Annotated in this window: 53 protein-coding genes and 3 pseudogenes (2 of these 56 cut by a window edge); 24 read left to right on the plus strand and 32 right to left on the minus strand. The window is 57.0% G+C overall.

Annotated elements, in window-relative coordinates:
• A protein-coding gene (locus N8E88_RS12705) for a TRAP transporter large permease (RefSeq protein ID WP_262293984.1) crosses the window boundary here: on the minus strand, positions 1-734 show its 5' portion. The gene continues 547 nt to the left of window position 1, outside the view; the window shows 734 of its 1281 coding nt (coding positions 1-734); it begins with the start codon at positions 732-734; its stop codon lies off the left edge, out of view.
• A complete protein-coding gene (locus tag N8E88_RS12710) occupies positions 731-1306 on the minus strand; it encodes a TRAP transporter small permease (RefSeq protein ID WP_262293985.1) in 576 nt (191 codons plus the stop codon). The genes N8E88_RS12705 and N8E88_RS12710 overlap by 4 nt, the downstream gene beginning before the upstream one ends.
• A gap of 293 nt (positions 1307-1599) precedes the next feature.
• Here N8E88_RS12710 and N8E88_RS12715 point away from each other — a divergent pair, with 293 nt between their 5' ends.
• Positions 1600-2244 (plus strand): TetR/AcrR family transcriptional regulator, encoded by a 645-nt coding sequence (locus N8E88_RS12715; RefSeq protein ID WP_262293986.1) that lies wholly within the window; start codon positions 1600-1602, stop codon positions 2242-2244.
• Between the two features lie 100 nt (positions 2245-2344).
• Here N8E88_RS12715 and N8E88_RS12720 read toward each other — a convergent pair whose 3' ends face one another.
• The 3 genes from N8E88_RS12720 to N8E88_RS12730 form a co-directional block, all read right to left on the minus strand.
• The gene (locus tag N8E88_RS12720; protein WP_262295730.1) at positions 2345-2512 is read right to left on the minus strand and encodes a hypothetical protein; all 168 of its coding nucleotides are present in this window, start codon (positions 2510-2512) and stop codon (positions 2345-2347) included.
• Positions 2513-2562: 50 nt separating this feature from the next.
• Complete coding sequence (locus N8E88_RS12725; RefSeq protein ID WP_262293987.1) at positions 2563-3159, minus strand: cytochrome c; 597 nt, start codon at positions 3157-3159, stop codon at positions 2563-2565.
• 206 nt (positions 3160-3365) lie between these two features.
• Complete coding sequence (locus N8E88_RS12730; protein WP_262293988.1) at positions 3366-4562, minus strand: MFS transporter; 1197 nt, start codon at positions 4560-4562, stop codon at positions 3366-3368.
• A gap of 71 nt (positions 4563-4633) precedes the next feature.
• Between N8E88_RS12730 and N8E88_RS12735 the strand changes: the two genes are divergently transcribed.
• Positions 4634-5080 (plus strand): helix-turn-helix domain-containing protein, encoded by a 447-nt coding sequence (locus N8E88_RS12735; RefSeq protein ID WP_262293989.1) that lies wholly within the window; start codon positions 4634-4636, stop codon positions 5078-5080.
• A 52-nt stretch (positions 5081-5132) separates the two neighbouring features.
• Here the strand turns inward: N8E88_RS12735 and N8E88_RS12740 are convergent, their stop codons facing one another.
• From N8E88_RS12740 to N8E88_RS12755, 4 genes are all read right to left on the minus strand, one after another.
• Complete coding sequence (locus N8E88_RS12740) at positions 5133-5933, minus strand: inositol monophosphatase family protein (protein ID WP_262293990.1); 801 nt, start codon at positions 5931-5933, stop codon at positions 5133-5135.
• A 28-nt stretch (positions 5934-5961) separates the two neighbouring features.
• Entirely contained in the window at positions 5962-7023 is a 1062-nt protein-coding gene (locus N8E88_RS12745; RefSeq protein WP_224510709.1) for an ABC transporter ATP-binding protein, read from the minus strand.
• Positions 7020-9248, minus strand: a complete 2229-nt coding sequence (locus tag N8E88_RS12750; RefSeq protein ID WP_262293991.1) for an ABC transporter permease — start codon at positions 9246-9248, stop codon at positions 7020-7022. Before N8E88_RS12750 ends, N8E88_RS12745 begins: the two co-directional genes overlap by 4 nt.
• Positions 9249-9340: 92 nt before the next feature.
• Complete coding sequence (locus tag N8E88_RS12755) at positions 9341-10369, minus strand: ABC transporter substrate-binding protein (RefSeq protein ID WP_262293992.1); 1029 nt, start codon at positions 10367-10369, stop codon at positions 9341-9343.
• A gap of 182 nt (positions 10370-10551) precedes the next feature.
• Here N8E88_RS12755 and N8E88_RS12760 point away from each other — a divergent pair, with 182 nt between their 5' ends.
• Positions 10552-11571, plus strand: a complete 1020-nt coding sequence (locus N8E88_RS12760) for a LacI family DNA-binding transcriptional regulator (protein WP_410010714.1) — start codon at positions 10552-10554, stop codon at positions 11569-11571.
• Between the two features lie 217 nt (positions 11572-11788).
• On the opposite strand, the gene N8E88_RS12765 is transcribed toward N8E88_RS12760, so the two are convergent.
• Positions 11789-14641, minus strand: coding sequence for an ATP-binding protein (locus N8E88_RS12765; RefSeq protein WP_262293994.1), 2853 nt, complete (start codon positions 14639-14641; stop codon positions 11789-11791).
• Positions 14642-14833: 192 nt separating this feature from the next.
• Here N8E88_RS12765 and N8E88_RS12770 point away from each other — a divergent pair, with 192 nt between their 5' ends.
• From N8E88_RS12770 to N8E88_RS12815, 10 genes are all read left to right on the plus strand, one after another.
• A complete protein-coding gene (locus N8E88_RS12770) occupies positions 14834-16108 on the plus strand; it encodes an epoxide hydrolase family protein (protein WP_262293995.1) in 1275 nt (424 codons plus the stop codon).
• Between the two features lie 28 nt (positions 16109-16136).
• A complete protein-coding gene (locus tag N8E88_RS12775) occupies positions 16137-16577 on the plus strand; it encodes an organic hydroperoxide resistance protein (RefSeq protein WP_262295711.1) in 441 nt (146 codons plus the stop codon).
• 24 nt (positions 16578-16601) lie between these two features.
• Positions 16602-17681, plus strand: a complete 1080-nt coding sequence (locus N8E88_RS12780; RefSeq protein WP_262293996.1) for an alpha/beta fold hydrolase — start codon at positions 16602-16604, stop codon at positions 17679-17681.
• Positions 17678-18187 carry a cytochrome P460 family protein gene (locus N8E88_RS12785; RefSeq protein ID WP_262293997.1) on the plus strand — a complete coding sequence of 170 codons (510 nt, stop codon included), beginning with the start codon at positions 17678-17680 and terminating at the stop codon, positions 18185-18187. The genes N8E88_RS12780 and N8E88_RS12785 overlap by 4 nt, the downstream gene beginning before the upstream one ends.
• A 33-nt stretch (positions 18188-18220) precedes the next feature.
• Entirely contained in the window at positions 18221-19075 is an 855-nt protein-coding gene (locus N8E88_RS12790; RefSeq protein WP_262293998.1) for an oxidoreductase, read from the plus strand.
• A 51-nt stretch (positions 19076-19126) separates the two neighbouring features.
• Complete coding sequence (locus tag N8E88_RS12795) at positions 19127-19906, plus strand: alpha/beta fold hydrolase (RefSeq protein WP_262293999.1); 780 nt, start codon at positions 19127-19129, stop codon at positions 19904-19906.
• Between the two features lie 155 nt (positions 19907-20061).
• Positions 20062-20628, plus strand: coding sequence for a TetR/AcrR family transcriptional regulator (locus tag N8E88_RS12800; protein WP_262294000.1), 567 nt, complete (start codon positions 20062-20064; stop codon positions 20626-20628).
• Between the two features lie 50 nt (positions 20629-20678).
• Entirely contained in the window at positions 20679-21647 is a 969-nt protein-coding gene (locus N8E88_RS12805) for a quinone oxidoreductase family protein (RefSeq protein WP_262294001.1), read from the plus strand.
• A gap of 266 nt (positions 21648-21913) precedes the next feature.
• Positions 21914-23518: a serine hydrolase gene (locus tag N8E88_RS12810; protein ID WP_262294002.1), complete on the plus strand. Its 1605-nt coding sequence runs from the start codon at positions 21914-21916 to the stop codon at positions 23516-23518.
• Positions 23519-23896: 378 nt separating this feature from the next.
• The gene (locus tag N8E88_RS12815) at positions 23897-24523 is read left to right on the plus strand and encodes a methyltransferase family protein (RefSeq protein WP_262294003.1); all 627 of its coding nucleotides are present in this window, start codon (positions 23897-23899) and stop codon (positions 24521-24523) included.
• Positions 24524-24684: 161 nt separating this feature from the next.
• Here the strand turns inward: N8E88_RS12815 and N8E88_RS12820 are convergent, their stop codons facing one another.
• Positions 24685-25911 (minus strand): MFS transporter, encoded by a 1227-nt coding sequence (locus N8E88_RS12820; RefSeq protein WP_262294004.1) that lies wholly within the window; start codon positions 25909-25911, stop codon positions 24685-24687.
• Positions 25912-26031: 120 nt separating this feature from the next.
• On the opposite strand from N8E88_RS12820, the gene N8E88_RS12825 reads away from it, so the two are divergent.
• Positions 26032-26616: a TetR/AcrR family transcriptional regulator gene (locus N8E88_RS12825; protein ID WP_262294005.1), complete on the plus strand. Its 585-nt coding sequence runs from the start codon at positions 26032-26034 to the stop codon at positions 26614-26616.
• 295 nt (positions 26617-26911) lie between these two features.
• Here the strand turns inward: N8E88_RS12825 and N8E88_RS12830 are convergent, their stop codons facing one another.
• A complete protein-coding gene (locus N8E88_RS12830; RefSeq protein ID WP_262294006.1) occupies positions 26912-27838 on the minus strand; it encodes an arginase family protein in 927 nt (308 codons plus the stop codon).
• A gap of 141 nt (positions 27839-27979) precedes the next feature.
• On the opposite strand from N8E88_RS12830, the gene N8E88_RS12835 reads away from it, so the two are divergent.
• The 3 genes from N8E88_RS12835 (at position 27980) to N8E88_RS12845 (ending at position 30860) form a co-directional block, all read left to right on the plus strand.
• Positions 27980-28507 (plus strand): MarR family winged helix-turn-helix transcriptional regulator, encoded by a 528-nt coding sequence (locus N8E88_RS12835; protein ID WP_262294007.1) that lies wholly within the window; start codon positions 27980-27982, stop codon positions 28505-28507.
• Between the two features lie 458 nt (positions 28508-28965).
• The gene (locus N8E88_RS12840) at positions 28966-30210 is read left to right on the plus strand and encodes a hypothetical protein (protein ID WP_262294008.1); all 1245 of its coding nucleotides are present in this window, start codon (positions 28966-28968) and stop codon (positions 30208-30210) included.
• Positions 30141-30860, plus strand: a complete 720-nt coding sequence (locus N8E88_RS12845) for a DNA/RNA non-specific endonuclease (protein ID WP_262294009.1) — start codon at positions 30141-30143, stop codon at positions 30858-30860. The genes N8E88_RS12840 and N8E88_RS12845 overlap by 70 nt, the downstream gene beginning before the upstream one ends.
• 384 nt (positions 30861-31244) lie before the next feature.
• Here the strand turns inward: N8E88_RS12845 and N8E88_RS31845 are convergent.
• From N8E88_RS31845 to N8E88_RS12870, 6 genes and pseudogenes are all read right to left on the minus strand, one after another.
• Positions 31245-31355, minus strand: a pseudogene (locus N8E88_RS31845) (IS110 family transposase); the annotation flags it as partial.
• Between the two features lie 39 nt (positions 31356-31394).
• Positions 31395-32120, minus strand: a complete 726-nt coding sequence (locus N8E88_RS12850) for a ribonuclease activity regulator RraA (protein WP_262294010.1) — start codon at positions 32118-32120, stop codon at positions 31395-31397.
• A 16-nt stretch (positions 32121-32136) separates the two neighbouring features.
• Complete coding sequence (gene araD, locus N8E88_RS12855; protein ID WP_262294011.1) at positions 32137-33873, minus strand: L-arabinonate dehydratase; 1737 nt, start codon at positions 33871-33873, stop codon at positions 32137-32139.
• A gap of 43 nt (positions 33874-33916) precedes the next feature.
• Positions 33917-34786 carry an ABC transporter permease gene (locus tag N8E88_RS12860; protein WP_262294012.1) on the minus strand — a complete coding sequence of 290 codons (870 nt, stop codon included), beginning with the start codon at positions 34784-34786 and terminating at the stop codon, positions 33917-33919.
• A 5-nt stretch (positions 34787-34791) separates the two neighbouring features.
• Positions 34792-35625: an ABC transporter ATP-binding protein gene (locus N8E88_RS12865; protein WP_262294013.1), complete on the minus strand. Its 834-nt coding sequence runs from the start codon at positions 35623-35625 to the stop codon at positions 34792-34794.
• Between the two features lie 65 nt (positions 35626-35690).
• Positions 35691-36692: an ABC transporter substrate-binding protein gene (locus tag N8E88_RS12870; RefSeq protein ID WP_262294014.1), complete on the minus strand. Its 1002-nt coding sequence runs from the start codon at positions 36690-36692 to the stop codon at positions 35691-35693.
• A 117-nt stretch (positions 36693-36809) separates the two neighbouring features.
• Between N8E88_RS12870 and N8E88_RS12875 the strand changes: the two genes are divergently transcribed.
• The 4 genes from N8E88_RS12875 (at position 36810) to N8E88_RS12890 (ending at position 42233) form a co-directional block, all read left to right on the plus strand.
• Positions 36810-37532, plus strand: a complete 723-nt coding sequence (locus N8E88_RS12875) for a GntR family transcriptional regulator (protein ID WP_262294015.1) — start codon at positions 36810-36812, stop codon at positions 37530-37532.
• Between the two features lie 1114 nt (positions 37533-38646).
• Positions 38647-39606 carry a sugar-binding protein gene (locus tag N8E88_RS12880; protein ID WP_262294016.1) on the plus strand — a complete coding sequence of 320 codons (960 nt, stop codon included), beginning with the start codon at positions 38647-38649 and terminating at the stop codon, positions 39604-39606.
• Positions 39607-39683: 77 nt separating this feature from the next.
• Positions 39684-41225 carry a sugar ABC transporter ATP-binding protein gene (locus N8E88_RS12885; protein WP_262295712.1) on the plus strand — a complete coding sequence of 514 codons (1542 nt, stop codon included), beginning with the start codon at positions 39684-39686 and terminating at the stop codon, positions 41223-41225.
• Between the two features lie 24 nt (positions 41226-41249).
• Complete coding sequence (locus tag N8E88_RS12890) at positions 41250-42233, plus strand: ABC transporter permease (RefSeq protein ID WP_262294017.1); 984 nt, start codon at positions 41250-41252, stop codon at positions 42231-42233.
• A 414-nt stretch (positions 42234-42647) separates the two neighbouring features.
• Here the strand turns inward: N8E88_RS12890 and N8E88_RS12895 are convergent, their stop codons facing one another.
• On the minus strand, positions 42648-43319 hold the full coding sequence (locus N8E88_RS12895) for an efflux RND transporter permease subunit (protein WP_262294018.1): 672 nt from the start codon (positions 43317-43319) through the stop codon (positions 42648-42650).
• Positions 43320-43738: 419 nt separating this feature from the next.
• On the opposite strand from N8E88_RS12895, the gene N8E88_RS12900 reads away from it, so the two are divergent.
• Entirely contained in the window at positions 43739-44017 is a 279-nt protein-coding gene (locus tag N8E88_RS12900; protein ID WP_262291913.1) for a hypothetical protein, read from the plus strand.
• Between the two features lie 263 nt (positions 44018-44280).
• On the opposite strand, the gene N8E88_RS12905 is transcribed toward N8E88_RS12900, so the two are convergent.
• From N8E88_RS12905 to N8E88_RS12940, 8 genes are all read right to left on the minus strand, one after another.
• Entirely contained in the window at positions 44281-44859 is a 579-nt protein-coding gene (locus tag N8E88_RS12905) for a peroxidase-related enzyme (RefSeq protein ID WP_262294019.1), read from the minus strand.
• 1 nt (position 44860) lies between these two features.
• Positions 44861-45367, minus strand: a complete 507-nt coding sequence (locus tag N8E88_RS12910) for a CMD domain protein (protein ID WP_262294020.1) — start codon at positions 45365-45367, stop codon at positions 44861-44863.
• Between the two features lie 37 nt (positions 45368-45404).
• Positions 45405-46871, minus strand: a complete 1467-nt coding sequence (locus tag N8E88_RS12915; RefSeq protein ID WP_262294021.1) for an NAD(P)-binding domain-containing protein — start codon at positions 46869-46871, stop codon at positions 45405-45407.
• A 14-nt stretch (positions 46872-46885) separates the two neighbouring features.
• The gene (locus tag N8E88_RS12920; protein ID WP_262294022.1) at positions 46886-47956 is read right to left on the minus strand and encodes an ABC transporter ATP-binding protein; all 1071 of its coding nucleotides are present in this window, start codon (positions 47954-47956) and stop codon (positions 46886-46888) included.
• A gap of 5 nt (positions 47957-47961) precedes the next feature.
• A complete protein-coding gene (locus tag N8E88_RS12925; RefSeq protein ID WP_262294023.1) occupies positions 47962-48753 on the minus strand; it encodes an ABC transporter permease in 792 nt (263 codons plus the stop codon).
• A gap of 9 nt (positions 48754-48762) precedes the next feature.
• Positions 48763-49743 carry an ABC transporter permease gene (locus N8E88_RS12930; RefSeq protein WP_262294024.1) on the minus strand — a complete coding sequence of 327 codons (981 nt, stop codon included), beginning with the start codon at positions 49741-49743 and terminating at the stop codon, positions 48763-48765.
• A 72-nt stretch (positions 49744-49815) separates the two neighbouring features.
• Complete coding sequence (locus tag N8E88_RS12935; RefSeq protein ID WP_262294025.1) at positions 49816-50916, minus strand: extracellular solute-binding protein; 1101 nt, start codon at positions 50914-50916, stop codon at positions 49816-49818.
• Positions 50913-51974: a LysR family transcriptional regulator gene (locus N8E88_RS12940; protein WP_262294026.1), complete on the minus strand. Its 1062-nt coding sequence runs from the start codon at positions 51972-51974 to the stop codon at positions 50913-50915. The genes N8E88_RS12935 and N8E88_RS12940 overlap by 4 nt, the downstream gene beginning before the upstream one ends.
• Before the next feature lie 229 nt (positions 51975-52203).
• Here N8E88_RS12940 and N8E88_RS12945 point away from each other — a divergent pair, with 229 nt between their 5' ends.
• A complete protein-coding gene (locus N8E88_RS12945) occupies positions 52204-53295 on the plus strand; it encodes an NAD/NADP-dependent octopine/nopaline dehydrogenase family protein (RefSeq protein WP_262294027.1) in 1092 nt (363 codons plus the stop codon).
• A 119-nt stretch (positions 53296-53414) separates the two neighbouring features.
• Positions 53415-53582, plus strand: a pseudogene (locus N8E88_RS12950) (cation transporter); the annotation flags it as partial.
• 93 nt (positions 53583-53675) lie between these two features.
• Here the strand turns inward: N8E88_RS12950 and N8E88_RS12955 are convergent.
• From N8E88_RS12955 to N8E88_RS12975, 5 genes and pseudogenes are all read right to left on the minus strand, one after another.
• A pseudogene (locus N8E88_RS12955) lies at positions 53676-53780 on the minus strand (Hsp20 family protein); the annotation flags it as partial.
• A 389-nt stretch (positions 53781-54169) separates the two neighbouring features.
• Complete coding sequence (guaA, locus tag N8E88_RS12960) at positions 54170-55744, minus strand: glutamine-hydrolyzing GMP synthase (protein WP_262294028.1); 1575 nt, start codon at positions 55742-55744, stop codon at positions 54170-54172.
• A gap of 127 nt (positions 55745-55871) precedes the next feature.
• Positions 55872-56510 carry a 5'-methylthioadenosine/S-adenosylhomocysteine nucleosidase gene (locus N8E88_RS12965; protein ID WP_262295713.1) on the minus strand — a complete coding sequence of 213 codons (639 nt, stop codon included), beginning with the start codon at positions 56508-56510 and terminating at the stop codon, positions 55872-55874.
• 1 nt (position 56511) lies between these two features.
• A complete protein-coding gene (locus N8E88_RS12970) occupies positions 56512-56958 on the minus strand; it encodes a TspO/MBR family protein (protein ID WP_262294029.1) in 447 nt (148 codons plus the stop codon).
• Between the two features lie 38 nt (positions 56959-56996).
• A protein-coding gene (locus N8E88_RS12975) for an RsmB/NOP family class I SAM-dependent RNA methyltransferase (RefSeq protein WP_262295714.1) crosses the window boundary here: on the minus strand, positions 56997-57671 show its 3' portion. Its footprint extends 615 nt past the window's final position; only the last 675 of its 1290 coding nucleotides appear in the window; the start codon falls outside the window, past its right edge — the gene reads right to left on this strand; its stop codon occupies positions 56997-56999.

Here is a 57671-nt window from a genome sequence, read left to right on the forward strand (position 1 = left end):
GCCGCGACCACTCCTGCTTCGGTGGGCGTGAACACACCGAATTTCAACCCGACGATGATGATAAGCGGCAGCATGAGAGCCCAGATGCTGTCAATGAATGCCTTGAACCGGACCGCTCCGGATTGTCGTGGGGGCAGGCTGAATTGCTCCTTGCTTGCAACAATCAGCCACGTGATGCAAAGCGCCATGGCGATCAAGAGACCGGGAAATATTCCGGCAAGAAACAGCTTGGTAATCGACACGCCGCCGACGACGCCATAGAGGATGAAACCAATCGAAGGCGGGATGATCGGTCCAATGATCGACGCCGAGGCAAGCAGTCCACCTGCTCGCGCCGGGTCATGGCCCGATTTCAGCATCATCGGCAATAGCAGCGTGCCCAGCGCGGCCGCATCAGCCACGGCAGATCCTGAAAGGCTCGACAGCACGCAAGCGGCAAAGATCGCCACGAAACCCAGGCCGCCGCGGATATGACCGACCAGAGACATGGCCAGAGCGACGATGCGCCGTGACAGGCCCCCGGTGTTCATTACTTCGCCAGCAAGCATGAAGAACGGGACCGCCATCAATGGAAAGCTGTCCGCGCCGTTCAACACATTTTGCGCAACGATCTGGGCGTCGAACATGCCGAGATACATCATGAGCGCGACGCCGCTGACGATCAGGGCGAAGGCGATCGGCACGCCCAGCGCCATGGGCCCAAGCAGTGCACCAAGGAAGATTGCTACCGTCATCGCTGGCTCCCCAGCGTATTGACAGGACGGACCAGCCCCGTGCTTGAATGGTCATCGTCAGCGATCTGCTCTTCGGAGTCGCGGACAAGCTCGGCAGTCGCCAGATCGATGCGGCCTGTCGCGACGCAAAAGGCATCCCAAAGAAGAATCAAGAATGCGGGAACCCCGAACGCGAGGCCCGCACCATAAAAGAATGCCATGGAAATACCGGTCGCAGGCGCTTTGACATGCAAGTTGATGAGTGTCTGATCCCAGCTGCCGGTGATCAATAACCATGTAGCTACCAGCATAAGGAAATGACCGGCCAAAACGGCCGCCTTGGCAGTATTTGGCGGTAAACGCCGGATAACAGAATCGACGCCCAAATGACCATGTTCATGCATGGCGACAACAGCGCCGAGGAATGTCAGCCATACGAAAAACAGCCGCGCGAGTTCTTCGGAGTAAGTGATGCCCTGATTGAACGCGTAGCGCAGGACGACATTGCCGAAAACCAGTACCACCATGCCCGCCAGCAACAGTGCAATCGCAACCTTCAGCATGAGAAAGCAGAATTCGATTATGCGCGCCATTCGCTCCTCCGCGAGTGAACTGTTCAGGACAGTCTTTTTCTACATGCGAAGGGCATGCGTCGTCTGAAAACCCCGACACCATGTCCGCATGATCTGCGCTCCTCCAGCACAGGCCAAATTGCATATTGCCTTAAAATGTACTAACCAGTTCGAATGTCAAGCGCTTCTATTGAAAGATCGATTGAAGGTGAATATGACTTCGTAGACGCCGAGACAGGTATTCGGGGAGCGAATATTCACACGTCCTGGATTTTCACTCTTACATTCAACAGCTTGATGCGATGGGACTCGAATTGACCGACAGTTCGGCGAGTGCAAGAAAGAACGATCCGCAGAGAACGCAGGAGGATATCCTCGTCGTGGCGACGGAGGAGTTTTCAACGCATGGTCTTGCCGGAGCCCGCGTCGATGCCATCGCGGAACGCACCCGAACTTCCAAACGCATGATCTATTATTATTTCGGCAGCAAAGAGGGTCTGTACCTCGCCGTGTTAGAACGATCGTACCGAAAAATCCGGACACTTGAAGCGGATTTGGAACTTACGAACCTACCGCCGGAAGCGGCGTTGCGAACATTGATCTCAACCACGTTCAATCATGATGAGGCCAATCCGGATTTCGTTCGATTGGTCAGTATCGAGAATATTCATCACGCGGCCCATATGCTCCGATCCGAGGCAATCCGCGATCTGAATGTCTCCGTAATCGAAACCATTGCCGGAATCCTGAAGCGCGGCATACGAGATAATGTTTTCCGGCGAAACGCCGACCCGATTGACGTGCATATGATGATTAGCGCGTTTTGCTTCTTCCGCGTTTCAAACCGCTACACATTCGGAACAATATTTCGGCGCGATCTTTCAAAACCTGAGACCATGGAGCGTCATCGCAACATGATCGCGGACGCAGTGCTCGGTTACCTGAAGACGTCCGAGTAGTTCGTGCCTGGCGACAGCTGGTTTGATGCATCAAACCAGCTTGTCATTTCACCAACCATCTTGATAACTTTGCACCGCCGGCAAGCTTCGCTGCCGGGCGTCAATCGCGGCCTACCGGTCCGAGATAGAGCTTGACCAGAATGAAGCCCCACTTCATCATCGCAGGCTCTGGATTGTTCCAGAACTGGTCACGGGCCGCGTAGGCTGTGCTCAACGCGGCCAAAATAAACCAGACAACGAGAATGTAATCGATCGGTTGGACGAACATTGACGGTTTTCCCTACACTGGTTGTTGCATTCGACAGCACCGTGCCAAGCCTAGTGGATTTCCTCCCTGAACTTGGCGTGGCAGGCAGAGCATTCCTGCAGCATCAGATGAAAGGCGTGTTCGGCGGGAAGTTTCGAGATATCTTCTTCACCTGCCGCAACCTTACGCTTACCCAGCAGGCTGCTGCCGATGGTGGACATGCCCGCTCCCATGCGCATCTGCGGCGTGATGTCGTCCGGTGCCTGGTCTGCTGCGGCCGAGATGACCGACGCAAATGAGGCGACCTTCCGGGCCAGGGCATCGAATTCGTCGCGCGACGGGTCTATCTCGTATTTTGCTGCCGAGGGCGGGCCGAACGACGCGGCAGGAAATTCCGCCATCAGCGCAGCGCCGGAATGTGCTTTTATCGTTTCTGCCCATCGTTTGAAGGCCGGGGCATCATAAGGAAGCTTGCCTTCAAACATTCCGGCGATTTTCTTACCCGCATTGGCCATGGCCTTCATTGCCTCCTGACGCGCCTTGACCACCTCCGGGATCGCGTCCGAGCCCATCGAGGGGACGGGACCGAGCATCGCGCAGACCGCGAGCAGGATCACAATCCCCAGCGGTCTTGCACGGCTGCCATGAGCAATAATCCAAATCCGCATCTTACTTTTTCGACTCCGTAACGCGATGGTAAAGCTTCCACCGGCTGGAAGCACAAGATGTTATATGGGGGCGAATTTCGCAGACTAATCCGACGTCAGCACGGCGTGCTCTTGTTCGCCATGGTGTTGGTGCAACTTCTGCTGATCATCCTGGCGATTTGCAGCACTCAGAATGTTGGATTGCGAGGCATTGCCCAAGAAAGCTTCTATACCTCGCGCACCAAGTGCCGGAACGCCAACCCCGAGATCAGTGCTAAAATACCCAGAACTGCAGCAAGCCCAATACCGCTGACGCGCCATCCCCATTCGGATATTGCGGGACTGCTGATAAGAGGCGATAGGAATTGGCCGAGAAAGACCGATGCCGTCAGCAGCGCTCCCGTCTTTCCGCGTCGGCTGGGAGGGGTCAAACCAAGGGAGATTGCTATAAACCCTGGTGTGGCCAACGCGTAACCTGCACCAATGGCTGCGCAACCTATAAAGACCGCCGTCCCCGCCTCGATTGTCACGAGGATCGCGAACCCAGTAGCCATCAACCCAAAGCCACAGGCCCAATTGCCAGCATGGCCAATCGCCTCGCGAAGATGAGGGTAGCAAAGAGCCGCGCCCCCGCCCGCGAGCATGAGTGTCCCGAGTGCAGTTCCGGTCACCGCGGGGGAGGAGTAACCTTGTCCTGATAGAAAGAAGGGTAGCTGGGTCGGCATAACGAAAAACAGCGTCGTTATGACCATCTGACCGAAAGCGAGGAGATATACGACTGGCCGGAACCTGCCAGAGGAGGAGGTAGTGGAGCTTTGTTCAGCAGGCGTGCTCGACGGTAGATCGACAATTACACGCCAGAAAAACGGCAAAGCGAGTGCTGGCAGAACATAAACTGCGAAGGGCAGCCTTGGTTCAACCGTCGCAAGAAGGCCAGCGATGAGAATGAAAACAAACCCGCCAAAATTCCGGGCAGAGACCTGGCCGCTCGAGATAGCATGCAGAGCTCGGCCCGAGAAGTAGTCCCCGATTAGCGCCGATTGCGCTGTCATGATCATGGCAAGCGAAACACCCAGGCACAACCTGCTGACCATGATCAATGGCAACGTCGGTAGGACCAGCCCAGCGCTTCCGGAGATAATAAACAAGATCAACCCCGCCAAAAGCATCCGTCGCCGACCTGATCGATCAGCAATAGCCCCACACCAAGGAGCAACAAGGACGACTGCCAATGACGGAGCCGGGACCAGTAGGCGGATAAGAAGCGCATTGGTTTCATTGCCTGCAAATTGCCTTTCCAAGCCGGGCAAAGCGGGACTAATTGTGGCGGCCGTCATCACCGTAAGAGACGCCGCCATCATAAGAGAGATTGCGCGCGGGTCGCGCCAGATTGGCCGATCTTCAAGTTCATTGGTTAGTCGCATTCGTATCATCTCCGTTGCGTTTCTAATCACTAGCTGGCACGATACGAATTCAAGTCAACTTGAGGTCAAGTATGAAATTTCTGGATATAGCCGAGGTGGTTGTGGCAAGCGGCCTGCCTGCCTCGACCCTGCGATACTATGAGGAGCAGCGGCTTATCGCTTCGGTAGGCAGACACGGGTTGCGGCGCCAGTATGAGCCGGAGGTACTCAACCGGCTTGCGTTGATCAATATGGCTCGCGCAGCAGGATTTCTTTTAAGTGATGTCGCTGAGATTTTTGGTCGCAACAGGGAAATCGCAATCCCACGCGAGGAGCTACGGGCACGCGCCGATGCTCTGGATCAAAAGGCTCAAGAGATTAAGGCTTTGGCAGCTATGATGCGTCATGTGGCAGATTGCCCTGCCCCCTCACACCTGGAATGCCCTACCTTCCAAAAATTGTTGCGCGTAGGGACAAAGCATCAATCCCGCATGCGCAGGCAGAAGCAAAGAAAGGGTGCGCCTCTGTCTGGCAAATAGACCGCCACCAGGAACAGATCATTCGCAAATGCTGCTTCTTCAGCGGGCAAGCTTAGAGCCCCGCGATTGTCCGCAGATCGCTTACAGCACCGTTAGCGGCGGCAAGCACCGGCGATCCTTTCGTAAGGCCGTCGCCCCTGATCGGGAAGGGATAATGCCAGCCGCCTGCTTCCTTGACGAGACAATAGCCGGCCATGCAATCCCACGCATGCATATAAGGCTCGTAATAACCAACGAGGCGACCGGCAGCGACGTAGGCCAGCATCAGGGCACCAGACCCGTTGCGGATGAAATTTCCGCCCGCGTCGAGCAGTTTTTCGACGATCGATGCGACGGCCGCTGGCGTCACATGATTGTTGGCGCCGATACCAGTCACGGCGTTACGGATTGTGCGGCTTCCATCGAGTTTTAGGATTTTACCGTTCAACGTCGCTCCCATCCCGGTGGCGGAAGCGTAAAGCTCGTCGTTGCAGGGCACATAAATGACGCCGATGGCAATTTCCTCGCCGTGCAGGGCCGCAATCGAAATGCACCACGTTGGCATGCCATTGACGAATGGGCTCGTACCGTCGATCGGATCGACGACCCAGGTGTAATCAGATGTACCAAAGCTGACACCGTACTCCTCGCCAAGGATCGCATCGCCTGGAAAAGCTGCGGCAATCCGGGTCCGAATAAGTTCTTCCACGTCTCGATCGGCGATCGAAACGACGTCGTGTGGATCCGCCTTGGTTTCAATAACCAGCCTTTCGCGCGCGTTGAAATGCGCAAGAGCCACGGCCCCCGCCTCAATCGCCATCTCCCTGGCCAGGGCAAAGCGATCCTGAAGATCAACGGTGACGTCGGATGTCATGTTCTTTCCTTAAATATGAATGCAGATTTCAATTGTTGATGATGGCGATGCCGCGATGGTGAAAGCCGATGCTGACATTGGTCGCCGGTGGAAGCGTTCTGTCGATGGCCGGATCTACGACGAATAATGTGCCCGCCTCCGTCTCGACTTCATATTCCACATGATCCCCGAGATAGGCTGCATGCCGTATGCTGCCGGGAAACGCCCCGCTCTCAGCCGCCTCGAGCGTGATCGCATTAGGCCTGACGGCGATCCTTGCCGGTCCCGGGCGGGCGCTCCGGCCTGGCACAGAATGTTCCAGCTTTCCGACTCGAATGATCGCCTGCCCCCCATCGCTACGCAGGACTTCGCAAGGCAGGACGTTCGCCTCACCGATGAAGTCGGCAATGAACGATGAGGCTGGAGCTTCGTAAAGATCGCGCGGCGAACCCTGCTGGGCGATCAGGCCATCCTGCATGACGATAATCCTGTCCGAGACTGCAAGTGCCTCTTCCTGGTCATGGGTGACATAGACTGCGGTAAACCCTAGACGCTGCTGCAGTTCACGGATTTCCGTGCGCACACGGCGCCGCAGGCGCGCATCGAGGTTGGAAAGGGGTTCATCCAGCAAGAGCACCTGCGGCTCGAGCACCAGAGCTCTGGCGACGGCAACGCGCTGCTGCTGCCCGCCGGAGAGTTCAGCAGGGAGCCTCTGGCCGTAGCCGGCAAGACCGACCTGCTTCAGCCCCTCTTCCGCCCGTTCCCGCGCCTCATTCTTTTTCATCTTCGATGATTCAAGTCCATAAGCGACGTTTTCCAGCACGGACATATGCGGGAACAGCGCGTAGGATTGGAAAACCATCGAGACATCGCGTTCGTTGGCGGGAAGCATCGTGACATCTTTACCACCGATGAGAATGCGTCCTGCAGTTGGATGCTCAAGCCCGGCGAGCATGCGCAGGGTCGTCGTCTTGCCACAGCCTGATGGGCCCAGCAGCGTTACAAGTGTGCCGGGTTCGATGTCCAGAGACAGATCGTGGATGGCCGTGAACGTGCCAAACTGCTTTTTGACATTGGTGAAAACAACAGAGCCGGTGTGATGGGTGGTCATGATGCGGCCTTCTCTTGTGGTGCGGCAGACGGAATAAAGGCCGTTGCAACGCGATTCTCGCGGCGCAATCTCCGTTCACCCACCAGCAGCTGGAAACAGGTAATGATAACGATCATGACGACGATGAGCAGTGACGAGTAGGCCACGGCAACGCCGTATTCGCCGTTCTCGACGAGCCCGACAATGTAGGAAGTCGCCATGTTATATTCGGCACTGACAAGGAATATGACAGCGCTGATCGATGTGATGGCGCGGACGAACGAATAGACCAGCGCAGCAACGATCGCTGGACGAAGCAAGGGCAGGATGACCTTGCGGATTGTCCGGAAGCTCGTTGCCCGCAAGGTCAGCGACGCCTCATCCAGACTCTTGTCGAGCTGGCTCATCGCCGCCACGCCGCCGCGCACGCCGACCGGCATGTTGCGAAAGACAAAGCAGGCTATGAGGATCAGCGCCGTGCCAGTCATTTCCAGCGGCGGGAGATTGAAGGCCATGATGTAGCTGATACCGATGACAGTGCCTGGTATGGCAAAACTCATCATCAGCGCGAACTCGAATACGTTGCGCCCGACGAATCGCTGCCTGACGATCAGGTAGGCGGTCAGCAACCCGACAGCAGCGGTCAGCGGTGCCGAAATCAGCGCGATCTTGATCGTTGTCCAGAACGAGTTCCACGCGACACCTGTCCAGGCGATAGCGCCGTTCTCAAAGCTGAAAGAGAAAGCGCGCTGGTAGTGCTCGAAGGTCAGGGTGTTGTCGAGGCCCCATGTGCGGACAAAGCCCCCGAACAGGATCATGCCGTAGATGACCAGCGTGAACAGTATCCAGGGAATGACGATGGCATGGACGCCAATGGACAGCGATCGCGGCAAGGCAATATGCGCGCCCGAATCTCCCTTGCCGGTCACTGTCGCGAAGCTCTTGCCAGCCAGCCATAGTCGCTGCGCAAGAAAGGCCGAGAGCGTGAAAAACAAAAGGATGATCGCCAGCACCGCGGCACGCGAAGGATCGTTCTGCGAGCCGACAACGGCAAAGAAGATTTCCGTCGAGAGCACCCCATGGCTGCCGCCGAGCACCAGAGGGTTACCGAAATCTGCCATGCTCTCGATGAAGCCGATCAGAAAAGCGTTCGCGAGACCTGGCTTCATCAAAGGCAACGAAACTTTCCAGAACGTACGCCAGCGATCCGCGCGCAGGGTTTGCGATGCTTCCTCCATCGACGGGCTGACACCCTCGACGACGCCGATGAGCACCAGAAACGAGATGGGCGTGAAAGACAGGACCTGTGCAATCCAGATACCGGTCAGGCCATAAAGCCAGCGGCCCGGCTCAATCCCGAAGAGGTTGGAAAGCTGATGGGTCACGACACCGGCGCGGCCGAAAAGAAGAATGAGCGCGAGGCCGATGACGAAGGGCGGCGTGATGATCGGCAGGATCGTCAGCAGCCGCAGTCCCTTCTTGAACGGAAAGCGGGTGCGGGTGGCAACCAGCGCGAAGCAGAGCCCGAGCAATGTGGAGCCGAACGCCGAAAGGATAGCCAGCAGTAGCGTGCGCCATGCAACGCCACAGCGATTACCCCCAACAAGACAATCCAGACTCCAGATCGATGGATCCTGAATGTTGCGGACAAATCCGGAGGGATCGAACGAGCCGTCGAAACTCTGGAAGGCGCCAATGAACATGCTGCCCACGGGGTAGAACACAAAGATGCTGACAAGGAAGACGAGCAGCGCGATCGAAGCGACCACGAAGGCATCGCCCCGGAGTACGCCGCGTTCGGCAAGTCCGAAGGAAAACATCAGGACGAAGGAAAGCGCCACGAGCCCGGCGCCTGCGCCCATCGAAGGCTGGCCATCGGCAAGCGGTCCGAACAACGCTTCTGTTATCGTCCAGGTCCAGCCCGTAAACCCGACAGCAAGCCCCTGCAGCACCAGGAAGACAATTCCAGCGGCGCCGGCCGCGATCAGCAGATTTGAACGTGGCCGCGAAACCTTGAAGGCTCGTGCCAACAGGCCCACTGCGAAGATCAGTGCGATGACGGCAAGCGTCCAGCGGCCGTGTGCGAATATTTGCAGAAGAGCAGGCGCTTCGTTGGAACCGTTCGGAAAGTTACCAAACCAATCGAAGCTGAAAAAACCGCTTTCGATCCTGTACCACGGCACGACGCTCAACCCGGCGAGCCCAATGCCGAGCGCAATATTCAATCTCCGGTCGCTACGTTCCATAACGCCACCCGCCCTCGTTCATCGCAGAAGTTACTTGCGCTGGAGATATGTCCGGAACGATCCGGACATATCCTCATCAGGCAAAAGCAAGTTCAGTTGGCGCTTGCACCAATCTCCTTGTCCCAGCGATCAAGCAGTTCCTTGCGCTTGGCGGGGTCGCCATAGGTCTTGAAGTCATAATCGATGAGCTTGATATCCTCGAATTTCGGGGCTTCGGGCGGAACGGTGGCAGACTTGTTCGATGGCAGCTGGAAGGACTTTGCATCCTTCATATGCGACTGCGCTTCGGCGGAAAGAGCCCAGTCATACCATTTCTTGGCCGCGTCGAGATTGCGCGCGCCCTTGATGATCGACATCGAACCGATTTCGTAGCCGGTACCTTCACAAGGAGCAACTGCCTTGACGGGAAAGCCTTCGGCAATCTGGGCAACAGCATCATGCATGAAGACGATACCTAGCGCCGTTTCACCCCGCGCCGCGGCTTTCACCGGTGCCGAACCCGATTTTGTATATTGCGATATATTCGCGTTCAGCTGCTTCAGGTAGTCGAAAGCCTTGTCCTCACCCATGATCTGAACCAGAGACGCCAGTGCGGTATAGGCAGTGCCGGACGAATTCGGGTTGGCGATCTGGATTTCACCTTTGAAGGATGGATCGACGAGGTCAGCCCAGCACTTGGCCTCCTTGAGGCCTTTTTTCTTGACGATCTCGGTGTTATAGCCCCAGCCAAGCGCACCCGCATAAACGCCAACGGTTTTATAATCTGCGCTCTCGGCCTGCTTTTTCGCCCAATCCTGCAACTGGTCTAGCATGGGCGACTTATATTCTTGAGTCAGCCCTTCGGAAGCGGCCTGCAAATGCGGATCACCAGTACCCGCCCACCAGATATCGGTCTTCGGATTGCGTGCCTCGGCGCGGATCTTGGCATAGGTTTCGCCCGAAGACAGACGGACCATATTGACCTGGATACCCGTCTCCTTCTCGAACGTGCCCTTCATCAACTCACAGATAACGACATCGGCCGAACAGATCAGATTGAGATTGTCCGCAGCGCGCGCCTCGGTTGGCATCATCTGAAGACCAACAGCAAAAGCGGCGGCAATTGCGAATACAGAACGCATGATTTTCCTCCCTGAAAAAGCGGCACCTCCATGCCGCACACTTTTTTGCAAGCGTGTGCAAAAGTTTCACACGTTCTGACCGTCTGTCAAGTCGACTATTGCATTCCTCCAATAAAATTAAGAGTCTGGTGGTTGCAGTACTACGCAAGCGCGTGCAAGATGCCGTGAACAATTATGGATTCATGCAGTTGAACAAATCATTCGTCAGCGCTGATGACGTAGCAAAGCGGGCAGGCGTATCGCGCTCGGCGGTGTCTCGAACATTCACGCCGGGCGCCAGTGTTTCGGAGGAAACACGCCAGCGGGTCATGGAGGCCGCGCAAGCGCTTGGCTATCACGTCAACCAACTGGCACGCGGTCTGATGCGCAGTGAGAGTGGCATCGTCTGCCTCGTCGTGTCGGAGCTGGATACGCCCTACCGCGCCCGGCTCGTGCGCGCCCTCACCCATGAGTTGCAGAAGGCCGGCAAGATCTCAATGCTTATCAATACGGATCGTTCGGACCGCAGTGTGGACGCGGCGCTCCGGCAGACTCTGAACTACCGCGCCGATGCCTCTATTCTGCTTTCCGGCCTACCCGACAAGGCAATCACCAAGCTTTGTCTCGATAGCGGCCAGCGGATTGTCCTGATCAACCGTGATGATGATATCGATGGTCCCTTCCGCATCAATCTTGACGATGGCGGTGCCGCGAGAGTGGCGGTGAATGCATTTGTGCGCGCGGGATGCCGCCACCTCGCCTTCGCCAATTCCGAAGTCGGAACGCCAAGTCTGATGGCACGAGAACGGGGCTTCGTTGCAGCCGCAGCAGAATTCGGACTTGAGGTGACAGTCACGCGACACGGCAACACAGTCTATGAAAGCGGTCGTACGATCGCTCAGACACTGTTCACCGAACCCAAGCAGCCGGATGCTGTATTTTGCGTGAACGATCTTATGGCATTCGGACTTATGGATGGCGCACGTCACGATTTTGGGCTGCGCATACCGGAAGATCTCTGCGTGGTCGGCTTTGACGATATCGAGCAGTCGGCGTGGACGTCCTATGCCTTGACGACATTCTCACAGCCGGTGGACGAGATCGTAAAGAGCAGCGTCGCCTGGCTGCAACACGAGCCGGACAATGATGAGATTCGATCCGTCAATCTCCACGCACCGCTGATCTGGAGAAAATCCATCCGGAACAAAACACTTTGGGCTTAAGAAGCACCCGTTTTCACTGTCTCATAAATAGCTACAACCACGGGCCTTGACGCCCCGTAAAATGGTCTGTCATTCCGCAAAAAGATTACAGGGTAAACCCGACGACGACATAAAAGAACGCTGAAATGATTGCGGCCGCCGGCATGGTGATCAGCCAGGCAATGACGATGTTCCCGGCCAGTCCGTGTCGACAGCGATTGTTGCCTGAAGTTCTCCTTTATCGCAGCGTAGCCAAAAGGTCGCTCGCTGCTCTAACATCAGCAGTAGCGAGGCCCTCAACAGCCTGTTGGCATAATGGCTGCAACAACGCTCGCGCGCGGTCGGTCTGGCCGCGGTCGACATAAAGCTGAGCCAAATCGGTTCCGGCACGCAGTTCCCACGCGCGCGCGCCCTGACGTCGGCTTAGTTGTATTGATGACTGGAAACACCGCTCCGCTTCATCCACGCCGGCTTGCGGAGTTGTCAGAGAAAGATTGCCCTTCACACGCAACAACTCGGGCATATAGCAAAGATCGCCCCGTGACTCGACCAATGCGATCGTCGTTTCTGTCAGCGAGAAGGCTTCAGCAAACCGGTTCGTAGCTGCAAGGCCGTGAACGAGAGCGATATTGAGAGGCGTAGTGAGAAGTTCATATGGTGCTGCGTGAAGCTCGTCCAGCGCCGCTTGCAGACTTTCTACACCTGCATTTGCGTTGCCCCGACGTATCGCCAGTTCCCCCTTCAAACCACGTGCAACAGCGAGATACGGCCCGAGTGAATTCGGTCTGGCACGAGAAAAGAGCCAATCGACGTATTGATCTGCACCCTCGAGGTCCCCTGTCCACAGCAACAATGAAGCAGCCCATATCAAAGCTATGGATAGCGTCAACGGATGGTCTTTGTTTGCAGCTTCCGCAATTGTCTGGCGAACCAGCTCCGCTGCCTGGTCGGAATACCCTTGCAGCCACAGGTTCCTCGCAAGGATAGCGCCCGCCAGAATTCTGCCGTCGAAGCCAAGATAGATGGTGGCACGCGAAAAGGGCGGCCCAGGCTGCAATGCAGCCTCAAGCTCTGCGCGGGCTCCGTCAAGCTGTCCGCCAAGATGACGGGATATCCCCATCAAGGAATGAGCCAGTGTGATGGAGACCCTGTCATCAAGCGTTCCGGCTACAGTCGAGTAGTGGTTCGCATAGTTTAGCGCAGCTTTAAATTCTCCCGTGCGCAGGTGGAACATCTGAAGCGGGCCTAACACCTGGAGCTGATCAAGCGGCCCACCGCATTCTTCGGCAATCGCGAAGCTCCGTTTCAGGGCAACTCGCGCCGCATCCTTTCCTCCTCGGGTGAACATCAAGGATACTCCCGAGGCTGCATGAAGATGCATCTCCTCTCTTTCGTGGCCAATGGTGCCTTCCAGGGCCAGAATCGCCCGCTCCGACCAACGATGACATTCGGTAAGAAGAGACATTGACAGAAAAACCGGAGCGGCCGCCACGGCGAGTCGTATCCCGATTTCAATGCCGTCACCATCGAAACAGGATTCGACAGCCGCTCTCACATTGGAAAGACCAGCCAGATACAGCGCCCGCTGTGCCGCGCTCCCCAAAGTCGGCCACTCGGCCCCGGTTTCCTCCAGCCACAAAAGGTAGTAGGTCGCGTGACGTTCCGTCAGGTCAGACAGTTCTGTCTCGTCAGTGCTCGCTTCGAGGGCGTAGGCCCGCGTTGTGTCCAGGAGACGGTACCGCATTGTGGCCCCAACCGGCGCAGTCGCGACCATCGACTTGGCCACAAGGCTATCGACAATACCAAAAACAAGGGTTTGACCGATCCTCGGACTTGTCACAACCGCCAAGGCAGCCTCAATTGTAAAATGCCCGACGAACACGGCAAGGCGGTGAAGCACCGTACGCTCCATTTGGGAGAGGAGCTGATAACTCCATTCCATGGTGGCCTGTAACGTCTGCTGGCGCTGAGGTGCGGTGCGCTGTCCCTGCCACCACAATGTCAGGCGATGATCAAGAAGCGCGGCCGTTTTTTCGAGACCAAGGCCGCCGACCCGAGCAGCGGCTAGTTCAATCGCCAGCGGAACTCCATCGAGCTTCCGACAGATGCTTGCTACGATTGCTGCATCCGCGTCGCTGAGCTCAAGCCGGGCACCGCTGGAATTCGCCCTCTCCACAAACAACTGGGTTGCAGCGAACGTTTGGGCAACGGCTGCGGTGAGCCCCGGATCGTCCGGTGGGCAGGTGAGCGTTGTCAGTTTGTGGACGTGTTCCCCTTCGATTCTCATGGCTTCGCGACTGGTTGCCAAAATGTGGACCTGTGGTGCAACCATATAGATGCGGGACGACAATGCAGCGACTGACTCTATGACATGTTCGCAGGTATCGAGGATCAGGAGGACCCGCTTGTCTGCCAGATAGGCACTTAAACTGGATACGGCGTCATCAGACTGCACTGATAACCCCAATATGGAAGCTACCGTCGTCGCCACAAAGGCCGGGTCGCTCAGCGCCCCAAGATCAATGAAATGGACAGCACCCGCGAAAGCTTCGGCCAGATCATGCCCCAGAGCCACCGCAACGGTGGTTTTGCCGACGCCGCCGGCTCCCAGTATTGTAACAAAACGCGTAGCCAGTACTTGAGCTGACAGGGTACGCGTCTCATCGTCCCGCCCCACCATTCGATTCAATCGGCTTGGCAGGTTGGCACGAGTAAAATCATCGGAACCCTCACGGCGTATTGTGCTCTGGTCGCTTGAACGCGAAATCGATCCGACGAAACAGTAGCCGCGTCCTGTCAGGGTTGCGATATATCGGGCCCCCTCCTTTCCGTCAGCCAGCGCTTTGCGCAGGTTGGCCATATGAAACCGCAGGCTGCCTTCCTCCACCGTGACGTCGGGCCAGGCGCGGGTTAACAGGTCTTTTTTACTGAGAGTTACGTTGGGCCGGGAGGCCAAAGCGATCAGGATGTCGAGGGCACGCGCGCCAAGCTCGACGGGGACACCGTCTTTGGTGAGAAGCCGTTTCCTTGCGGCCAGGATGAAAGGGCCAAATATTATTTCATCCCCACTCGTCATCGTCTCGTCTCTCATGCCATCCCTCGCGGCCAACAACTCATCGCCCCATGGTTCGATAGGACATCCGCGCCGAAGCGTCGGAATTAAGGATCATCCGGAACGCTGCTGCTCGCAGCAGCTAACAGAACATAACAGCGCATAACGGGCGTTTCTTGTGGCCTCAATCTAAATGTTTTCACAGAAATCGCTTTTTTGAGGAGTATCGTCATGCCCGTATCATCACTATTGCCGACGCGGCGTCATTTTTTGATCGGCTCAGCTGCCGCGGGGGCCCTGAGCATACTTCCGGCGCGCGTGCGCGCATCGGTCAAGAACGATGCGATCCGTCCTTTCCGGGTCGACGTTCCGGACCAGGCGCTTGCCGATCTGCGCCAGCGACTGGTGATGACACGCTTGCCTGCCCGGGAGACCGTCATTGACCAGTCCCAAGGCGTGCAACTCGCCAAGCTTCAGGAGATGTTGCACTACTGGGCAACGGATTACGACTGGCGGAAGATTGAGGCGAAGCTCAACGCCCTCCCCATGTTCGTGACCGAAATCGATGGCCTCGATATTCATTTCATCCACGTTCGTTCCCCCCATGAGAACGCCCTGCCGATGATCATGACGCACGGCTGGCCCGGGTCGATCCTGGAGATGATCAAGGTGATCGGGCCACTCACTGACCCGACAGCGCATGGCGGCAGCGCCGACGACGCGTTCCATCTTGTCGTGCCCTCGATCCCCGGCTTCGGCTTCTCGGGAAAACCAACGGCGACGGGTTGGGGCTCGGATCATATCGGCCGGGCATGGGCAACGCTCATGCAGCGATTGGGATATGACCGCTACGTGTCACAGGGCGGTGACTGCGGCTCCGTCATCTCGCACCGCATGGCGCTGCAGAATGTACCGGGCCTGATCGGCATTCACGTCAATATGCCCGGGACTGTCCCGAAAGAGATTGCGTCCATCCTTACTGCAGGTGGACCGGCTCCAGATAATCTGAACGAAAAGGAAAAAGCAGCTTTCAAGGCACTTGATACCTTTTACAAAGACAGCTCCGGCTATGCGGCCATGATGGTGACCCGGCCGCAGACAATTGGTTATTCGCTGGTGGATTCACCTGCCGGCCTCGCTGCATGGATCTATGAGAAATTCGCTACGTGGACATACAGCGATGGTGATCCGGAGAAGGTACTGACCCGCGACGAAATGCTCGATGATATCTCGCTTTATTGGCTGACGGGTACCGGAGCCTCAGCCGCGCAAATCTATTGGGAAGACCATTCCAACAATTTCAACGCCGTCGACATCGCAACGATGCCTGTGGCCGTGAGCGTCTTTCCCGGTGAGATTTATTGCGCGCCGCGGACCTGGGCTCAGCGTTGTTACCACAACCTCATCTATTTCAACGAGGTCGAGGACGGCGGTCATTTTGCCGCTTGGGAGCAACCACGGCTCTTCACCCAAGAGGTGCGAAACGCGTTCAGGTCGCTGCGCTGATGACCGGTATCTCTGAGGAAATCATATGATGAACCAGCATGAGACGTTGCTCTATACCGCCAAGGTCCGCACGACCGGCGGGCGTGAAAACGGCAAGTCCCGCAGTTCTGATGGCCGACTGGACATCAGGCTTTCGGTTCCCGGTATCCCAGGCAGCGGCACCAATCCCGAACAGCTGTTTGCCGCTGGCTGGTCAGCTTGTTTCGAAGGGGCGATTCAGATTGAAGCCAAGCGGACGAAGATCGCACTTCCGGCAGACCTGGCGATTGACGCCGAGGTGGATTTGAATGTCTCGGGCGGCGCATATTTTCTCCGCGTCCGCCTGAACGTCAGCCTGCCTGGCATCGAGGACGACGTCGCCCGCGCCTTGCTGAATGCCGCCCATCAGACGTGCCCGTATTCCAGGGCTACGCGCGGCAACATCGATGTCGCAATCAATCTGGTCAAAATTACCCCCAATCAAGCCTGATGCATACTTGAAGGAAATCCAGATATGGCCACCAGCAAAACCTCTGAACCTATCAATCACACTCGCCGACGCTTTCTTGGGACAACGGCCGCAGCTATTGCCGTTGCCGAACTCGCCATCACCGGGACTGCAAACGCCCAGGCCCAGAAGACAACGCCAAGGCTCTCGGCTACTGTCCCTGCGCCGCGCATATCTTTCCGCTCGCTGAGACAGATCGAGGCCGGTGACTTGAATGTAGGGTATGCCGAAGACGGTCCCGCCGACGGATCTCCAGTCATTCTTCTGCACGGCTGGCCATACGACATCCACAGCTACGTCGATGTCGCTGCAATTCTGGCATCGGCTGGGTACCGGGTCATCGTCCCCCACTTGCGCGGCCATGGCACCACACACTTTCTATCGGCTGAAACGGTCCGGAACGGCCAGCAAGCGGTGATCGCCGCCGATGTCATCGCCTTGATGGATGCTCTCGCGATTAAAAAAGCAGTGATCGGCGGTTTTGATTGGGGTGCAAGGACGGCCAACATCGTGGCGGCGCTCTGGCCCGAGCGCTGCAAGGCCATGGTCTCCGTCAGCGGTTATCTCATCGGGAGCCAGGAGGCAAACAAAATGCCACTGCCGCCCGAAGCCGAGCTCGCATGGTGGTATCAGTTCTACTTTGCCACCGAGCGAGGCAGGGCCGGTTACGAGAAATACACGCGGGATTTTGCCAAGCTTATCTGGCGGCTCGCATCGCCGCTGTGGAAGTTCGACGATGCCGTCTTTGACCGCAGCGCTGCTGCCTTTGACAATCCGGATCATGTCGCCATCGTACTGCATAATTATCGCTGGCGGCTTGGCTTGGCTGAAGGCGAGTCCAAGTATGACGATCTTGAAAAGCACCTGGCCCAAGGTCCCATCATTACGGTGCCAACCATAACCCTCGAGGGCGACGCCAACGGGGCACCTCATCCCGACGCCAGCACCTATTCCAAGAAGTTTTCCGGCAAATATGAACACCGCGTATTAACAGGTGGCATCGGCCACAATCTGCCTCAAGAAGCGCCGCACCCTTTCGCCGAGGCTATCATCGACGTCGATGGTTTCGAGGAGGTTGCCCCATGAAAGCTGGTCATTTGGCGTTTCTTGCCGTCGTAGCGGGGTCAGCAATCGCGGCAGTTGCGGCCGCGGCAGACGGTGATCCGGATGCGCGAATAGCGTCTCCGATCTACGGCGTCACTATTCCCGAAAGCTATCGGCAATGGGAGCTGATCGCGCCAGCCCAGGAAGGCGAACCCCTCAATGAGCTTCGGGCGGTACTCGGGAACGCGATTGCGGTGAATGCGTATCGCGAGGGGAAACTTCCTTTCCCCGACGGGACCATCCTGACGAAGCTCGCCTGGAAGCATGTTCAGTCGCCCGAATTCGCACCAGCCTCCATTCCCGGCGCTGCGACGACTGTCCAGATCATGGTGAAGGATTCAAAGAAATACCCGGCCACCGGCGGCTGGGGATTTGGCCGGTTTGTGAACGGCAAACCTGTCGACGCAGCCCAGCATGAAACCTGTTTCGCCTGTCATCAGGCGCTCGTGAAAGATCACGACTTCGTCTTTACGCGGTTTGCACCCTAGTCAGCCCGGGCTTTACCTGAGGAGAAGGATTTCATGTCGCAACGGTGGTTCATAACTGGCAGCTCGCGCGGTATCGGTCGGGCCCTGTCAGAAGCCGTGCTCAACGCCGGTCATCGTCTCGTCGCCAGCGCGCGGGAACCCGCACTGCTGTCTGACCTTGAGGAGCGCTATGGAGATGCGGTCAGAACTGCTGCGCTCGATGTGACGGATCCAGTCGCCGCGGAGGCGGCCATGCGCATCGCCAGCGATAACTTCGGGGGGATCGATGTCCTCGTGAACAATGCCGGATACGGCAACATCAATTCTGTCGAAGATACCGACCTCGATGACTTTCGCAGGCAAATCGAAACCAACTTGTTCGGAACGATCATCGTTACCAAAGCTGCTATTCCTTTAATGAGAAAACAGCACGCCGGCCATATCATCCAATTCTCGTCAGTGGGTGGCCGGATCGGCGCTCCGGGCCGTGCACCCTACTCCGCCGCCAAATGGGGTGTCGAGGGCTTCTCTGAAGTTCTCGTCCGGGAGATGGAGTTGATAGGCGTCAAGGTCACCATCATCGAGCCCGGTGGTTTCCGCACCGACTTCGCTGGATCTTCGACCGAACTGAGTGAAGGTCGCCCCGAATACGACGCAGTTGTCGGTCGAGCGGCGAGCACGCAGCGTGAATTGAACGGGCGGCAGCCGGGCGATCCATCACGCGCCGCCCAGGTCATACTTGAGGTCGCCGCAATGTGTAAGCCGCCGTTGCGGCTGCCGCTTGGAAGCGATGCGCTGGCAGCCATCGAGCAGGCTGATCGGGCAAAGCTGGAAGAACTGGAACACTGGCGGGCCCTTAGTGTATCCACCGACTATCCGCCGGCCAAGTCTGATTCACCACCGGCTTGAGCGTAAGTAAACTTGAGCGGCCCTGTAAATATGTCAAAAAGGAAAATTCAAATGAACAAGTTATTAGCGGCACTCGCGATGGCGGGGGTTCTGTTGAGCGGTTTGCAGGCGCATGCACAGCAGCCTGCTAAACCAACGATCGTCCTTGTGCACGGGGCATTCGCCGATACGTCGAGCTGGAACGGCGTCATCAAAATACTTGAGAAAGACGGCTATCCGATATTGGCAGCCGCCAATCCCCTTCGCGGCGTCGCGAGCGATGCGGGTTACATTTCCGATATTGTGAGCAGCATCAAATCGCCCGTCGTTTTGGTCGGCCATTCCTATGGCGGTAGCGTCGTCAGTTCGGCGGCAAACGGCCATGACAACGTGAAGGCCCTGGTCTATGTCAGCGCGTTTGCGCCCGAAGCGGGTGAAACCGCCGTTGGACTGACGGGAAAATTCCCCGGGAGCACGCTCGGTCCGACGCTCGCTCCGCCCGTGAAGCTCTCCGGCGGTGGCACCGACCTGTACATTCAGCAGGACAAGTTCCACGTGCAGTTTGCGGCAGACGTACCCGAGGTCGATGCCAAACTAATGGCTGCAACACAACGACCGGTGACAGAATCCGCCCTGAATGAGGCCTCGGGCGACCCAGCCTGGAAACATATTTCGTCTTGGTTCATCTACGGCGACAAAGACAAGAATATACCGCCGCAGTCGCTGGCATTCATGGCAGAGCGGGCGCATTCGCGCCAGACCGTCGTCGTCAAAGGTGCTTCGCATGTGGTGATGGTCTCAAATCCAGAACCGGTTGCGCGGCTGATTGAGAGCGCGGCCGTGGGCAAATAGCTGGCCTCCCGGCGCGAACCGTCTCAGAAGGGCAGCATTGTGATGCTGCCCTTGTACTTGCCTGATGATGGGCCATGCAGCGTTTTCTATGCCGGTCCAGTTTACTTCACAGCGTCATTCTTGACAGATCGTTCCATTATTCCTAGATGAGGCTTATGGCACGAACTAAGGAATTCGACAAAGAACAGGTGCTGGACGCAGCAATCGACGTGTTTCGCGAGCATGGCTTCGACGGCACATCCACGGACATGCTTGTGCGCGCCATGAAGATCGGGAGGCAGAGCCTATACGACACCTTCGGCGACAAGTGGAAGCTTTACTGCCTCGCCGTGGAGCGCTACTCGACAGAAGAAACCAATGCACACCTCGTAATGCTGCGCAAGGAACCGCGCGCGGTGGATAGTATCCGGGCGATGATAGAGCGCGTGGTAAAAACAGCGGAGCAAGCCTGCCTCGGCATCAATTCGATTTGCGAATTCGGCCAAAGCCGACCAGAACTCACATACATTTATCAAACCGCGGACCGACGTTTGATGCGCGCCACGCGCCAGCGCTTGGAAGAAGCTCAAGCCGCAGGCGATATAAGCAGAACTTTGTCCTCCGGCGCGATGGCAGATTTCCTTTTTGCGAGCGTCGCGGGCATCCGCATCGCCGCACGCAGCGGCGCAAGTCGAAAGCAATTGAAATCCCTCGGACGTCTGGCGCTTCGCGCGATTGAGTAGGTAAAAATTTTGGCCATTTTTGGAACAATCAGTCAAGAAAAGGAGAGGCTATGAAAGCCGTGGTTATGAAAGAAGTCGGAGGCACCGACGTGATGGATTTCGTCGATTGCCCAGAGCCGGTGGTGATGCCGGGACATGCCGTCGTCGAAGTCGCCGCCGCCGGTGTGAACTTCATGGACATTGGTGTGCGCCTGGGTATGGCGTGGACCGAGATGGCGAATCCGAAAATTCTCGGCGTTGAAGGCGCGGGGCGCGTGTTATCCGTCGGCGATGGGGTCGATGGTTTTGCAGTCGGCGATCGGGTTGCCTGGGTCTACGCACCCGGAAGCTACGCCGAGCGCCATTCCATTTTGGCAGATTCGCTTGTTAGAATTCCCGACGCCGTGGACGATCGTACGGCCGCATCAGTCATGATGCAGGGTCTGACCGCCAGTCACTTCGCCACCGATTTCTATCCTGTGCAGCTAGGGGACATCGCCCTCGTTCATGCGGCTGCCGGCGGGGTAGGCCTTCTACTGACCCAGATCATAAAGTTGAGGGGCGGACACGTGATCGGACGCGTCTCGTCGGAAGAAAAGATCGCGGCAGCAAAGGAGGCTGGTGCCGATCACGTCATCGTCGATACCGAGGGACAGTTCGCAGAGGACGTCCTCCACCTGACCGCGGGGAAAGGCGTTAATGTTGTCTATGACGGTTCAGGCCCCAAAACCTTCCAGGGCTCACTCGACTCGCTCCGCCGCTGCGGCACATTTTGCTGGTACGGGCCAGTGCTCGGCGGGCCCGGTCCATTGGATATCATGAAGCTGCCTAAAAGCATCAAAATCGGCTATGCGACCTTTTTCGACCACATCCACACCCCGGAGCTGTTCCGCGCTCGTACGCAGCAGCTTTTCGACTGGGTCGCGGGCGGTTCGCTGAAGTTGAAGATCGGCGGCGTCTATGCGCTTGCTGAAGCCGCTCGGGCGCATATCGACATGGAGAGCCGGGCCACAACCGGCAAGCTGCTGTTGATTCCATAATGGGGCGATAAACAGGTCAACCTTCAGCTGTGGTCTTCCATCGATCCGAAAATGTCTTTCCAGATGTGGACAAATTGCAAACCATAGCTGTCCATGCGGCATTAGCGTTGTGTTCGAGTTCGACAAGAGCGGCATGGCTGCATCCAGACAGCCCGCCTCACCCCATGGCGAAACTGTGACCCACAACCTGCGGTTGCGAATTAGCCATTGAGCAAGGATCGCACATTCGTGTATCGTTACGACATCACCATACGAGGGGAATGGAGATGACCCAAACTTCAAAGCGATATGCTGGGCATATCCGTGTTTTGTGCCTACGACGTCTCGTTCCGGTAGTGTTGGTGGGCATTGCACCAATTTCCGGCCACGCCTGGTCCTTCGAGCACGCGACAAAAGACAAGGTGTTGACAGCCTTGCCAAAGTTGGAACAGGCGGCGCAACAAGTCATTGCCAGTGACGGGGTTCCGGGTATTTCGATCGCCGTCGTCTATCAGGACAAGGTGATCTACTTGAAGGGCTTCGGCGTTAGAGAAGAAGGCAAAAGTGATCTGGTCGACGCCGATACGGTGTTTCAGCTTGCCTCGTTCTCCAAGCCGATGGCCTCGACCGTCGTGGCGGCGATCGTGAGCGAAGGGGTGGCGAGTTGGGATTCGCGAATTGCCGACATCTCCCCATCCTTCCAGCTCTATGACGCCTATCCGACCGCACAAGTGACCGTGCGCGATCTCTTTTCTCACCGCAGCGGCCTTCCCGGAGGGGCCGGAAACGAACTCGAAGAGATCGGCTATGACCGCGACGCGATTCTTCAGCGGCTCCGCCAGGTCAAGCCGTCGAGTAGTTTTCGGTCGGAGTACTCCTACAGCAATTTCGGCCTTACCGCGGGCGCGGTCGCTGTGGCCAAAGCGGCAGGCATGAGCTGGGAGAATGCGGCAGAGGCCAAGCTGTACAAACCGCTTGGAATGTCATCAACCAGCTCGCGCTACGCCGATTTCCTGACGCGAACAAACCGCGCCACCCTCCACGCCCAGCTCGACGGCAAATGGAGAGCGCTTGCCAAACGCGACCCCGACGCGCAGTCACCCGCAGGCGGCGTCAGCTCCAATGCGCTTGATCTCGCTCAATGGCTCCGGCTTGAGCTCGGCAAAGGCAATTATGATGGCAGGCGCCTGATCGACGCAGAAGCGATCAGCCAGACCCATATGCCGCTGATGGCGCGCGGTAAAAACCCGGTGACCGGCGGATGGTCGTTCTACGGACTTGGCTGGAATGTGGAGTATGGCCGTTACGGCGAAGTTTGGGGCCATGCCGGCGCTTTCAGCACTGGCGCACGGACGCTGGTCAGTTTGCTCCCCGCCGAGGAACTCGGCATCGTCGTCCTTACCAACGCTTTCCCGACGGGTGTTCCCGAGGGCCTTGCCGACACGTTCTTCGAGCTCGTGATGACCGGAAAGACGACAAAGGACTGGGTCGTCGAATGGAACAACATTTATGGGCAGCTCTTTGGGCCGGCGATCGACGCCGCGGTCAAGCGTTACGGGACACCGCCCGCCTCCCCGCTGCCAGCGCTCCCGCTGTCTGCCTATGCCGGCACCTACTTCAATCCTTATGTTGGCAAGGCAGTAGTAGCCGAGAAAGATGGCACGCTCGAAATTCGCCTTGGGCCAAAAAGCGAGTCGGCTTTCCCGCTCAGCCATTTTGATCGAGACCTCTACACCTACCGGCCGTCTGCGGAGATGCCGAACATGCCCGTTGCGGTCACGTTCGAAATCGGGCCAGACCAGAAAGCGAGCCAGGTCAAGATCGACGATCTGAACGAGCTTGGGCTTGGCGTGTTGCGTCGCATTGAGATTGACCGTCCCGCTTCACCTTAGCTTCGCTCTCGGCGCAGCCAAGCGCCGTCTGTTTAGCCCTAGTTCGGGCCTCGCGATCCCTCTTTGCCGAAAGCCTTTCGACCGTTCCGCGCTGCGATCTCCAACGCTTCGCCGACACTACGTGTCTGGTCGCGATATGGTCGATTTTTTTTCGGTGATCACCTTAGAATCTCTTCTGCCTGAGACTGCCGGCTGGCAAGAGCTGACCGGCCGGGGCGGCGTGAGAATTAGCGCATGCCCCCAAAATAACATCTTGGGTCCAAGACGAAAGCCACCAAAAGGACAAGTTCTGCAGTGCTCTAAATATAGGGCCGATCGATATCCGGTTCATTCCGTCAAAGTGTGCAATCTTATCAACAAACCGCCGTGTGACACCATATGAGCAATCCCGAGCTAAAATCCTTAAACAGATTTCAAAAGACGCGCCGTTCGGCGCTATTGGCTCTGCTCCTTATCGTTGTCGTTGGCCTGCTTTTCTGCGGTCCTGTTTTTACCGACGCGCATTATGAGAATGACGTAATTGAGATAACCGGCATCGGACTGATCGGCGTGGCGATCATGGGACGGCTCTGGTGCACGCTTTACCTTGGCGGGCGCAAGGCGGCCGAGGTTGTCACCAAGGGGCCTTATTCGATCGCACGCAATCCCCTCTATATGTTCTCTGCAATCGGCTCGGCAGGCGTTGGTGCGCAAATGGGGAGCCTCACCGTCGGCCTCTTGTTTGGAGCAGTGACGGTGCTTGCCTTCTATATCGTCATTTTCCGCGAGGAAGCTTTCCTGCGCAAGGCATTGGGAACGCCGTATCAAACTTATTGCGCGGTGGTGCCTCGCTTCCTTCCAAACTTCTCCCTTTATCAGGATAGCGAAATCGTATCGTTCTATCCCGAAAGGCTTCGATCGACCCTCCGGGACGGGTTGGTCTTCTTTCTAGCGGCGCCGGCATTCGAGCTCATCCAACGAGGACAGGAGTGGGGTTATCTGCCTGTTCTGTTTAGATTGCCTTGATTCCCAACTTCTCTTACCCTTTCTGTTGCCGGCACACCCTCGAACGCAAAACGAGCAATAAAATTTACCGCGGGCGAGACGTCTACTAGATACCTGATGTCGAAAGAGTGGAGGCGGTACAGCGATCCCGCGTTCATTGCTTCAACGTGGCATCAGCCCTGCTACTTCGCCGGCTGCGGCACCGCGCTATCTCCATCGTCGGTGCAGTCGCCCGAAAGCGTCTGCTGGCCGAACGCGATGATCACAACGGTCGCGGTTCCGGCCGCCACAGACACCCAAAAACCGTTCTCGGGACCGTAATTGTCCACCACCCAGCCCGAGACGAAGGCACCCAGCGCCATGCCGATGCCGATACCTGTCATCACCCAAGTCACCCCCTCGGTCAGCATCGTTTGCGGTACGCGGCGCTCTATCAGGCCGAAGGCTGTGATGAAAGTCGGCGAGATCGCGATGCCGCTCACGAAGACCGCGATGGCAAGCAGGGTCACCGAGCTGGCGGCGACGAGTAGGGGCAACGCAGTCAGCGCGAGTGCCACGACCGCGATCAGTAGCTGACGGTGCAAGGCCATGCGCGGGTTAAGCGCTCCGATGATCAGGCCTACCGCGAAGGAACCGACCGCGTAGACGCCGATTACCAGGCTCGCGGCATTAGGCTGCCCGAGCTCCTTGGTGATCGCGACAGCACTCACTTCGGCTGTAGCAAAGATCGAGCCAACAAAGACAAGAGCGAGTGTGATGATCTGCACCGGACGCTGCCGGATCGCCGAGCCAACGGAAACGGCATTGGCGACATGACGCACCTTCGGCTCTGTGCCGCGCTGCACAATGAAGGCGGCCGTCCCGAGCGCCAGGAAAGCTGTGCTCACCATCATGCCAGCTTCAGGAAATAGTGCCACAGCGAGCCCCACCGACAGCGAGGCCCCGGCGATATAGACCAGCTCGTCCGCGGCACTTTCAAACGCGAAGGCCGTGTTGAGCTCGGGCCGGTTGCGGAAAAGCTCCGTCCAGCGCGCCCGCACTAGCGCCGGGATGCTTGGCATAGCGGCCGCGAGGAAGGCCGAGACGAACAACGTCCAGACCGGCCAGTTCTGGTTGGCCGCTGCGATCAGCGCGATGAACGCCGCCACCGACACGACTGTGGTCGGCACGACTACCGCCGTCTGGCCGACCCGGTCGATCGCCCGCGAAATCTGTGGCGAAATCAGCGCGTTGGTCAGCGCGTAGGTCGCCGAAACCGCGCCTGCGAGCCAGTATCCGCCATGCGCCTGGGAGAGCATTGCAACGATGCCGATCGGTGCCATTGCGATGGGAAGGCGCGCGAAAAAGCCAGCTGCGGAGAAGCCCTTGGCCCCGGGCGCCGCGAATATCTTTTTATACGGATTTGACATGAGACAATCCTTTCAGGTATCAAATGGACGGCATACATACGCAGCGTATGTTAAGTAAATAATTGCATACGCCGCGTATGTCAAATGAAAAGACGCAGGGTATGTCAAAAAGGAGGCAAGATGGCCAGGCCGCGACAGGAGATGATCGCCGAGACACGCGCAAAACTCATCGCGGCAGGCCGGCACGCCTTCGGCACGATTGGCTACGCGGAAGCATCCATGGATGATTTCACCGGCGAGGCTGGCCTCACTCGCGGCGCCCTCTACCACCATTTCGGCGACAAGAGGGGCCTGCTCCAAGCCGTCACCATGCAGATCGATGCGGAAATGACCGAACGCCTCAACAAGGTCTCGGCATCGGCCTCCACCCACTGGCAGGGTTTCGTCGACGAATGCGCCGCCTATATTGAAATGGCGCTCGAGCCCGAGATCCAGCGCATCATGTTCCGCGATGGCCCCGCCGTGCTGGGCGACATTTCGCAATGGCAAAACACCCCTGGCTGCATTGCTGCCCTCTCTCGCAGCATCGACCGTCTCAAAGCCGATGGCGAGATCATCGACATCGACACCGAAACCGCCGCCCGCCTCATCAATGGCGCGAGCAGCCACATGGCGCTGTGGATCGCCAATGCAGAGAAGCCGAAGGCGGTTTCGAAGCGGGCAGTCGCGGGGTTCAGGGCGATGCTGGAGGGACTTCGCAAGTAGCATTGATGGCCGATATTGAGATAGACCTTGGGGCCGCGAGGGCACGCTGTGTCTACCTCTCCGCTTGCGGGAGAGGAAGATCAACATCTCAGCGCAGCCAAGCGTTTGAATCACCGGTCTCGTTCTAAACCGAACCGGGATCAAAGCCATCCCCGCCCAGCACCATGTGCCGCAGCTGGCTGCAATGATCACACAGCTTCAAACCGTCGTTGCGGGCGCAGCAAAGACCTTGGGAGATGCAACCCAAGAGCGTGTCACCTGCCCCACCAATCTCACTGGAACAGGCAGGCGTCGTTTATGATCTCCTGCTACGGCGCGCGGCGGGCCAGCCTGGCGCTGCCGTTCCAAGGGCTGCGGCCAGCACATCGGCCAGGCCGCGGCCGGCGCGGCCGTCCTCGTCAAGACGTGGATTGTAGATGGTGACCTCTAGGCCGACCGCCTTTCCGCTCTCCAGAGCAATGCGAAGCGCTGCCCCAAGTTCATCCCACGACAGTCCGCCGGGCACACGGAAATCGACCGCTGGCATGATAGCATCGTCGAGACAATCGGCGTCGAGATGGATGAAAAAGCCATCCAGCTCCGCCCGCATCAAATGGTTAACCGCAGCGCGGGCGGCGCTTTCCACACCCATGCTACGTGCAGCGTGGAGATCATAGGCGCGGAGCTCCGGGGGAAGCGGCTGGCTGCCGAATTTCGCCTGATCTTCGTGATCGCGAAAGGCGAACGCCACAGCATCTTCAGGGCGCACCAGCGGAGAACGGTTTTCACTATCGCTCAACAGCGCCGGTCCGTACCCGGTAACGAAGGCAAGGTCCATGGACGCGCCCTCGCCGTTGGGCTCCGCCTCAGGCTGGAAAAAGTCAGCATTGCCGTCGATGAAGAGCAGCCCGTAGCGACCGCGCCGCCTGAGGGCGAGCATCGAACCTAGTAAGATCGTGCAGTCGCCGCCCAGCACCACCGGAAATTCGCCCGCATCCAACACCGCTTCTACGGCATCCGCCAGCTTGGGCGACCAATCTGCGATGGCTTTTGCGTTCAGTATCCGCGTATCGGGATCGGGCACCGGATTCTTCTGTGGGACCTGAAGTCGGCCGGCGCGCCGTGCGTTGATGCGCTCGGCAATGCCAAATCCAAGAAGCCTGTCGGCGAGGCCTTCGACGCCGTCGGTCGCCAGACCCAGCGTTGAAGGCGCCTCGATGAGGGCGTAAGGATACATGGACATCGCATTCTCCTTTTTTCACTCCATCAAGACCGGTGCTTGACAGTGCGCGTATCGATCGTCGGGCATTGTTAAAACAGCTGAATGCCCAGACCCTCAGGCGGGTTCCATTGAATATGTATTCCGAACGAATATAATGGAGAAATGACACGTGACATAACGGCCAACCTGCTCGGCGCCTTCGCGCTCTCGCTCACCGACGAAATTTTGGCCGCCGGCAGAAAAGCCTCGGGCCTCAGTCCCAGCGCATGTGCGGCCGTGGTGACGCTTGGCCCTTATCCCGGCACAACCATCAAAATGCTGGCACGCGCCCTCGGATTGACGCACTCGGTCGCAGTTCGCCTCGTGGAGGACCTCGTCTCGGACGGGCTGGTTCAGCGCAAGCCTGGCAAGGATCGCCGGGAAGTCGCGCTGCGGCTCACCGCCAAGGGGCGTGCCTTGCGTGCGAGGATTGTCACTGCACGCGAGCAGGTGCTGTCCGATGCGCTGGCCAGCATCGATGCGGGTTCGACGCAAGTACTTGGCAAAATCCTGGCAACAATGCTGACCCGCCTCACACGGAACCGCGCACGCGCTGACCACATCTGCAGGCTTTGTGACGAAGACATCTGCGTGTCGGAAATCTGCCCCGTGGAACGTGAAGCTGTGCGCCTGACCGAGGAGGCGTCATAAATCAGGCACGTCTGATATCCATGCTTTAGTTCAATCTCCCAGCCCTGTTCGTTGAATGTTCCATCTGTCGGCGAGCGCATTGGGAGCGTCACTGGCGTTTTTCAGGAAAAAGTAACGTCCCGATAAGCCCTGCGTTTCGACAATCGACCGAACGATCGGTAGTACCCGGCGCACTCCCCTGCAATCAGGGTCGAGAAAATCAAAGCATGTTTTGCTTGGGGCACCTTTTTAGTTTGGATCGAAGGCCACTGAGAAAAAAGGTATAACATCCGGGGAAGTTCTCACTCTGAAAATTGCACGCGAATGCGCTAGGCCCGCATTTTAGTCGAGAATGCTGGTAACGATGTTCCACTCTACCATGGTTTGAGCCGTAACAGGTAAATGCCGGAATCGTAACATTGCAGCCACCCGTCCGGGGTTTAGTGCATTCGTAACTTGGTCATCGTCAGGAGGAAGTCATGGCACGAAAGGCAATCCGTAGCGGCAAAGCTTCAGGCGACGTCACTGAAGACGAACTGCGTCAACATATTCGGGCCAAGGGCGCCGACTATCTCAAAGATCCCAATATCACCTCCGTAGGTATCGGACTGAAAAACGGCGAAGGCCCGATCTGCCTACAGTTCACGGTCGAGGCGAAAGGTGAATCGGCTTTGGAAGCGCTCGTCACAAACCGTATCCCCGAGATGATCGAGGTCAATGGCAAACCAGTTCCCACTGACGTTATCGAGCGGTCGTACCGTCCCTCTTATAAGATCGTAGTGCCTGAGCAACTCGACCTGCGCCGCCAGCGTGTCGATCCACTCCGTCCCGGGATCAGTGTCGCCCATATCGCTGAAACAGCGGGAACGGTCGGCCTCGTCGTCTTCGACCGCGCCACGGGAGCCCCCTGTATTCTGTCCAACTGGCACGTGCTCAATGGAAATACCGGCAAGATCGGTGATACGATCGTGCAACCCGGTCCCTATGACGACAACAACACAGCCCTCAACGAGGCGGGAACCCTGCTTAGGAGTCATCTTGGCGCGGCCGGCGACTGCGCGCTCGCGCGTATTCGTTCGCGCGGTTACGATCGCTCCGTCTACGGCCTTGATGTCGTACCGAAGCGCATGGCCCGCGTAGCGTTAGGCGACAGGGTGATCAAGTCCGGGCGGACAACGGCAAACACGCGTGGGATCGTCCGCCGTGTCGATGTCATGGCGAAAATCGACTACGGTGTTCCAGCCGGTCAGCAGGCGATCGGCGGGTTCGAAATAGGACCAGACAAGAGCGACCTTCCCCCGGATGGTGAGATCACCAAGGGTGGCGACTCCGGGTCGGCCTGGTTGATCTTCGACAAGGGCAAAGCGACCGACATCTTCGCGGGCTTGCATTTTGCCGGCGAAACCGACGCGGCCTCAGACGAACATGCCCTCGCCTGCTACGCAGCCTCGGTCCAAAAGAAGCTCGACTTTGTGCTCGAGCCCGAGATAGCGATCACGTGGTTCATGAGGGGATGGCGACCACCGTTCCGCGGGCCGGCTACGATCCCAACTTCTTGGGTGTGGCCGTTTCCGAGCCCCGCCTGTCAACGGCCTTCAAGCGCGACGCTGTTAACTTCGGCCGCGCCCAGACCATCCCCTACACACATTTCTCGGTGTGCCTCAGCGCCAAGCGGCGGATGGCGCGTTACGTCGCGTGGAATATCGACGGCGCGCGCATGGTGATTCTTCCACGGCGCGGCTTTGGCCTCGACCCTCGCATCGATGCCAAATACCAGCTCGGTGACGAACTCTATGTCGATAATCGCGTCGATCGTGGCCACATCGCCCGACGTGCCGATCTTTGTTGGGGGCCGGTGCCTGAAGCGGAGCAAGCCAACCGAGATTCGTTCTATTTCACCAACATCGCGCCCCAGCATGAGCGCTTCAATCAATCGTCGCGCAAAGGTTTGTGGGGCGAGCTCGAAAACCTCGTGTTCGAACAGGCCGACCTGAAGGATATCAAGCTATCTGTGCAGGGCGGACCGATATTTAGCAATGATGACACACCCTATCGCGACGCGCTCGTTCCCCGCGCATTCTGGAAACTGATCGCCTATGTTGGAAGCGACAGCCGCCTGCGTTGCGCGGCCTTCATTCTGTCTCAGGAGAACCTATTGAGTGACCTTGAAACACTCGATCTTGACCCGTTGCGCATATATCAAATTTCGCTGGCGGAACTTGCTATAAAAACGGCATTGGACTTCAGCGCGTTAAATGCGGCGGACCTTACGGTCAATCCTGAACTGGTCACCCGGCCCGCCCGTCCTGAGGCCCTTATCGATCGCAAAAGCCCGATCACTGAAATTCACGCGCCGGGCGATATTCGCTTGTGATTGTCGACACCGGTTTGAAGCCTATCTCGATTCTCGGCATGAAGCTCGCATCCGCGTACCACTGTCAGGCTTTCAAGCCCATGAGAGGACGACACCATGATAGATTTAGCCACAGCAGGCTGATTGCGAAAACTGCCTGCGATGCGATCGGTGCATTCGACAAGATTTTCCGGGCTTTGCAGAAGTTATTGCGAAAAAGAACCTACCGCACCGAGTATAGCGCCTCCGGCTTTTGTTTATACCGACAGTTCGCAGGACATTGTCGCGAAGTCCCGGTCGCGGCAGATTTGAATGGATTGGCGTGCCGATGCTACAAAGTCGCGCTTCGGCGAGAACTCACACAGAGAACACGGGGGCGCGGTCTAGTGCTGAAAAAGGCGTAACGACGATGGGCTTTGGCCGTCCACGGCGCTTTGCGACATTCATCGCCCAGGCCTTCAGCCATGACCATTTCTTCACCCGGGCTGCTTCAAAAGCAGGAGCCGCATCATACACGCCGAAGAGAGAAGAACTGAAATCGGAACTTCAGGATTCTTATCGTCCGTGTTTCTGCCGCCAAGCGACAAAATCGGCCTTGGGCTTTTCGCTGGTGGCCGGGTAAAGCCCGATGATCGTCGCACCGTTCATGATTTGCTCTGTGACAAAATCTTCATAGGCCGTCATCTCGACCGTTTCGGCGGCAATCTCGTCCGCTAAATGTCGCGGGATGACGATGACACCTTCATTGTCCCCGACAAGTACATCGCCCGGAAAAACAGCGACATCGCCGCAACCGATAGGCACGTTGATATCGCAGGCCTGGTGATGGGTCAGGTTGGTTGGAGCCGAAGGACGATTGTGGTAGGCGTGAATGGTTAAATTGGCAATCTCAGGACTGTCGCGGAAGCCTCCGTCAGTAACCACACCTGCCACACCCCTCACTTGCAGCCTTGATATCAATATGGAGCCGGCCGAAGCTGCCCGGGCATCCTTGCGGCTATCCATCACCAGAACGGCTCCCTCCGGACATTGTTCTACCGCGGCGCGCTGCGGATGATTGGGGTCCTTGAAGACCTCGATCGTGTTAAGGTCTTCGCGGGCCGGTATGTAGCGCAACGTAAAGGCTTGCCCGACCATATTGGTCTGCTTTGCCGACAGCGGTCGCACATCTTGGATGAACTGGTTGCGCAGCCCACGCTTGAACAGCGCCGTCGCAATCGTTGGCGTGGCCACGCCAATCAGCTTTTTGCGCGCTTCCGCGCTTAGATCATAGTTTGTCATTCGTTGTCCTCGGCTATCAGTAGATATCTGGTTCGGGAGCGGATAGCCCAAAGCGTGTTTCGAGAAAGTCAAAATCCGCGCCTGTGTCGGCTTGGCCCACGTGTTTGGCGAACATCCATCCGTAGCCTCGGCCTGCCTTGTCTGCCGGTTTCCTCCATGCGGAGCGACGGCGTTCGATTTCATCGTCGTCCACCAGCATGTCGATCCTGCGCGCCTTCAGGTCGAGCCGCACCATGTCGCCCGTTTTCAGAAGAGCCAACGGGCCGCCGACATGCGATTCCGGCGAGACGTGCAGAACGCAGGCTCCATAGCTGGTGCCGCTCATGCGAGCATCGGACAGACGCAGCATGTCACGATATCCCTTCTTGAGCAGGACCTTGGGCATTGGCAACATGCCCCATTCGGGCATGCCCGGGCCGCCCTGAGGCCCGGCCCCGCGCAGCACCAGGACATGATCGGGCGTGACATCAAGATTTTCGTCGTCGATCGCCGCTTTCATCTCCGGGTAGCTGTCGAAGACCAAAGCCGGGCCTTGGTGTTGATGCAGTCTCGGATCACAGGCGGCGGGTTTTATAACTGCGCCTGTTGGCGCAAGGTTGCCTTTAACGACAGCAAGCGAGCCTTCCTGAAAGACAGGATTGTCGAGGGAGCGGATGACATCATCGTTAAAGCATTTTGCCCCTTCCAGTGTTTCTCCAAGCGTTTGACCTGAGACTGTGAGCACCGAAAGGTCGAGCCTTGATGAGAGTTTTGCCATGAGCGCGCGCAGGCCGCCGGCGTAGTAAAAATCTTCCATCAGATAGGTATCGCCAGTTGGCCGGATGTTCGCGAGAACCGGGGTCGTGCGGCCTGCATGATCCAGATCGTCCATTGTCAGGTCGACACCAGCCCGGCGTGCCATGGCGACGAGGTGGACGATGGCATTGGTCGAGCAGCCGGTAGCCATGGCGACAGCCACGGCATTACCTACGGCTGCGCCGGTCAAAATCTTGCTCGGTACGAGGTCCTCCCAGACCATCTCGACAATCCGACGCCCCACGGCAGATGACATCCGGATATGATTGGAGTCGGCAGCGGGAATCGAGCTCGCACCCGGCAACGTCAAGCCCAAGGCTTCCGCGATCGCCGTCATGGTGCTTGCCGTGCCCATGGTCATGCAGTGTCCGTAAGACCGCGCAATACCCGCCTCGACCTCTACCCATTCGTCGGTCGACAGATTGCCCGCCCGCCGTTCATCCCAGAATTTCCAGGCATCCGAACCGGAACCCAAGGCTTTGCCACGATAATTGCCGCGCAGCATGGGGCCGGCCGGCAGATAGACCATAGGCAGGCCGGCACTCACAGCGCCCATCACCAAGCCCGGTGTGGTCTTGTCACATCCACCCATCAACACAGCGCCATCGGCAGGGTGGGAGCGCAGCAGCTCCTCGACTTCCATCGCCAGCATATTGCGATAGAGCATCGTCGTCGGCTTGACATAGCTCTCCGACAGAGAAAGCGCTGGTAATTCCAAGGGAAACCCACCCGCCTGGAGCACACCGCGCTTCACGTCCTCGACGCGGTGTTTAAAGTGTGCATGACAGGGGTTGGCATCCGACCAGGTATTGAGAATGGCAATGACAGGCTTTCCTGTCCATTCTTCCGGTGCGTATCCCATCTGCATTGTTCTGGAGCGATGACCCGAACTGCGCAGGTCGTCCGGAGCGAACCAGCGGGCGCTTCTTAATGTTTCTGGAGTTTTTTTCATAGCCATTGCTCAATTGGAAAATGCGACGGAGAAGGGAGCCTCAAACTGCTCATTCCTTCATTCCCCATTTCTGAATGGTGTGGCGTTCGATGGTCTGGAACACGAGGTTTTCAACAATAAGGCCGATGATGATCACGGTGAGAAGGCCGGCAAAGACCGCAGGAATGTCCAGTAGGTTGCGGTTCTCAAAGATGAACCAGCCGAGCCCGCCCTGCCCCGAAGAAACACCGAATACGAGTTCGGCTGCAATCAACGTACGCCAGGCGAATGCCCAGCCGATTTTCAAGCCGGTCAAGATCGACGGGAACGCAGCGGGAACGAGAATCCGCATAACATAGGATAAACCGGTCAATCCATAATTGCCTCCGACCATGCGTAGCGTTCGCGATACGCCAAGAAAGCCAGCATGGGTGTTGAGCGCCACCGCCCAAAGCACTGAATGGATAAGCACGAAGACAAGGCTGGAAGCGCCGAGCCCAAACCAGATCAAGGCAAGTGGCAGCAATGAGATCGCGGGTAGCGGATTGAACATCGCCGTCATTGTTTCCAAAAAATCGGTGCCGATCCGTGTGTTAATGGCAAGGATTGTCAAAATGGCTGCTAGCAAAGTCCCTGCCACATACCCCGTGATGAGAACCTGAAGCGTCGTCCAGATGCGCGACGGCAATGTGCCGTCGACAAAACGATCATAAAGGGTGGTCAGCGTGTCGCTGAGCGTCGGGAAAAGCAGCGGATTGTCGAGATAGCTTGCATAGACCTGCCAAATGATGGCGAGGACAATAATCAGAACCGTCTTACGCACAGCGCTGATACCCAAGATCAATTCGAGGGAACCGAGCCTCTGTTCGACCTCGGCTACATTGGCATGCTGCCGGTTTGTCGTAACATCGGCTGCAAGAATGATTTGAGGACTTGTCATTATCGTCACTCCCTGTGGCCGGACTCGGAAAAGAGCAGATTGTGGATATCGCGTTCGAGCGCGGCGGCGCTGCCATCGTCCTGACGGGCGCAATCAACATCGATCACTTCAGCCTTCACGCGTCCTGGATGAGGCGACAACAGCAGAATGCGGTTTGAGACCTTGATGGCTTCAGCAATCGAATGTGTAACGAAAATGACCGTAAACCTGGTGTCTTCCCAAAGCTGCAGCAGTTCGTCCTGCATCTGACGCCGGGTCAAAGCGTCGAGCGCCGCAAACGGCTCATCCATCAGCAAAATGTCGGGCTGCATGGCCATGCCTCGGGCGATCGCCACGCGTTGCTTCATGCCACCCGAAAGCGTGTGCGGATAACTGTCAATGGCGCGTGTCAGCTTTACCTTATCGATATACTCCTTGGCCCGTGCCTCCGCCTCCCTGCGCGGTAGTTTGCGCGTAACGATGAGCGGAAACATGACGTTTTCCAGTACAGTCTTCCAAGGCAAAAGCTGGTCGAACTCCTGAAATACCATCATACGATCGGCACCAGGCTTTTTGACCGGACGTCCGTTGATATGAATTGATCCACTCACCGGGGCCATGTATCCGCCGATGGCTTTCAACAGCGTGGACTTGCCGCAACCGGACGGACCGAGAAGAACAAAACGGTCGGATCGTTCGACAGAAAAACTGACGTCTTCCGTCGCGGTTATCAGCAGATTCGGGGTCTTGTAGCGGAGCGTCACCTTGTCCACGGTGAGAAGCGACTTGGCCTCACTTGCCGCTTTGACGTCGGGAAGACCTGCTGTTGGATCTATTTTTTGCTGTATGGCCTGTAACATATGGCCTCCATAGGATAGTCGGAAGACCCGGCATCTCTGCCAGGTCGTTGGCTCGTTGCCGACAGTTAGTTGCCTTTTAGATCGGCCGATTCTGGCAGATAATAGTCTGTCCATGCCGCAGGCATCGTCTTGAGCGTTCCGATCTTGTGCAGATGCGTTGCAAACTTCATCGTTCCCTGAGGATCGGTGCGAAACTCCATCATGTCCGGCTGTCCGAGGATTTTGACCAGGGTATTAAGATCGGTTTTGTCACCGGAAACCTGCTTGTAGGCGCTCAAGGCGTCTTTCGGGTTCTTCTTGATCATGTCGATTGCCTGGACTGTGGCTTCGCGCACGGCCTTGATGATGACAGGATTTGCTTCGGCAAAAGCCGTTGTCGTGAAGAACGTCGCTTGAGTTAAAGGACCGCCAATGATGTCCTTGGAATTAACCACGATGTGGTTGCCGGCATCCATCTCCAGATACTGGAACGGCGGTGCCGAGAAATGACTCGCCACCTCGTGGCTCTTGTTCGCCAGCGCCGCCATCGCATCGGGATGTCCGAGCTGCACCGTGTTCGGATCGAAATGCTTGAGGTCGCCGTCTCCGTACATCTGGCCTGCCGCCATTTGCAACAGGATCGCTTGCGTCGAAACGCCGACAGTCGGCACCGCAATCTTGTCGCTCGGACCGATGTCCTTCAGTGATTTGATCTCGGGGTCACGCGACACCATGATGACCGGCTGCGCCGAACTGGTTATGATCCCTTTTACCTTGCCGCGTGTTCTGTCCCACAGCAAAAGCAGGTTGCCCGTCCCGGTGTTGACGATGTCGACATTCCCGGAAAGAAGCGCATCGGTTTGTGCGCCGCCGCCGCTGAAGGTGCGCCAATTGACGGTAACATCTTTGAGGCCATCCTCCGCGGCGTGCTTCTCAATGAGCTTTTGCGTTTCCATAACATGACTCGCCAGATAAAGGATGCCCGGCTGACGTGTTATGGATATATCCGTCTTCTCCTGGGCATAACCAGCCGATCCTAGACCCAGAATGATGCCAAGCGCGGCAATGCCGCCCTGAAATAATCGCATATTTTCCTCCCGATAATTCTCTGTGTCATTCGCATGGGGCGACGATCCTCCGACATCGCTTATTTCCATTAAAGCACTAATACATCAGTGCATCAACTAAATAGTTATGGTACTGCAATGGAGACAGACAACGAGAGAGCAGCAATCATGAGCGGCAGGGTGAAAAACAGCGTTCTGGACCGGACACGGCAGGTCGCCCATCAGATTCACGAGATATTGAGGGACCGCATTCTCTCTGTTGAGCTTGTGCCGGGAACAATTCTTTCCAGAGCTTCGCTTCAATTGGAGTTCGGCGTCAGTCAGACCCCAGTCCGGGACGCGCTTATGCGCCTGGAAGAAGAAGGCATCGTCGAAGTCTTTCCCCAATACGCGACGGTCGTGGCGAGGATCGATATTGATCACGCAAGGCAGGCGCAATTCCTCCGGCTTTCGATTGAACTCGAAGCCGTTCGTCGCCTGACAGCCGAGTGCCCGGTCCAAACCGCAGCAGAACTCGAGGAAGTCCTCGCAAGACAACGGCAAGTTGCCACCCCGCAGACGTATGATCTGTTCGATACTCTCGACAGGGACTTTCACCGCAAGATTTATGCGCGTGCGGGCATCCTTAACCTCTGGTCCACTGTCCGTAGGCAAAGTGTGCATCTTGACCGATTGCGCCGCCTCAATCTGCCTATGCCCGGCAAGATGCAAAATGTCCTTACGGATCACCAAGAGATTGTCAGTGCGATACTATCGGGACGTCCGGAAGCCGCTGAGAGCGCCATGCGCAGACATTTATCTGGGACTCTATCCATCATCGATCTTATCAGCGACCAATTTCCGGATTATGTTCGCAAGTGAATAGCGTCAACTTTGATTTCGGTTGCGACCCTGTTCGAGACGAACGGGATGGAATTGCTGACTCCGTAGTCAGGGCAAGATTTTCTCAAACATAGAGCGTTCTGTTCGATAGCGATAACGACTGAAAAGTGTTCCTTTGAAAAGGCCTATAAAGGCGAATATTGAGCATTTTGAAATCCCGATTAAAAGCCGTTGTATAGTACCCATTCAATGATCGCTTTGGAAAAGATAGGACTGCAAGCTGCTAGTTGTCCTCTTTCGTTCCGAATAATTATATGATTTGGCAAACAGGAATTAAAACCAGCAAAGAACGACGACTGCTTTGCGCCCAAGGTCGGCCGTTAAAGTGATCTTTGCCGTCGCCTGATAGCAGACGTTGCCGGAGACCACCTTGGACATCGTAGTCGCGCCAATTTTGGCACTCGCGCCGAACGCCGCGCAAGTTGTGAACCGGCCCTAGGTTGCCGCCTGGCATGGCCCCGGCGCTAGCCCGGGAGAACAGTCGGTTCATGCTTCGCCCAATAGATCGACTCGCCATTTCACAAGCCACCCATGATCAGTTTCCCGACCGCCAACTCGCTCGCGAAGCAGCCGCTGTATTTGGGCACGCTGTCGGGCATGTCTCATCGGCTACAAGGCTTCCAACCCGGCCGTGGCCAACCAGCCTCGCATGCCAATTGATCTCACCCGCGCCCACTGATGTCTTCACTTGCGCAGAATGCGGCTGGACGCTACGGCCAGACTGGTTCGGGACATAGCCAAGCTCTTTCGCCGCGGACAATGGTAAGCATCCAGAGCGCATTCTCTTGAGATTTCGCATGTGCTTTCGCATTGCTTGAAATGCATCGTCACTCTGGATGAGCGGATTTTCATTTGGCTTTCACGCTGAGATTTGGCGGTTTTCCAAGAGTAGTGCCTTCGCCATTCGAATGAATGCAATGATAATACTATATGATAATTCTATTTACTATTGAGAATCGGCTCATTACAGTCTCCGGGCTGAATGGTGGAACGCCTTTCACCCGTTGCCGGTAACCATAGGAGGTGGCCCGGCTTCGATCACCGATTGAAAACTCGGATCAACGACTGCGTTGAGCCAAATGGGAGGTTAGACATGAAATCCGCAATATCTATTGCCGCACTTTGCGCTGCGTTGATGTTTAGCGCGTCAATACCAACTATGGCCTATGCCGCTGACAAGCCAACGCTGGCTTTCGTGGTGAATGGGGCCTCCGATTTCTGGAAAGCTGCCGAGGCGGGCGTCAAGAAGGCGCAGGCCGAATTGCCCGATTACAACTTGGAGCTCAAGTATCCCGAGCAGTCCTCGGTAGCCATCCAGCAGCGTCTGATGGATGATCTCGTCACAGCCGGCGTCAAGGGCATCATGGTGTCGGCCGTAGATCCGAAGACGTCCACCGATGGTCTCAACAAGATTGCGTCCGAGACTGCCCTCTTCACCACGGATAGCGATGCGCCTCAGACCAATCGCGTCGCCTATATCGGTTCGTCCAACGTCGATGCAGGTAAACAGGCTGCAGAAATCGCGAAAAAAGCCATGCCTAACGGGGGCAAGTGCCTCGGATTTGTCGGCCTGCTCGGCGCTGACAATGCCAAGGAACGCATCCAGGGTATGAAGGATGGTCTATCAGGCACCAAAATTGAACTAGTCGATGTTCGCGGAGACGATATTGACCAGACGCGTGCCAAGAAGAACGTCGAAGACGCTCTGGTGGCTAGCCCGGATGTTACCTGCATGGTTGGCTTTTACTCTTATAATACACCTCGCATTTACGAGGCTCTCCGCGATGCAGGCAAGTTGGGGCAGATCACCGTCGTTGGATTTGATGACGATCCGATTACGTTGGGTGGCGTCAAGGAAGGCACTGTCGCCGCTACTGTCGTGCAGCAGCCATTCGAATGGGCCTATCAGGGTATGAAAATGATGGCCGCTTACCTTGCCGGTGACAAGTCGGGCATTCCGGACAACAAATTGCTGATCATCAACACTGTGATCGTCGGCAAGGACGATGTCGATACGTACGCTGCCAATCTGAAAAAGATGGCTGGCAACTAGGCGTTTTCGAACAAGAGCTTGACGCGATGACTGGCAATGGTTTTACCGCAGCAGGCGGCGCTAATCGCGCCGAATCCATGCCGGGCTCAATCGATACTTCTTCTGACGCACGTCATCAGGCAACCTTTCTCAGCCTGCATGACGTGCGAAAGACCTATCCCGGCGTTGTGGCATTGGATGGCTTTTCTCTCGAAATCAGGCCTGGCGAGGTGATCGGTCTTGTCGGCGAAAATGGCGCTGGCAAATCAACGCTGATGAAAATTCTGGGCGGTGTGGCTGCCCCGGACAGCGGTCTTATCAGGATCGACGGCGTCGATCATGACCGTCTTACCGTCGAAAATAGCCTCCAGTCCGGAATTGCCTTCGTACATCAGGAACTGAATCTGTTTGAAAATTTAGACGTTGCCGCCAATATCTTCCTTGGCAGGGAGCCCTTGCGCGGCGGCCCTCTGAAACTGGTCGATCGCGCTAAATTGCGCGCGATGGTTTTACCACTCCTCAAACGGGTCGGCGCTAATTTTACGGCCGACACCCCCGTATCGGAATTGTCGCTAGCCCAGCAGCAGATGGTCGAGATTGCCAAAGCTCTTTCGATCAAGGCAAGGCTTGTTATCCTGGACGAACCCACCTCAAGTCTTCCCTTGGCTGAAACTGAAAAGTTGCTCGGCGTGATCAAAGGCCTAAAGGCAGAAGGTATCAGCGTTATCTTCATTTCGCACCGACTCCACGAGGTCGAGAGCGTCGCCGATCGAGTTATCGTCCTTCGAGATGGAATGCTGGCGGGCACACTTGCAACCGACGCCATCAATCACGACCAAATGGTCAAGCTCATGATAGGCCGTGCTTTGAAAGCCCGTACAAATACCTCGGAGCGCGAGGCTGGTGCAGTCGCGCTGTCCGCCAAGGGCATTCGCACAGCTGCTTACCCTCATCGAACCGTCGATTTGGACGTGCTGCATGGCGAAATCCTGGGGCTAGCAGGACTTGTAGGTTCGGGCAGGACTGAATTCGCCCGCGTTGTCTTCGGCATAGACAGGAGCCTTGGCGGAGAGCTTTATCTGGATGGCAAACATGTCCTGCTTTCTTCGTCCGCCGATGCGGTGGCCAATGGCATCTTTCTCGTCCCAGAGGATCGAAAGCTGGCTGGCATACTCCTTGATTTCGCTATTGCACAGAATATTTCGCTACCTAATCTTTCGGCGCATTCGGCCAATTTGATAATTTCAGCCGCCAGTGAAAATACGACGGCGGAAGCACAGAAAAGTAACCTTGGCATCAAGGCTCCATCGGTAAAAACACGTGTCGGCACCTTGTCGGGCGGCAATCAGCAAAAAGTTGTTCTGGCCAAATGGCTGGCGATGAAACCAAGGATCATGATTTTCGACGAACCGACTCGCGGGATCGATATTGGAGCCAAGGCTGAGATCTACAGACTCATGCAGGCGCTCGCCGACACGGGTGTCGCGGTCCTCATGATTTCGAGCGACATGGAGGAAGTCATCGGTGTTTCCGACCGCGTCGCAGTTATGCATGAAGGCCAGATTTCCGGCATTCTGGCCAAGGATCAACTTGATCAGGAGAATGTGCTTTTGCTGGCGGTGGGCAAGTCAGCACGATAGCATCTATAAGGGTTGGAGATCACGATGAACAAAAAAGATATTGGCTTGTTGATCCTCATAGTCGTCGTGGGAGCCGTTGTCGCAACAATCAATCCTCGTTTCTTGCTGCCCATCAATCTCGCCAATACGTCGAATCTCATCGGTCTCTTCGGCATCCTATCGATAGGACAAGCGTTTGTTATCATAACCGGCGGTATCGAACTCTCGGTGGGTTCGCTAATCGCGCTACTCGGTGTTCTGTTCATCGATTTGATTGCAAATCATGGCATGGCTTGGCCATTGGCTTTCATGCTCATCCTGGTTCTCGGTGGGCTCATTGGTTTGGCCCATGGCTGGCTGATCACGCGGCTGAAGCTCCAGCCATTCGTGGTGACGCTGTGTGGCTTGTTGATTTATCGCGGGATCGCCCGGTTCTATACTGCCGATGGGACCGCCGGCTTTGCTTTCGGCCAGAACTTTCCCACTCTTGAATTCCTTACGGCCGGCCGCACCTATGGCATTCCCAACAGCTTTATAGCCCTTCTCATTATTATGGGCGTGACGTGGGTAGTATTGCACCGGTCAGTTTTCGGGCGGTATCTTTATGCCATCGGCAAAAATGAGGAAGCGGCAAGATATTCAGGGATCAGGACAGGTCGAATGGTGATGGCTGCCTACGTCATTTGTGGTGTATTGACGGCACTCTCGGCTATCTATTTTGCAATGTATACTCGCTCGATTTCCCCCGCCAGCCACGGCAATTTTTATGAACTCTATGCGATCGCGGCCGCCGTCCTCGGTGGCTTTTCGCTGCGCGGCGGTGAAGGGTCAATCGTTGGCGTGATCCTCGGCACCATACTGCTGCAAGAATTGCAGAATCTGGTCAATCTCCTCGGCATTCCATCGTCGCTCAATTTCGCAGTAATGGGAGGGGTGATCCTTATCGGCGTGCTGGTCGATCAGCAGTGGGACGTTTTTCGAGCGAAACGCCGATTAAACAGAGCGACGCACTCCGCACCATCAAATTGAAACGCCGAACACAGGGGGTTGGCTCGACCGAACGCTGGATACGGTCATCCTTTCGGCCAGATCCACATCCGCAGTGTGTTCCATTCGACTCGTTACTGAATCTTTTGGCGTGCATCCGCTGTGGTGCTACTACCTTTGCACCGATTTGGCTGATTCCAGTCTCTCGAGGATGGCCCGCAAGCAGATACAACCCAATCACCCTCATCGCTGGATACAACGCTCTGCACTTTAATGCCCGGACCGGGCGACCATTTCCATTTTTGTTAGCATGCCCGCCCATAGCGCCGTGACCACTAACGATTTGTTAACCACACAAAGTGAGGAAGACCCCGTTTAAGTGCCGTACGACACCCTCGTTGTTCAAGCCCAAGCCGCCACTATTCCAAGCCGTATAACCCCAGAGAATTGCCGGTCTCAATCCACACTGGTGATTTGAACTTCGGCGCGTTCATCTTCCGAACCGACAAAGCGTCCAAAAATGTAACGCAAACCCCGGCCAAAATCATCCATGATCGTAAAGACTGCAGGGACGAAGACCAAGCTCAACAGAGTTGAGGTGATCAGCCCTCCGATAACGGCGATGGCCATAGGCGCCCGGAAGGCACCGCCTTCCCCGAGGGCTAGCGCTGAAGGCAGCATACCTGCTGACATTGCTAACGTTGTCATCAAGATTGGCTGCGCCCGGTGGCGGCCCGCGTTGATCAATGCGGTGGTACGGTCGATACCTACGGCAATTTCCTCAACTGCAAAATCGACGAGAAGAATGGCGTTTTTGGTGACAATTCCCATGAGCATCAGAAAGCCAATAATGATTGGCAGACCGATTGAATGGCCGGTCATCAAAAGTGCAAGTGTTGCACCGGAGAACGCACCCGCGACGATACCGACGAGTGTGATGCCGATTTGAACTGTTGATAGAAACTTCCCGGGATTCTGCGAAAGCTGAATGGCGGCGCGTGCTCCCGCGACACCGCGATCGCGCAACATCTCCAGTCGTGCTTTACGCGCCGAGACTACCGCAAGTTCAGATAGTGCGAAAACTCCGTTCAGGAGAATAAGGAAACCGACGACCAGCAATTCAAACATAAGATTTTGGATTAACCCCAGGACGAAACTTTTGCAGGCGGGTTCGTCAGATGCCCAGCTGCCGCAACTAAGTAGGTAATTGCGTCGTGTGAGCCAAGCATGAAAGCCAGTCAAGTGGCAACTGATCTGACGGAGACGGGATATGATTCGGCCAAAAAATCGCGAACTTTATCTTTTTGGCTACCGATTCTCGGGACAGATGGCGACGGCAGCGCTCATAGGATTGTTCTTGGTGACAGCGATAGTCATTGCAAGCCCCGCGGGAGGCACATTTAGGAATTGCGATGGCTGATGCTTTGCGGGTAGTGATAGTTGGATGCTCTGACCATGCCTTGGGATAACCGACATTTGAGTCGAGCAGGTTTGATCGGCAGACGAAGACTCCGGTAACTGTTCTGTACGTGCAGTTGCCGGCGAGAATGCAAAAATTGCCATATCTCACCTCGACTCCGTTGGTTGACTTCGGCCTGACCAAGCGGCACATCACGACTTCAGCCAACTTGGAGGACTCCATGGCAGCACAGCACGTCAAAGAAATCGACGCGGCGATAAAGGAATTGATTTCCTCGCGTCGCCAGGAAATTCTGCAGATTGCACAAAACGGCGCGAATCCTGGACCGCTCAAGAATCTGGTGGACATCCAGACGGCTATCGACGCCCTCTACCGAGCACGTGAACAGGAAGGGGCACATTCCTGAATTAGCGGACACAGTTCATTGATCCTGACGAGACTGGAGCGCAAGACACATTCTGCGGTCCGTCAGTATAGAAGACTCGCTGTCGGCCCACGAGCGACTACGCCGCCTTCCACGGATCAGGCGAAAGAGTGTGCGTCGTTTCGTCCATGTCCATCGAGTCCTGCAAAAGGTGGCCCAAGCTTGGGACGAGCGTGCCGGCGTGAAACCTTCAGGCAGTTCAACGGGATGAAACAGCCCGCACTGTGAGTGTACTTCGCTTTGGCTCAGTCCAGCCTGTGCGGCTCGCCAAGCGTGTGCATCAAACGGTTAGCCCAACCAAAAATTGCGACGGCGTGGATAAGATCGATGATCTGGAGGTCGTTCATACCGATCTCACGTAGATGGTAGAATTGGTAGGTGCCAACCTTATCGGGATGCGCCGTCAGATCGACGCCGAAGTTAAATAGTGCCTGCTCGAACTCCGGCAGGTCTGCGTCAAGCCCGTTCTTGTAGATCTCTTCCACGACCTCCGGACGCCTTTCGAGTTGGATGTAGCGGGCCGCATGCACCGAGGCGCAGTATATACAGCGGTTGACGAAAGAGGCTGCGAGCGCCCCGATCTCGCGACCACCGCGCGAAAGCCCGCCCTCGCTATACATGATATCGTTGAAAAGTGGCGTGCGTTCCCTTAGAGTTTCGGGCTCATTGGCAAGCACCAATACGTAGTCAGAAATCTTCCTGTTCGACGGAGTGATTTTCAATGCGTCAAACTGCTCGGGTGTCGCCCTATCCAATTCGACCGGCTTCACATAGGGTTTCCAGCCGAGGGTGTCGACTGTGAATTCGTGTATCGCTTGCGACATGTCAGTTATCCCTCAGCATCTTGAGGCCGGCCACGACCAGCACCTGATAGTTGACGTAGGCGATGAGGCCTGCGAGTGTGACGATGTCCCGATCGTCGAGTCCAGCGGCGGTAAGCTTTTCGATGTTGGCACGGGTAGCGTCTTTCGGAGAAAGTGTCACCAGATCAACATGGGCGAGGATCGCTGCAAGGCGTGGATCACCCGCTGCCACGGCGGACCCGGGAGCGGTAATTGCGCGGAGTGCCGATCCGCCCTCTTGGCCTTCTAGAAGTGCGTGGTAATGGACGACAAGCTCCTGCGATTTCCATAGTGCTGCCATGCGGGCCGCCAATGCGGTTCTTAGTGAATAGGAGAAGTTGCGCGGCTCGGCGGGGCGAAGGGCAGCCTGATAACTCGTCTCGGTCAGTTGCTTCAGCTTCTCTCGCTGCTCCCGCAGGGTCTTGAGGTCCGCGAAGCGGTCAAGGCCGAGAACAGTATCGATCACGTCGACGTTCGGTGGAGTGGTCATGGCTTATCCTCTGTTTTGTGGACGTGTTGGCCGACGTTCAAGCGGTCTTCTGTACCGGTGCCGGCGCGTCGGCATCGGTCCATTCGGTTCCGTCGAGTTCGGGCTTCTCATAGGCGAGCAGCTCTTCCCAATGGTAGTCGATGTCGCGGATGAATAGCGAAGCCGCGACGCCGCGCGCCAGCCACAGTGCGCCCTCGCTGATAGCTGGAATGTCACCGCTGACCTTGCCGACGCTGACCGATGCGGCGTAGTTGAAGCAATGGATGTCTCTTAGCCATGGTGCCGTGCCGACTTCCTTTTCGGTGAAGGAAAAATCGTCGTTAAGCCACGGGAAACGCCCGAGCTCGGCATTTCCGTCGCCAGGCGGCGGCGTATAGCGGTCTTCCCAGCAAGCAATTCTGTCTTGAAAGGGGGCAAGTTCGTTGCGACTCATGGGATCAATGGAAAAGCCGGTGCCTAGGATGACGAAATCGGTGCGGAAGATACGGCCGTTGATTGTTGTGATGACGACGTCGCCGCCCTCCTCCTTCAACGAACAGATGCCGCAGTCGAAATGGAAATAGCTGTTCGGATGCTGGCTGACGCGGAGCGTCGAATTGTGCGGCGCAGGCGTCTGCTGCTTGGCAGCATAATCCATCAGTCGCCAACGCCATTCCGGCGAAATTTGCGCGAAGCCGGCGGTTACGCCATAGGAGCCGATGCCCATCAGCTTGTTGATCGTCGGCATTTCCTTGCGTCGGGCGAGAAGACGGACCTCGCCCGCGCCTTGCTCCAAGGCTTCCGCCGCATTGTCGACCGCCGAAGCGCCGACGCCGATGACGATGATGCGCTTGCCCTTCAGCCGTTCGAAATCGATGTCGTCAGCCGAATGCGCCCAGGATTCAAGTCGCTTCATGCCCTTGACGAAATTCGGGATGGTCGGCTCGCCAAGCCCGTCGCGACCGGTGGCCAGCACCAGTTTGCGGGTGAAAATCGGTGGCTCCGTGCCGTTTCCAATTGTGAGCTCCAGCAGACCGTCCGGGCGCGGTAGAATCCGGGTTACATCGGTGTCGTTCTCGACGGGTATCGTCATGATTTCGCGATACCATTTCAGGTATTCCATCCACATCGGACGCGGTATGCGAAACAGTTCATCCCATTCAGCCTCGCCGTAGAGCGCCGTATACCAGGCGCGAAAGCTGAGTGATGCCACGCCCAGGGCCGGGCCGAGCAGGGTTTTCGGGGAGCGCAGGGTTTCCATACGCGCATAGGTCAGCCATGGTCCCTCGAACCCTTTTGCCGCGCGGTCGACGATACGCATATTTACAATGCCGGCGCGTGCCAACGCGTGCCATGCCACCAGACCGCACATGCCGCCGCCGATAATGACAACGTCGCTGACTGGGTGACCTTCTTCCGTGGTCACAGGCATCGACCAGTTGGCCGGCGGGAAGTTCAGATAACTCAGATCCTCCCTCACCCGAGCATTCAGGTCGGCAAGCGGGTGCTGTTGGTTGTTGATCATGATCCTTCTCCAGTTCAGCTCGCCAGCAATACGGCGTCCCGTTCACGCCAGCCCACCCAGACCGCGTCACCCTCAATATGCGAAAGCGCTACCGGGTCGAGTTGGACGACGAGGCTCGTGCCATTTTCGAGGGTTACGGTGATCGAAGTATGGGCGCCCTTGAAGACGCGATGGACGATGCGCCCCTTAAGTGCCAACCGGCCCTCGGGCTTTGCCGTCAGGCAGTAGAGCGTCTCGGGCCGGAGCGCCAGGGTGGCGTGCGCGCCGGGCGTCACCGTCGAACCAATCACGTCTGCATGCACGACGTTACCCCGCCAGTCGAAGGTTGCGACTGTGCCCGCGACGGAAACGATAGTGCACTCGAGCAAATTGCTTTGGCCGATGAAATCGGCAACGAAGCGGCTGTGCGGTCGGGCATAGAGCTCGGAGGGCTTACCTATCTGCTCGATCCTGCCCTTGTTCATTACCACGATGACGTCGGACATTGTCAGTGCCTCCTCCTGGTCATGGGTTACGAAGATGAAGGTCTTACCGGTTTTCTGCTGAATGGATTTGAGCTCGATCTGCATTTGCTGGCGTAGTTTCGCGTCGAGCGCCGAGAGCGGTTCGTCGAGCAACAGCACGTTCGGATCCGGTGCCAGCGCCCGCATCAGCGCGACGCGCTGGCGCTGACCGCCTGAAAGCTGCGCGGGCATCCGCTCGGCATAGTCCTGAAGCGCGACAAGGGAGAGCAGATCGGTGACCCGCTCGTGGATCGCCCCCGACGCCATGCCTTTCAACTCCAGCCCGAAGGCGATGTTGCGTCGGACCGTCAGGTGCGGAAAAAGAGCATAATCCTGAAAGACTATATTGACGTTGCGCTTGTGCGGCGGCAAATGCGAGATCGGCTTGCCATCGAGGTAGATTTCTCCCGAAGTGAGGTCCTCGAAGCCGCCAAGCATACGTAGTGTTGTCGACTTTCCGCAGCCGGAAGGTCCGAGCAAAGTGACGAACTGGCCGGACTCGATGGCGAGGTCGAGGTTCTCCACGGCTGGTAATTCCCCGTAGAACTTGTTTACATTCTTGAAATGGACAACAGGCTGCATTCGCGTCAGCTCCTGGAACGACGGGTGAGATATTCGGCGTAGAGGCCGACTGCGGTGGTAACGACGAGCACGATGGTCGCCATAGCGTTGATTTCCGGCGACATGCCGCCCTGTACCTTGGCAAAGATCAGCATGGGCAGCGTCGGCTGGTAGCCGCCGAGAAAGAAAGTGCGCACGAAGTCATCGATACTGGTCAGGACGCAGAAAATCATTCCGCCCAGAAGAGCCGGCATCAGATAGGGGATTGTAACGCGCAGGAAAGCAACAAACGGATCGGCACCGAGATCGCGAGCCGCGTCCACCAGATTGGCAGGCATGGAGCGCAGACGTGTCAGCACCATGATAACCACAAAGGGCACCGCATGGACTGTGTGCGACAGGATGATCGCGAAGGTGCCGGTTGGTATGTCTACCGCGCGGATGAAGATGCGCATTGAGATAGCGTTGATCAGCCCCGGCACGACGGCGGGCAGGCAAGCGAGCGCGAAGATGGCCGGCTTGCCCCAGATGTTTTCCGCCGAGACGAGGAGCGCTATCCAGACCCCGATGATCGTGGCGCAGATGGTGGTCGCAAGGGCAATGCCGATGGAATAGAGTGATGCCGCGAGGAACTGCTTGTCATGCAGCACCTTGCCGTACCAGTCGAGCGTCCACTTGCCGATCGGGAATGCGATGAAATTGGCGTCTTTGAAGCTCATCGCCATCATGAGCGCTAGCGGCAGCACGAGATAGACGGCAAAGAGCCAGTAGGAAGCGCCGAGCGCGGTTTTGGGCAGGTCGCTAAAATGAGTTCGCATCGAGTCTCCTCACATCAATCGAATGGACCGACCGCCGACGACGCGCATGAACAGGCCAACGGTGGTGAGCGATACGACCAGCATGATCATTGAGAAGGCAGCCCCCTCCGGCCATTTGTCGTTCGAACCGTGGAACAGCATGGCGATGACTTCCGGGAAGATGACCGCATTCGGGCCGCCGAGCAGCAAGGGTGCAGCAAAGACACCGACAGCGGTCAGATAGACAAGGCTGCAACCCGAGACGATGCCGTCCCTGGAAAGTGGCAGGATAACCCGTCGGAAGCGTTGGAAGGGACCGGCGCCGAGATCGGCGGCGGCATGAATCAGCGGCGTCGGGATCTTCTCGATGGCCGAATAGAGCGGCAGCAACATGTAGAGCGCCAGGAGATAAACGACGCCGAAACTCAGGGAGAAAAAAGTGTAAAGCATTGGTATCGGTCGGTCGATAAAGCCCAACTCCCTAAGCAGCACATTCACAGCGCCGCGATTGGCGAGCAGCATGATGATCGAAAAGGTGCGAATGAGTTCCCCCGCCCAGAACGGGATGAGCAGTAGCAGCAACGCGCGCATGCGGTTCTTCGGCTGGACAACCTTGGCGACGTAGTAGGCGACAGGATATACGATCACCAGCGTCGAAACCGTGACTACCGCCGCAAAGATGAGGGTGCGGATGAAGGGCATGAAATAAAGCCTGTCAGAGAAGAACAGCGCATAGTTGGCAAGGGTATAGTCGCTGCTTTTTCCCGGCTGCGGCGGATAATTGGCAATGAAGCTAATGTTGGTCATCTGGATGATCGGCCCGATATGCAACATGACAAGCCAGATAAGCGGAACACCCGCAAGCACGACGAGCCTGATCCATGGGTTGTCTGCGAGGCGCCCGATCGTATTGCGGTAGAAGCCTGAACTCACCGCCCTCCCAATCCATCCGGCGTAGCGAGGCGACGCCAGCGAAGCGACGGCTCGGGATTGCGTCGTTGTGTCCACCATTCAGTTCCCAACTCCAGTCAATCATTCCTGGTGAGCGACCGGCCGAACGGCCGGCCGCTTTATGTCCGGTTTTCAGGCCGCCTTGATTTCGGCAGTGGCCTTGTCGATCATCTCGTTCTTCATGGCGCGGTTGACCGAGCTGAAGAATTGCACGCGCTCAACCTGCTCTGGCGGCAGTGCCATGGCGGCACGCTCCTTGTCGTCGAGTACCTTGTCGACGCCATCGAATGCCGAAGCGAAGCCTGATTGGCGCGTCATCGCCGCGCCGATCTCCGGCGAGGAGAGGATGGCGTCCAGGAAGGCATATGCCGCATCGGCATTCGGCGCATTGTTCACGACGTTGAACGAGTAGAGGAACCCGTAAGTACCTTCCTTCGGCACGGAGATCTCAATGGGGTGGCCATCCATGATGAGCTTGGCAGCGGGACCCGACCAAGTCTGTGCGAGGTAGATATCCTCGTTGACGAACATCTGCTGTACTTCCGACGCGGCATCGTAATATTTGCGCACCTTGTCCTTTTGCTTGATCATAAAATCGCGGGCTTTGTCGGTGGCTGCCTGGGCAACATCCGCCTTATTTTCATAGGTCACGTAGTCGCCATCACTACCCTGATAGCGCATGACGATGGAGAGGAAGTCGGAGACGATATAGGACGTCAGGTTCTTGTACTCGTCATCAAACATGATCTCCCAGCTGTCGGAGGCCTTGGTATATTCCGTATTGCGGGCAAGCCCCTCAAAGCCGGCGAGCAGCGGCAGCCCATAGGTTTTGCCGTCAAGGGTGAGCTGCGGCGCGCCTTTGTATGCAGGCCCAAGCTTGTCCCAGTTCTTTAGACGGGCAGTGTCTAGCGGGGCGAGCAGATTCGACGCCATGAACTGCGACAGGCGGTGACCGGTAACGGTCACGATGTCGGTGGATGGCGCGGCGCCTTCTGCGGTGAGCAGATTATACTGCTTGCCCTGATCGTCGGTCAGCCTGATGCGGATCTCGATGCCGCTATCTTTCTGAAACTGGTCAATGAATGACTGCGGCACGAACTTGTCATAGGTGGTGATATTTACCACCTTGCTTTGAGCGACGGCTGGGCGGATGATCGCCGGCGCAGCAAGGACGCCTGTGCCGGCCGCCAGCAGCTTTAACGTCGAGCGGCGATTTACGGTAAAGTCTTTCATGTCACTCTCCTCTTTGATTTTGGCAGGCTCATATTTCGTTCCCGGGCGCTTTCTTCGAGGCGACCCCTGCTTCGCTTAATATCAGGCTGACTTGCGCTTCGAGCGCTCTTCCCGGCGAAGGTCCTGTCGGAGATGCGCGCCATCTGGCGCGGATCATGACTGATGAAATCCGGCATCCGCTCGGATGCAATGCGCACGATACGCTCGATCAGCTCATGCGCGCAGGCTGATAGCGGACGGGCGCCGGCAGAAAAGATCGCCCAGAGGAAGGGAATATTAACATCCAGCGGGCGGATCGCGACGGGCGCCGATAGTAGGCCAAAGGCCGTTGCAGGCTCGATGATCGCCACCCCAAGGCCAGTCGACGCGATCTGCACTGCATTCATGGCCGCATTGGTAGCTATGACGCGCTTGGGCCGCACATTTGCGGCCTCCAGCGCCTGGTCGACATGATGGCGCAGACGGAACGGATTGGCCATGGTCACCAGCGTGCGATCGGCGATATCGGCGATTGAAATGACCGCCTGGACCGCGAGCGGATCGTGCGGCGCAACCGCGGCGACGCATCGCCCCTCAAAAAAACCCTGCACCTTAAGCCCAGGTTGCTCGGCCGGTAGCGATGTCACGCAGAAATCCGCAGTCCTCGCAAGGACCGACTGAACGGCTGCCTCCGCGGGCATGCTGCGAAGATGGATGACGTGCGGCAGACGCTCTTCGGACAATTCGGCGAGCGCGAGCGGAATGATGCCGCTTGCAAAAGCTGGAGTTGCAGCAAGTTCGATCGGCTCAGGCTCCCTCGCGGCAATCGCTTTTGCCCGATCGCCTAAATGGCCTATGCCACAGACGAAACGCTCGGCATCGTCATGAAATGCGATACCCTGGTCGGTTGGGGCAATCTTGGGGCCGTTGCGCTCGAACAGCGGAAAGCCGAGCGAGGTTTCCAGATCCTGTATCAGGCGCGTCACCTGCGACTGGGAACGATCAAGCAGACGGGCGGCGCCGGTTATACTACCGGTCGACATGACTGCCAGAAACGTTTCCAGGTCGCGGATTTCCATTCGATACCATGCATTCCTTGCATTATGACAGTAGCATAGTGCATAAAACGCATTCTAAGCGCTAGTGACAAAACACACGTTTTCTTTGTTTGGCGTTTAAGTAGAAAAGTATTCGTTCGGGAGCCCATCAGCGGGAAACGTTGAATCTGTATGGCGGCCGTTGCCTGGCTATAAAGTGCTTCGAGTTGTCGAACGCGGGCAATCGGTACTAGAAAAGGGAAATGGATTGATGCGTATAGGTATTCTGGGCGCAGGCGCAATCGCTTTCGGCGTGGTGGCTTTCCTTGCCAAAGCCGGCCACCAGCCGGTTCTCTGGTCGCCGTCCGGCGTTCGCATTCGCGAGCTCGCCGAGGGCGCTTCGCTGATCGCGACGGGTGCAATCGAGTTTTCCGGTCCCGTTGCGGTAGCCCGCGATTGCGCCGAAGCGATCTCCGGAGCCGACGTTATTATCGTTGCCTTGCCCGCCAACGGCCATCGCCTGGCATTCGATGCTGCCCTGCCGCATCTCAGATCCGGCCAACCCGTGATCATCAGTTCGCACAGTTCCTTCGGAGCACTTTACCTCGCAAAGCGGCTGGCGGAGCGCGGTGTACGGTTGCCCATCATCGTCTGGGGAACGACCCTTATTACTGGCCGTCAGCAATCGGATAGCGTGAGCGTTTCGGTCAATACCGTCCGTCAGAAAATCGACGTCGCAACGCTGCCAAAATCCGTGGCGGCAGAGGGGAAGGCGCTTTGCATCAAACTCTTCGGCGACCGTTTCGTCGAGCGCGACGGGCTTCTCGCTATTGCACTGTCGAACCTCAACCCACAGAACCATCTTGGTATCGCGCTTCTCAACTTAACCCGTATGGAGAAAGGTGAGACATGGGGACAGGGCGAACACGTCACCCCCGCGGTGGGGCACTTGATCGAGGCGCTTGACCTTGAACGACTCCGGATCGCCGAGAGCTTCGGACTTTCCGTCAGGACTGTGCAGGAGCATTTCTCGCTCTCGTTCCACGTGCCGATGGGCACTGTTTCGGAGATGAACCAGCAGATGCACCGCGAGGGCCGCGGCGGCTTCGGCCCAGCAACCGCCAACAGCCGATATATCTACGAAGACGTGCCCTTCGGACTCGTACCGACCAGCCTCCTTGGCCGCATTGCCGGCCGGCCGGCTGTGCTGCATGAAGCAGGCACCAGCTTGTTTTCGGCGGCGGTGGGCCGCAACCTCGTCTCAGACAACGACCTGTTGCCGGATCTGGCGCTTGACAAGCTTTCGGCGGCAGCCCTCACGACAATCTGCGAAGAGTGGCCCACCGCGGAGAAGCACCGCTGACATCTAATGGAATGGCGCATCGTGAGGGGGCAGTTCCAGTCGAGACATTATGCGATTTTCGAAGGACCAATCGGAAATATCAGACGAACTCGCTCACCGATAGTTAATATGACAAGCCCGTCGGCGCGCTCGTCATCGCCAGATGGTCCTGGGCCTCATTCGAGAGCGGGCGGGTACTCCTGGACTACGTTCCAACCAATGAAAATTTACCCGAAAAAACCCGCTCTGCTATTGAGGAAGAAAGCGACATGATCACTGGCCTGCACGTCTGGCAACTTGGTCCTGGACGGGGCTATCGTATCGCTCGTCAGCGAATAACCAAGGATGTGGACCGGGTGCATCTGTATGGATGCACCCGACGGACATGCTTCTGACCGCGGTCACTTTTCGCTGCTGATCGCGATGCGCTTGGCGTTAGCCTGAGCATTCTCGGTCTTCGGCAGCGTTATAGTCAGGAGGCCGTTTTCGAAGGTCGCGGCGACTTTTGGAGGCCAAGCAAGCCGATCGGTGCGCACCAAGTCAGCCGGCAATATAAAAGGTCATCGGACAAGGGGTTTGACTCGAGCGTCAGCTTTGGGCGTTCTTGACCTCTAAGCTGCCTGTCCGCCATCGGCCCCCTTTCGGACGTTCAACCGCACTCACATCAATATCTGCACCTTGCGGAGCCGCCGTGCACCGCACACCAAAAGTATCAGACAGACCTGCCGCACTTTCGCCGCCCGTTACCACCGGTGGATAAATCTAACTAAATCAATCTCTTGAGCAATCAACGATTCAATTGATGATGCATCTTGAATAGCACCCAGGACTGCTCGAAAATCGTTGTATTTTCAACGACAGAATACGATTTCCTACACCAAGCGGCGCTATCCCCCTACTCCCACTCTATTGTACCGGGTGGCTTTGAAGTCACATCATAGACAACGCGGTTGATGCCTTTGACTTCATTAATGATACGGGTTGCAGCCTGTCCAAGGAAACTCATGTCATAGTGGTAGAAATCCGCGGTCATGCCATCGACCGAGGTTACTGCGCGCAGGGCGCAGACAAACTCATAGGTGCGGCCATCGCCCATGACGCCGACGGTCTGCACCGGCAGTAGCACGGCAAAAGCCTGCCAGATAACATCGTAGAGACCGGCCTTGCGGATCTCGTCGAGATAGACCGCGTCGGCTTCGCGCAGGATTTCCAGCTTTTCACGCGTGATGCCGCCTGGACAGCGTATTGCGAGACCCGGCCCCGGGAAGGGATGACGGCCGATGAAATGGTCCGGCAAGCCAAGCTCCTTGCCAAGCACCCGCACTTCATCCTTGAAGAGTTCGCGTAAGGGCTCGACCAGCTTCATGTTCATATGTTCGGGAAGCCCGCCGACATTGTGATGGGACTTGATCGTCACCGACGGACCGCCGGTGAAGGAGACGCTTTCGATGACGTCGGGATAGAGCGTGCCCTGTGCAAGGAAATCGGCTGTCACACCGTCCTTGGCAAGCTTTTTGGCTTCCTCTTCAAAGACTTCGATGAAAAGTCTGCCAATCGTCTTGCGCTTCTTCTCGGGGTCGGATTCGCCTTCGAGCGCACCGATGAACCGGTCCTGTGCGTTCACGAGAATCAATGGCAGATTATAATGCTCGCGGAACATCTGGACGACATCGGCGGCTTCGTTCTTACGCATCAGGCCATGATCGACGAGGATACAGGTCAGTTGGTCGCCAACCGCTTCATGGATCAACAGGGCCGCAACGGAAGAGTCGACACCGCCAGACAAAGCACAGATGACTTTCTTGTCGCCGACCTGCTTGCGGATGAGATCGACCGCCTTTTCGCGGTAGGCCGACATCGACCAGTCGTCTTCAATTCCGGCGATGCGATGGACAAAGTTTTCCAGGAGCTTTGCGCCATCCGGCGTGTGCACCACTTCCGGGTGGAACTGCACGGCGTAGTATTTTTTGGCCTCGTTGGCGATCGCCGCGAAGGGCGCGCCGGTGGAAGTGCCGACGACCTTGAAGCCATCCGGTATCTCCATAACCTTGTCGCCATGGCTCATCCACACCTGATGGCGTGTGCCCTTGGCCCAGACGCCATCGAACAGGGCGCATTCTTCCTGAATGTCGAGAAAGGCGCGGCCGAATTCGCGGTGATGCCCTGCCTCGACCTTGCCGCCGAGCTGGGCGCACATGGTCTGTTCGCCATAGCAGATACCGAGAACCGGAATATTGGCGTCGAAGACTTCCTGAGGCGCGCGCGGACTGCCGATATCGACAGTGGAGTGCGGACTGCCCGAAAGGATGACTGCTTTCGGATTGATGCGGTGGAAGGCTTCGCCCGCGGACTGGAAGGGAACGATCTCGGAATAGACGCCGGCTTCACGCACGCGCCGTGCAATCAGCTGCGTCACCTGACTGCCGAAATCGACGATGAGGACTGTATCGGGATGAGTGGGTGTGTTCATGGCGGGCCTTTAAAGCAAATGTCGAGTCGGCGCAATGGGTTACTGGCGCCTACGACAAAAGTGATTCCGATCGTTCACAGGATGGATGAAGCTGGTGCAGTTCTGATTCAGGAAATGGTGGCAGAGATCAAATATTCAACGAATGATCCTCAATCGCTGCAGCCATTGCCTCGACGGCAACCGCCAGCTTTTCATCGATGACGTGCAGATATTCCTTCCAGTCATCCACATGGCGAAGGTCCGCCGAGCCGTCGGAAATGCCGCGTAGGCCGATGAGCGGCAGCTCGAAGCGCTGGCATGCGCGCAGCACTGCGAAGGTTTCCATCTCCACCATATCCGCATCGATCTGATCATAGGCGCTGCCGGAGACGATGTTGGCGCCGGTCGATAGGGAAGCCTCCTTCACACCGGGTATATGATAGCCAAGCGGGACCAAAATCGGCAGATTCAGAAAGGGAGTTGCGCCTTTCTTGAACCCCAACGCGGAAGCATCCATGTCGCGGTACGAAACGCTGGTGACCTGATACACTTCCGTCTGTTCGAGCGTGCGCGAACCGGCTGAACCCAGCGACACGACAAGGTCTGGCAGGGCACCATTTGCTGCAAGGCTTGCCAGCGTTGCCGACACACTCACAGCTGCCTCCACCGGACCAACCCCGGTTATCAGCGGCGTGAAAAGCCGCTGCAGATGCGGCCCGTATTCCGCATCGACGGCCATGACAAAAAGGACATTCTTCCCACCAATCATCGTTACATCCTCAAACATATCAGCCTGCATTGAGCCTCCAAAGTGATACATTGAGAGGCGACGCGAAAGCCACCCACAACAGGTAAGGCACGAACAAAAGCGCCGATACCGGCTCGGAACTCCACGTCACCTTGATGAAGCCGATGATGGTTATGAGTAGAAGGACGATCACGATGAGCGCGAGGCCCATCTGCTGGAAGCCGAAAAATGTCGGCGACCAGAGAAAGTTCAGTGCCAGTTGCGCCCACCGGAAATCTTGGGGCAGGCTCAATCCACGATCCCACACCTGCCAGCCGGCGATGGCTATGAGGATGTAGAGGATCGTCCATATCCAGCTCGGTGGATTGAAGGAAGGTTTGACGAGACCGGCGTACCATTCACCGGGAAGAGTGATGTAGCCAATGACGAGACCGCCGCCGGTAACCAATACGAGAAACAACAGAAGCGCTTGGGATCGGATATGCATATCCCCTCTTCAACGAAAGTCGCAGCCCGCTTGTAGCTTTATTTTTCTCGCCTGAGAACTGAAATGAAGAAGCCATCGGTTGACGTGGATAATGGGGAAAGGATGGTTGTCCCGTCGTTAAACAGCGGCTTCAATCCCGACTCTTTGGAGACTGCCTGCTCCCATAAAGGCTGCGTATCGACGGCACTGTATTCGCTGTTGGCTTCAAGAAATGCTGCGACCTGATCGCCGTTTTCTGGCGCGAACAGCGAACAGGTGATGTAGACCAGCCGGCCGCCGGGTTTCACGTAAGCCTTCGCCGCATCCAAAACCTGGCGCTGCTCCACTTCGCGGCGTTCGAGTTGCTGGTCGCTGAGGCGCCACTTGGCGTCGGGCCTGCGCCGCCATGTGCCGGAACCGGTGCAAGGCGCATCGACCAGAACCATATCCATCTGGCCTTCGAGCGGGGCAAGATCGCCGATATTGGCATGAGCCTGCGCGTTGCGCACCCCTGCCCGCTTAAGCCGGTCGAAAATGGGTGCAAGGCGGGCGCGCTCGGCATCATAGGCATGGATCTGGCCCTTGTTGCCCATCTCTGCCGCCAGCGCCAAGGTTTTGCCGCCGGCACCGGCGCAGTAATCGAGCACCTGTTCGCCGGCCTTGGCGTTTGAGAGTTTCGCCGCAAGCTGCGAACCCAGATCCTGCACTTCGAACAGGCCGCGCTGGAAGGCGGG

This window comes from Phyllobacterium zundukense (assembly GCF_025452195.1).
GTDB classification, from domain to species: domain Bacteria; phylum Pseudomonadota; class Alphaproteobacteria; order Rhizobiales; family Rhizobiaceae; genus Phyllobacterium; species Phyllobacterium zundukense_A.

Bases quoted from the DNA above. Each gene is read 5' to 3' on its own strand.
- N8E88_RS12710 (WP_262293985.1), bottom strand. From the start codon at position 1,306: ATGGCGCGCATAATCGAATTCTGCTTTCTCATGCTGAAGGTTGCGATT.
- N8E88_RS12720 (WP_262295730.1), bottom strand. From the start codon at position 2,512: ATGTTCGTCCAACCGATCGATTACATTCTCGTTGTCTGGTTTATTTTG.
- N8E88_RS12725 (WP_262293987.1), bottom strand. From the start codon at position 3,159: ATGCGGATTTGGATTATTGCTCATGGCAGCCGTGCAAGACCGCTGGGG.
- N8E88_RS12730 (WP_262293988.1), bottom strand. From the start codon at position 4,562: ATGCGACTAACCAATGAACTTGAAGATCGGCCAATCTGGCGCGACCCG.
- N8E88_RS12735 (WP_262293989.1), top strand. From the start codon at position 4,634: ATGAAATTTCTGGATATAGCCGAGGTGGTTGTGGCAAGCGGCCTGCCT.
- N8E88_RS12740 (WP_262293990.1), bottom strand. From the start codon at position 5,933: ATGACATCCGACGTCACCGTTGATCTTCAGGATCGCTTTGCCCTGGCC.
- N8E88_RS12745 (WP_224510709.1), bottom strand. From the start codon at position 7,023: ATGACCACCCATCACACCGGCTCTGTTGTTTTCACCAATGTCAAAAAG.
- N8E88_RS12750 (WP_262293991.1), bottom strand. From the start codon at position 9,248: ATGGAACGTAGCGACCGGAGATTGAATATTGCGCTCGGCATTGGGCTC.
- N8E88_RS12755 (WP_262293992.1), bottom strand. From the start codon at position 10,369: ATGCGTTCTGTATTCGCAATTGCCGCCGCTTTTGCTGTTGGTCTTCAG.
- N8E88_RS12760 (WP_410010714.1), top strand. From the start codon at position 10,552: ATGCAGTTGAACAAATCATTCGTCAGCGCTGATGACGTAGCAAAGCGG.
- N8E88_RS12765 (WP_262293994.1), bottom strand. From the start codon at position 14,641: ATGAGAGACGAGACGATGACGAGTGGGGATGAAATAATATTTGGCCCT.
- N8E88_RS12770 (WP_262293995.1), top strand. From the start codon at position 14,834: ATGCCCGTATCATCACTATTGCCGACGCGGCGTCATTTTTTGATCGGC.
- N8E88_RS12775 (WP_262295711.1), top strand. From the start codon at position 16,137: ATGAACCAGCATGAGACGTTGCTCTATACCGCCAAGGTCCGCACGACC.
- N8E88_RS12780 (WP_262293996.1), top strand. From the start codon at position 16,602: ATGGCCACCAGCAAAACCTCTGAACCTATCAATCACACTCGCCGACGC.
- N8E88_RS12785 (WP_262293997.1), top strand. From the start codon at position 17,678: ATGAAAGCTGGTCATTTGGCGTTTCTTGCCGTCGTAGCGGGGTCAGCA.
- N8E88_RS12790 (WP_262293998.1), top strand. From the start codon at position 18,221: ATGTCGCAACGGTGGTTCATAACTGGCAGCTCGCGCGGTATCGGTCGG.
- N8E88_RS12795 (WP_262293999.1), top strand. From the start codon at position 19,127: ATGAACAAGTTATTAGCGGCACTCGCGATGGCGGGGGTTCTGTTGAGC.
- N8E88_RS12800 (WP_262294000.1), top strand. From the start codon at position 20,062: ATGGCACGAACTAAGGAATTCGACAAAGAACAGGTGCTGGACGCAGCA.
- N8E88_RS12805 (WP_262294001.1), top strand. From the start codon at position 20,679: ATGAAAGCCGTGGTTATGAAAGAAGTCGGAGGCACCGACGTGATGGAT.
- N8E88_RS12810 (WP_262294002.1), top strand. From the start codon at position 21,914: ATGACCCAAACTTCAAAGCGATATGCTGGGCATATCCGTGTTTTGTGC.
- N8E88_RS12815 (WP_262294003.1), top strand. From the start codon at position 23,897: ATGAGCAATCCCGAGCTAAAATCCTTAAACAGATTTCAAAAGACGCGC.
- N8E88_RS12820 (WP_262294004.1), bottom strand. From the start codon at position 25,911: ATGTCAAATCCGTATAAAAAGATATTCGCGGCGCCCGGGGCCAAGGGC.
- N8E88_RS12825 (WP_262294005.1), top strand. From the start codon at position 26,032: ATGGCCAGGCCGCGACAGGAGATGATCGCCGAGACACGCGCAAAACTC.
- N8E88_RS12830 (WP_262294006.1), bottom strand. From the start codon at position 27,838: ATGTCCATGTATCCTTACGCCCTCATCGAGGCGCCTTCAACGCTGGGT.
- N8E88_RS12835 (WP_262294007.1), top strand. From the start codon at position 27,980: ATGACACGTGACATAACGGCCAACCTGCTCGGCGCCTTCGCGCTCTCG.
- N8E88_RS12840 (WP_262294008.1), top strand. From the start codon at position 28,966: ATGGCACGAAAGGCAATCCGTAGCGGCAAAGCTTCAGGCGACGTCACT.
- N8E88_RS12850 (WP_262294010.1), bottom strand. From the start codon at position 32,120: ATGACAAACTATGATCTAAGCGCGGAAGCGCGCAAAAAGCTGATTGGC.
- araD (WP_262294011.1), bottom strand. From the start codon at position 33,873: ATGGCTATGAAAAAAACTCCAGAAACATTAAGAAGCGCCCGCTGGTTC.
- N8E88_RS12860 (WP_262294012.1), bottom strand. From the start codon at position 34,786: ATGACAAGTCCTCAAATCATTCTTGCAGCCGATGTTACGACAAACCGG.
- N8E88_RS12865 (WP_262294013.1), bottom strand. From the start codon at position 35,625: ATGTTACAGGCCATACAGCAAAAAATAGATCCAACAGCAGGTCTTCCC.
- N8E88_RS12870 (WP_262294014.1), bottom strand. From the start codon at position 36,692: ATGCGATTATTTCAGGGCGGCATTGCCGCGCTTGGCATCATTCTGGGT.
- N8E88_RS12875 (WP_262294015.1), top strand. From the start codon at position 36,810: ATGGAGACAGACAACGAGAGAGCAGCAATCATGAGCGGCAGGGTGAAA.
- N8E88_RS12880 (WP_262294016.1), top strand. From the start codon at position 38,647: ATGAAATCCGCAATATCTATTGCCGCACTTTGCGCTGCGTTGATGTTT.
- N8E88_RS12885 (WP_262295712.1), top strand. From the start codon at position 39,684: ATGCCGGGCTCAATCGATACTTCTTCTGACGCACGTCATCAGGCAACC.
- N8E88_RS12890 (WP_262294017.1), top strand. From the start codon at position 41,250: ATGAACAAAAAAGATATTGGCTTGTTGATCCTCATAGTCGTCGTGGGA.
- N8E88_RS12895 (WP_262294018.1), bottom strand. From the start codon at position 43,319: ATGTTTGAATTGCTGGTCGTCGGTTTCCTTATTCTCCTGAACGGAGTT.
- N8E88_RS12900 (WP_262291913.1), top strand. From the start codon at position 43,739: ATGCAAAAATTGCCATATCTCACCTCGACTCCGTTGGTTGACTTCGGC.
- N8E88_RS12905 (WP_262294019.1), bottom strand. From the start codon at position 44,859: ATGTCGCAAGCGATACACGAATTCACAGTCGACACCCTCGGCTGGAAA.
- N8E88_RS12910 (WP_262294020.1), bottom strand. From the start codon at position 45,367: ATGACCACTCCACCGAACGTCGACGTGATCGATACTGTTCTCGGCCTT.
- N8E88_RS12915 (WP_262294021.1), bottom strand. From the start codon at position 46,871: ATGATCAACAACCAACAGCACCCGCTTGCCGACCTGAATGCTCGGGTG.
- N8E88_RS12920 (WP_262294022.1), bottom strand. From the start codon at position 47,956: ATGCAGCCTGTTGTCCATTTCAAGAATGTAAACAAGTTCTACGGGGAA.
- N8E88_RS12925 (WP_262294023.1), bottom strand. From the start codon at position 48,753: ATGCGAACTCATTTTAGCGACCTGCCCAAAACCGCGCTCGGCGCTTCC.
- N8E88_RS12930 (WP_262294024.1), bottom strand. From the start codon at position 49,743: ATGGTGGACACAACGACGCAATCCCGAGCCGTCGCTTCGCTGGCGTCG.
- N8E88_RS12935 (WP_262294025.1), bottom strand. From the start codon at position 50,916: ATGAAAGACTTTACCGTAAATCGCCGCTCGACGTTAAAGCTGCTGGCG.
- N8E88_RS12940 (WP_262294026.1), bottom strand. From the start codon at position 51,974: ATGGAAATCCGCGACCTGGAAACGTTTCTGGCAGTCATGTCGACCGGT.
- N8E88_RS12945 (WP_262294027.1), top strand. From the start codon at position 52,204: ATGCGTATAGGTATTCTGGGCGCAGGCGCAATCGCTTTCGGCGTGGTG.
- guaA (WP_262294028.1), bottom strand. From the start codon at position 55,744: ATGAACACACCCACTCATCCCGATACAGTCCTCATCGTCGATTTCGGC.
- N8E88_RS12965 (WP_262295713.1), bottom strand. From the start codon at position 56,510: ATGTTTGAGGATGTAACGATGATTGGTGGGAAGAATGTCCTTTTTGTC.
- N8E88_RS12970 (WP_262294029.1), bottom strand. From the start codon at position 56,958: ATGCATATCCGATCCCAAGCGCTTCTGTTGTTTCTCGTATTGGTTACC.